This is a genomic window from Streptomyces sp. NPDC006798 (genome assembly GCF_040635975.1).
Classification (GTDB): domain Bacteria; phylum Actinomycetota; class Actinomycetes; order Streptomycetales; family Streptomycetaceae; genus Streptomyces.
Genome location: NZ_JBEYIS010000009.1, coordinates 105,452 through 161,791, shown reverse-complemented (window position 1 = coordinate 161,791; position 56,340 = coordinate 105,452). Strand labels below are relative to the sequence as shown.

Sequence of the window (56,340 nt, the reverse complement as noted above, 5' to 3'; positions counted from 1 at the left end):
GACTCCGGTGACTGCGCCGAAGATCCCGAGCGCGGCGCCCCGGCGGGCCTCGGGGACGGCGGCGGCCAGCAGGGTCAGGGTGAGCGGCATCATGATCGCGCCGCCGACGCCCTGGAGGGCCCGCGCGGCGATCAGGGCGTCGATCCCGGGGGCGACCGCGGCGGCGGCGGCGGACGCGACGGTGAAGACCCCGATTCCGGCGATGAACAGCCGGCGCCGTCCGAAGCGGTCGCCGAGCGCGGCGCCGGGCATCAGCAGTACGGCGAAGGTGAGGGTGTAGGCGCTCACGGTCCATTCGAGGTCGGCGAGGCCGCCGCCGAGATCGTTCCGGATGGCCGGGAGGGCGGTGGTGACCACGAGGTTGTCGAGGGCGGCCATGAATCCGGCGACGCTGGTGACGATCAGGGTCCAGCGCGCGGTACGCGGGTCCCGGGGCCGCTGTCGCGCCGTCCGGTCCTTCGTCTTCGGTGCGGACATGTCTCTCTCCTCCGGCAAACTTAATTAGTTATTGATCACTAACTTTTCCGGGCATGCGTCACCCCAGGCATGCGTCACCCCGGGCACTGGCACGATCGGGACCCCCCGCGGTACGGCGCGGACGGCCGGACGCGGGCCCTTGGTAATAAGGGGCGGACCCAGGACCCCAGGACCTACCGGCCCCCGGCTCCGGCTCCGCTTCCGGGCGGCGCCGCGAAGTACTCGCGCCAGACCCGGTGATCCCCGGGGAAACCCAGCGACACCAGGGCGTTGATCAGCATCCCGTACCCCAGGAACCGGCCCGCCTCCGCGCCGCTCCCCAGGGCGTCACCGGTCAGCTCGGCGATGTCGAGCCAGCCGCGCCGTACGGCATCACCGAATTCGGCGTCCCCCGCCGCCTCGGCCGTCGCCACGGCCACATAGATCTGCGTCTGCATCAGCAGCATCTCGCGATTGCCGTCGATGAGCCGTCGGTACGCCTCGGCCATCACGACCTCGGGATCCCCGTCGGGCGACTCGGCCAGCGCGTCCGCGAAGACCCGGGCCAGATCCGCCATACAGCGCCGGGCCACCGCGAGGAACAGCTCCCGCTTGTTCTTGAAGAGCCGGAAGAGATAGGGCTGGGAGACCCCGACCCGGCGGGCGATCGTCTCCGTCGAGGTGCCGTTGTACCCCCCGACGGCGAACTCGGCGGTCGCCGCCCTGATCACACTTTCTCGCCGCTCGTCGGCGCTCATCCTGACCATGGAGAGTAAGTTAGTGATCAATTACTAACTCGTCAACTTACGGGCGGGGCGAACACGCGTCGGGGGCGCCCCCACGAAGGGGCGCCCCCGAAGGCGCGGCCGGGACCCGCCCGGCGTGCGTACCGTCGTACGAAAGGGCCCGTACGGACCGGATCAGACCAGCTGGACGACCGCGCGGGCCATCCCCAGCACCTTGTCCCCGGCGCTGGTCGCGGTCAGGTCCACCCGGACCCGGTTGTCCTCCAGCAGCGCCGCGACCTTGGCGCTCACCTCGATCAGCGCGCCCTCCGCGTCGTCGGGCACCACCACCGGCTTGGTGAACTTGACCGTGTAGTCGACGACGGCGCCCGGATCCCCGGCCCAGTCCGTGACCACCCGGACCGCCTCGGCCATGGTGAACATGCCGTGTGCGATCACATCCGGCAGTCCGACCTCGCGGGCGAACCGCTCGTTCCAGTGGATCGGGTTGAAGTCGCCGGACGCGCCCGCGTACCGGACCAGGGTCGCCCGGTCCACCGGGAAGGACCCGGCCGGCAGCTCGGTCCCGACCTCGACGTCCGCGAAGGAGATCCCCGCCGCCATCACGCCTCCTCGGCGGCGCGCGCCACCAGCTTGGTCCAGGCGGTCACGACGTGCTCACCCGACGCGTCGCTCACCTCGCCCCGGATCTCCAGTACGTCGTTGCCCGCGAGCGACTTGATGCTCTCGATCGTCGAGACCACCGAGAGCCGGTCGCCCGCCCGGAGCGGCCGGGTGTAGGCGAAGCGCTGCGCGCCGTGCACCACCCGGCTGTAGTCCAGCCCGAGCTTGGGATCCTGGACCACGACGGCGGCGGCCCGGTAGGTGATCGTGAAGGCGAAGGTCGGCGGAGCGATCACATCGGCGTGCCCCAGCGCCTTCGCGGCCTCCGGGTCGCGATAGGCGGGATGGGCGTCCCCGATCGCGTCCGCGAATTCACGGATCTTCTCCCGGCCGACCTCATAAGGCGGGGTGGGCGGATAACTCCGCCCGACGAAGGACTGGTCGAGCGCCATCGGCTGGCTCTCCCTCCTGCTCCTGTGCTCCTGGACACGATCTCCGCGTCGAATGACCGGGATCGTACGGTGATCACGGCGATCAAACGACACGAGGCCGTCCCCGGAAGGGGACGGCCTCGTGTACGAGCCTGATTCAGCGCGTTTCGCGGTGCGCGGTGTGCGCCTTGCAGCGCGGGCAGTGCTTCTTCATCTCCAGTCGGTCCGGGTTGTTACGCCGGTTCTTCTTGGTGATGTAGTTCCGCTCCTTGCACTCCACGCAGGCCAGCGTGATCTTCGGGCGGACGTCGGTGGCAGCCACGTGAGTGCTCCTAAGACGGACGGATGGACTTACTTAACTTACGAACGCATGAAAGGGTAGCCGATCGAAGGACCGACCCCGCAATCGGCTACCGTATGTAGCGGTGACCGGACTTGAACCGGTGACACAGCGATTATGAGCCGCTTGCTCTACCGACTGAGCTACACCGCTATGATCTCGGATTTCCCCGCCCGAAGGGCGGGGGCCTCCGACATCAGAGCCCCAATACGGAATCGAACCGTAGACCTTCTCCTTACCATGGAGACGCTCTACCGACTGAGCTATTGGGGCGAGCGAGGAAGACATTACACGGTCGGTCGCCGTTCGCCCAAATCCGTTTCGTCGTACCCGTCCCGAACGCGCCCCACACCTCACCCCCGCCACCCGGCCGACGGCACCGGAGCCCGGATCAGGGCGCGCGCCCGGGGTCCGCGGGCCCGCTCGCACCGGCCGCCGCACCCCGGCGCGGGCGCCGTCCCAAGACCGGAGGAGACCGTTCCGTACGGCCCCGGACGCCCCTCGGGCACCCTCCGCGCCACCCGTCCCGGGGAGTGCGCCACCGGCCGGCGGGGAACGGGCCCGGTACGTGAGGAGCGGGCCGCGCCGTGCCCCGTACGCCACATGTGGCGCCACCGGTACGACTATTCCGCTCCTCCGCGAAGCAGGCCCCCGGCGCCCCTAGGCTCGACCCGTGCCGCGTGATCTTCCCCGCTCGTGCCCGCACCCGCACGGCTCACGCGGTCGGCCCGGTCCGCAGGAGATCCCCGGGGGCCCGACCCACCCGCGAAGCACAGGAGCGCCATGCCCGACAGCCAGCCGCGGCCTCCCGACGGCGCGACCGCCGACTCCTCCGCCCTGCTGCTCTGCGGCGCCCGGCTGACGGACGGCCGCACGGTCGACGTACGGCTCGGCGGCGGCCGGATCGAGGCCGTCGGGACGGCGGGCAGCCTCGCGCCCCACTGCTCCCGGGTCGACCTCGGCGGCTATCTGCTGCTCCCCGCGCCCGCCGAGCCGCACGGCCACGGCGACACGGCCCTGACCGCCGACGCGGTGGGGCCGGTCTCGTACGACTCCGACGACGTCCAGCGGCGCGCCACCGAGGCCGCGCTGCTCCAGCTCGGCCACGGCGCGACGGCGCTGCGGTCGCACGTCAGGATCGGGGACGTCCAGGGCCTCGGCCCGCTGGAGGCGGTCCTCCAGGCCCGCCGCTCCTTGCGCGGACTGACCGACTTGACGGCGGTGGCCGTGCCCCGGCTGCTGACCGGGCTCGCGGGCGCCGACGGCCTCGCGATGCTGCGGGACGCGGTGAAGATGGGCGCGGCGGTGGTGGGCGGCTGCCCGGACGCCGACCCCGACCCGGCCGGATACACCGAGGCTCTGCTGGAGGTCGCCGCCGAGCACGGCTGCCCGGTCGATCTGCACACCCACGCCGACGAACCGGCCCGGCTCGCCCGGCTGGCCGCGATGGCCGCCGGGGTCCGGCCCGGGGTCTCCATCGGCCCCTGCGCGGGGCTCGCCCGGCTGCCCCACTCCGTCGCCGCCCGGGCCGCCGACCGGATCGCGGCGGCCGGGATCACCGTCGTCTGTCTGCCGCAGGGCGGCTGCGGTGTGATGGAGCAGCGGGGCGCCGCGCCCGTACGGCTGCTCAGGGCCGCCGGAGTGCGGGTGGCGGCGGGCAGCGGGGCGCTGCGGGACGTCTCCAACCCGGTCGGCCGGGGCGATCCGCTGGAGGCCGCCTATCTGCTGGCCTCCCGGGACGGGCTGCGCGCCGAGGACGCTTACGCGGCGGTCGCGGCGGCGGCCCGGGAGGCGATGGGCCTGCCCGAGGTCCGGGTGGAGGCGGGGTTCCCGGCCGAGTTGCTGGCGGTGCGCGGCGAGCGGATCTCCGGCGCGCTGTCGCTGGCGTACAGCCGGATCGTGATCCACCGGGGCCGGGTGGTGGCCCGGACCAGCGCCGTCCGCGAGTACTGCGACTCGGCGGTCGCGGTCGCCCTGGAACTCCCCCGCCAGGGCCGCCCCTGACCCGGGCGGGGCCCAGTACAGGTCGTACGGCTCCGATACCGGCGTACGGCTCCGGTCTCGCACGGCTCCGGTCCCGTACGGCTCCGGTTTCGGGCCTGTCGCGTCGGCGCGGGGCGGCTACGGTCGGCGCGGGGCGGCATCGGCCCGGCCGGGGCGGCGGGTTCGGGCCGCCGGGGTCCGTGGCCGAAAGCGGGTGGGCCGGGGGCGGCGCGGCCGGGCGGGTGGGGCGGTTCGGGCGTACGGTCGGGGGCATGCGCATTGTGATCGCTGGAGGACACGGTCAGATCGCCCTGCGGCTGGAGCGGCTGCTCTCGGCGGGCGGGCACCGGGCGGTGGGCGTGATCCGCTCACCCGGCCAGGCCGACGCCCTGCGGGACGCCGGTGCCGAGCCGGTCGTGCTGGATCTGGAGTCGGCCGGGGCCGACGAGGTCGCCGAGGTGCTGCGAGGGGCCGACGCGGCCGTGTTCGCGGCGGGCGCCGGGCCCGGCAGCGGGATCCCCCGCAAGGACACGGTCGACCGGGGGGCCGCCGTGCTCTTCGCGGACGCGGCCGAGCGCGCGGGCGTCCGCCGGTTCGTGGTGATCTCCTCCATGGGCGCCGACGCCGGGCATCCCGGCGAGGGCCAGTTCGACGTCTATCTGCGGGCCAAGGGGGCCGCGGACGACGACGTACGGGCCCGGTCCGGCCTCGACTGGACGATCCTGCGGCCGGGCGCGCTCACCGACGACCCCGGGACCGGGCTCGTCCGGCTGGCGGCCTCGACCGGCCGCGGGCCGGTGACCAGGGACGACGTGGCCGCGGTCCTGGTGGAGCTGCTGGAGACCCCGGCCACCGCCGGGCTGACCCTGGAGCTGATCGGCGGCTCGGTCCCGGTCAAGGTCGCCGTGGCCGGCATCGCCGGGAACTGACCGGCCGGGAGCCGCCCCGGTCTCCGGCGCCGCGGGCGACGAGTACGCGACCCCGTGGAGGTCCAACCGTCATGAACCCTCAGCACTCCGAGCCCTCCGAGCCCGGATCAGGATCCGGCCCCGGGCCGGGTATCCCGCCGCTCGCGCCCGTCGTCGCCGACCGGGCCGAGCAGCCGTACGTCTCCTTCCGCGGTTCGGTCCGGATGGACCACTTCGCCGTCATCGCCGACCGGCTCGGCGAACTGATCGGCTGGGCGGCGGCCCGGGGCGGCGAGTTCGCCGGTGCCCCGTTCTTCCGCTTCCGTACGGTCGACATGGCGGGCGAGTCCGATGTCGAGGCGGGGATCCCGCTGGTGGAGCCGCTGACCGCAGAGGGCGATATCCGTACGGGCACCCTCCCGGCCGGCCGCTATGTCACCGTCGTCCATACCGGCCACCCCGACCGGCTCTTCGACACGATCACCGAACTCCGCGCCTGGGCCGACCGTGAGGGCCTGGCCTGGGACATGACTCCGCTGGCGGGCGGCGCGGAGCGCTGGGGCTGTCGGCTGGAGTCGTATCTGACGGATCCGCGGGTCGAGCCCGATATGGACAAATGGGAGATCGAGCTGGCCTTCCGCCTGACGGATCCCCCGCCCTCCTGACCCCGCCCCTCCCCCGGCAAAGCGAAGACCCCCACCCTCTGCTGAGTCGCAGAGGACAGGGGTCCATTCGCGTGGCGGCGCCAGGATTCGAACCTGGGTAGGCTAAGCCGACGGATTTACAGTCCGCTCCCATTGGCCACTCGGGCACACCGCCATGGGAATCGCCGTGGACCTCTGAACGAGGGCTGTTGAACACCGCTTGTCGTGCGGTGCTCTGTGGCGACGTCGTAAACGATACCCGATGGACCGGGGTGCTCCGCCACCGGATTGATCAGCACCCGAGGGAGTCGCGGGTGACTAGGCTTGACCGGGTGGTCCGGGAGCCGGGCCGCGTGATCCGCATCTCGATACAAGGAGCCACAGGACATGGCCGACTCCAGTTTCGACATCGTCTCGAAGGTCGAGCGGCAGGAGGTCGACAACGCCCTCAACCAGGCCGCGAAGGAGATCTCCCAGCGCTACGACTTCAAGAACGTCGGGGCGTCCATCGCCTGGTCCGGCGAGAAGATCCTGATGCAGGCGAACTCGGAGGAGCGGGTCTCCGCGATCCTCGATGTGTTCCAGTCGAAGCTGATCAAGCGGGGCATCTCTCTCAAGGCGCTGGACGCGGGCGAGCCGCAGCTCTCCGGCAAGGAGTACAAGATCTTCGCGTCGATCGAGGAGGGCATCTCCCAGGAGAACGCGAAGAAGGTCGCGAAGATCATCCGCGATGAGGGTCCCAAGGGCGTGAAGGCCCAGGTCCAGGGCGACGAGCTGCGGGTCAGCTCGAAGAGCCGGGACGACCTCCAGTCCGTGATCACCCTGCTGAAGGGCCAGGACCTCGACTTCGCGCTCCAGTTCGTCAACTACCGCTGAGCCTCCCCGGCGGGCCCGGCGGTGATGCCGGGGCCTTCTCGCCTCCGCCCGGACGGCTCCCCGCGGAGTCCGGACGGGCGGTCGCCGGGCGGCCCGGAGCGGGTGCGCGCCGGGCCGACGTGATGTCCGTTTCCCGCCAGCACAGCGGGGCCGGGCGGCGCAGACTCGGGGTGTGAAGCAGTTGGACCGGCCCCGAGGAGAGGAACGAGCCATGACCCCCGTCCCGGCGAACACCATCGCGGTATCCCCCGCCGTCTCACCGGCCGGATCCGGTGTCCGGGTCTGGGCGACCGTCGGCAGTCCGCTGGGGGACGTCCTGCTCGTCGGTACGCCCTCCGCCACGGCGCCGGGGGGCACGGCCCTGGTATCGCTCTCCCTGCCCGGGCAGAAGGGCGCCGCGACCGTACGCGACGGCTGGCGCCACGACCCGGCCGCATTCGCCGGGATCGCGGCCCAGCTGACCGCGTACTTCGAGGGCCGGCTGACCGGGTTCACCGTCGAATACGCCGACGAGGGCACCGACTTCCAGCGCCGGGTCTGGCGGGCCCTGGACGCCGTTCCGTACGGCACGACCACCACCTATGGCGAGATCGCCCGGCGGATCGGGTCCTCGGGGGCCGCCGTCCGGGCGGTGGGCACCGCGATCGGACGCAATCCGCTGCTGGTGGTCCGGCCGTGTCACCGGGTCATCGGGGCGGACGGCGGGCTCCGCGGCTACGCGGCGGGGCTGGAACGCAAGGAACACCTCCTGGCTCTCGAGGGCGCGCCGCCGTCATGACGGCCCGTGACGGGGCGCTCTTTCCCCGGGAGGCCGCGGTGATCGCGCCCGGGGCCGTACATGTGCCCGGGTGGCTGTCGCCGGAGCGGCAGCGCGAGCTGGTGGCCGCCTGCCGGGAGTGGGGGCGCGGGCCCGTCCCCTTCCGGCACACCCGGCTCCCGGGCGGTGGGGTGATGTCGGTCCGTACGCTCTGCCTCGGCTGGCACTGGCAGCCCTACCGCTACAGCCGTACGGCCGATGACGTGAACGGCGCGCGGGTGGCCGGTCTCCCCGGCTGGCTGGTGGAGTTGGGCCGGTCGGCGCTGGTGGCCGCCTACGGCGACGGCGGCCCCGGAGCGGCCGAAGGACCGGCCGGGGAACCGGGCGCCGGGCCGGAGCGCGGCTACACCCCCGATACCGCGTTGATCAATTTCTATGACGACACGGCCAGGATGGGGATGCACCAGGACAAGGAGGAGCGGTCGGGCGCTCCGGTGGTCTCGCTGAGCATCGGCGACAGTTGTCTCTTCCGCCTCGGCAACTCCGTCTCGCGCGGCCGTCCCCATACCGATGTGGAGCTGGTCTCCGGGGATCTCCTGGTCTTCGGCGGGCCCTCGCGCTTCGCCTATCACGGGGTGCCGAAGGTGTATCCGGGAACGGCCGACCCCGCATGCGGGCTGCCGCGGGGGCGGTTGAACATCACCCTGCGCGAGACGGGTCTGCGGGACGGGGAGCCGCTCGCGGGCCGCCCGCCGAACCCCGCCCCCGGCTGACCGCGCGGGGCCGGGCGGCGGGCGGCGCCGTCGGGTCAGCGTGAGCGGGAGTGGCCGAAGAGCAGGCGGTAGCCGATCAGCAGCACCAGGGAGCCGCCTATCGCGGCTATCCAGGTCGGCCCGTCGAAGAACTGCTTGCTGATGGAGCGGTCGAAGAACTCGGCCGAGATCCAGCCGCCGAGGGACGCGCCGACGACTCCGAGAAGGGTGGTGATGATCAGACCGCCCGGGTCTCGGCCGGGAAGCAGCAGCTTGGCTACAGCTCCGGCGAGCAGCCCGAGGACGATCCAGCCGAGAACGCTCATGCTGTGGACTTCCTTCCGTCCGTAGATCGCGACGACGCGCTGGGGCAGCGGTCTCTCTCACAGGCGAAGACGCCGGGTGTCCGACCGGGAGTTGCGAGGTCGGCGCGGTGGGACGCGTCTGTTACACCCTGGTCAACGTGTCCCTGTCCGGCTTCTATCCCCGACTCGGCGGAATACACCCGTTCGAGTGACGAAGATCGGTACGAGCGGGGATCGGGGCGCGGCGGAGGCAGGCCGGAACACGGTGGGAGCGGAGCGGGGCCGGGTCAGGCCCGGGCTCAGCGGCCGGCGAAGGGCTGGTCGGTGGGGACGATCTCCTTGCCCAGCGGCATCAGGGAGACCGGGATCAGCTTGAAGTTCGCCAGGCCGAGCGGGATGCCGATGATGGTCAGGCAGAGGACGACGCCGGTGACGATGTGTCCGAGCGCCAGCCACCAGCCCGCGAGGATCAGCCAGAGGACATTGCCGATACAGGACGGCGCGCCCGCGTCGGAGCGGTCCACGACGGTCTGGCCGAAGGGCCAGAGGGCGTAGACACCGATCCGGAAGGCGGCGATGCCGAACGGGATTCCGATGATCGTGATGCAGAGCAGGACCCCCGCGAACAGGTAGCCCAGGAACATCCAGAATCCGCACAATATGAGCCAGATGATGTTCAGGACGGTCTTCATCGCTGTCTACCTGCCATCTCTTCGAGTCGGGCGATACGCTCCGCCATCGGCGGATGCGTGGAGAAGAGCTTGGCTCCCTTACCCGGCCGGAAGGGGTTGGCGATCATCATATGGCTCGCGGTCTCCAGCCGGGGCTCCGGAGGAAGCGGAAGCTGCTTGGTACCGGCGTCCAGTTTGCGCAGGGCGCTGGCGAGGGCCAGGGGGTCGCCGGTGAGCTGGGCGCCCGAGGCATCGGCCTCGTACTCCCGGGACCGGCTGACGGCGAGCTGGATGATGGCGGCGGCGACCGGGCCCAGGATCATGATCAGCAGCATGCCGAGCAGGCCGGGGCCGTCGTCGTCGGAGCGGCCGACCGGGATCAGCCAGGCGAAGTTGACCAGGAACATCACCACGGAGGCGAGGGCTCCGGCGACGGACGAGATCAGGATGTCGCGGTTGTAGACATGGCTCAGCTCGTGCCCGATGACTCCGCGCAGCTCGCGTTCGTCGAGGATCTGGAGGATGCCCTCCGTACAGCACACGGCCGCGTTGCGCGGGTTGCGGCCGGTCGCGAAGGCGTTGGGCGCCTGGGTCGGGGAGATATAGAGCCGGGGCATCGGCTGGCGGGCGGTCGTGGAGAGCTCCCGGACCATGCGGTAGAGCGCCGGGGCCTCGAATTCGCTGACGGGGCGGGCCCGCATCGCGCGTAGAGCCAGCTTGTCGCTGTTCCAGTACGCGTACGCGTTCGTACCGAGCGCCACGACGAGCGCGACGATCAGCCCCGTACGGCCGAAGAGACTGCCGATGACGAGGATGAGTGCGGACAGTCCCCCGAGGAGTACGGCGGTCTTCAGCCCGTTGTGCCGGCGGTGCACGCTACGCCCTCCTGGTGGTGCGGCGGGGAACCCCTCTGCTGGTGGGTGCTCCACTTTCCAGTGGACCCTTCTGTACTGGTCAACGCCAGGCGAAGGGGGCGAGTTCCCCGGCGCTCCGGGCGCGCGGGAGGTCCGAACGGGTGAGCGACCGGCCGGTGGTCCGGTCAGAACAGCTGGGTGGCGGCGAAGCGGAGCACCAGCTGGGGGTAGCCGGACAGGAGGACACCGGCGGCGGCGGTGAGGGCGATGGCGACGGCGTAGGGGGCGGGTACGGCCTTCGGCAGGGCGGCAGCGGCGGGGCCGGGCGCGGGAACGGGGTCGCCGGTCGTCGCGGGTGAATCCGCCGGGGCGGCGGGGGCCGTCGCGGGGACCTTCGCCGGGGCGCCTTCGGGGGCGACGAAGAGGAGGGCGGTCCAGCGCAGGTAGTAGTAGAGCCCGATGGCGACGTTCACGGCCATGACGACGGCCAGCCAGCCGAGCCCGGCGTCGACGGCCGAGGAGAAGACGGTCACCTTCGCGAAGAGGCCGATGATCCCCGGGGGCAGTCCGGCCAGGCAGAGGAGGAAGAAGCCGAGGGCGAGGGCGGTGAGGGGACTGGTGGCGTAGAGGCCCCGGTAGTCGGCGAGGCGGTTGAGCCGGTGGACCCGGGCGACCACGGCGACCACGGCGAAGGCGCCGAGGTTCACCACCGCGTACATCAGGGCGTAGGCGACGGTGGCGCCGATCTGGTCGTCGCTGCTGTATCCGGCGGCGGCGATCGGGACCAGGAGGAATCCGGCCTGGGCGACGGAGGACCAGGCCAGCAGGCGTACGGCGCCGAGGGCGCGGTCGGCTCGCTGGCGTACGGCCGCCACATTGCCCGCGGTCATGGTGACGGCGGCCAGTACGGCGATCGCCGGGCCCCAGACACCGGCGTGGCGCGGGAAGGCGATCACGGTGACGAGGACGAGTCCGGAGAAGCCGACGGCCTTGCCGACGACCGACAGATAGGCGGCGACGGGCAGCGGGGCGCCGACATAGGTGTCGGGGACCCAGAAGTGGAACGGGACGGCGGCGGTCTTGAAGGCGAAGCCGACGAGGGTGAGGGCGACTCCGGTCCGCATCAGGGTGTCGAGTTCGCCGGGGACGTCCGCGCCGGCGATCCGGCTGAGGTGGAGGCTGCCGGTGGAGGCGTAGACGAAGCTGATGCCGAGCAGGGTGACGGCGGTCGCGGTGACCGAGGTCAGGAAGAACTTCAGCGCCGCCTCACTGGAGCGGCGGTCGCCCCGGCGGAGGCCGACGAGGGCGAAGGCGGGCAGGGACGCCACTTCGAGGGCGACGACGACGGTCGCCAGATCGCGGGAGGCGGGCAGCAGGGCGGCTCCGGCGGCGGAGGACAGCAGCAGGAACCAGAACTCCCCGGCGGGGAGCCGGTGGCGGGTCTCGCGCAGGGACAGCAGGGCCGTCAGGAGGGCGCCGCCGAGGACCAGGAGCTGGATCGCGATGGTGAAGCGGTCGGCGACGTAGCTGCAGGTCGTGGGGTCGGTATTGAGGCAGAAGGTGCGGTGGCCGCCGTCCCGCAGGGGGATCAGGGCGGCCAGCCCGGCGAGCAGTCCGGCGACGGCGCCGAGGCCGAGGAGGCCCTTGCGGTGTTCGGGGACGAAGAGGTCGGCGACGAGGATCAGCAGACCGGTGACGGCCGCGATCACGGGGGGCGCGATGGTGACCCAGTCGACGTTCTGGACCAGGGAGGCGACCTGGCCGTCGGCGGCGATGGCGGTGGCGAGGGTCATGACGAGCCTCCCGAGAGGAGCTTCTGTACGGCCGGGTCGGTCAGGCCGAGGAGGATCGCGGGCCACAGCCCGGCGAGGACGGTGAGGGCGACGAGCGGGGTCCACGCGGCCAGCTCGTACCCCCGGACGTCGGGGACGGGCCGGATGCCGTCGGCGGCGGCCGGGGGGACGCCCATGCAGACCCGGCGGACCACGATCAGCAGGTAGGCGGCGGTGAGCAGGGTGCCGATACCGCCGATGACCATGAAGACGAGGAAGGCGGGGCGGTTGAGTCCGTCGGCCGGGTCGAAGGCGCCGAACAGGGCGAGCATCTCGCCCCAGAACCCGGCGAGGCCGGGCAGTCCGAGGGAGGCCACGGCGGCGAAGGCGAGCAGGGCGCCGAGGCGGGGGGCGCGGCCGTAGAGGGCCGCCCCGGTGGCCCCGGCAAGGGTGTCCAGGTCGGCGGTGCCGTACCGGTCCTTCACGGCGCCGACCAGGAAGAACAGCAGGCCGGTGATAAGGCCGTGGGCGATGTTGGCGAAGAGGGCGCCGTTGACCCCGGTCGGGGTCATGGTGGCGATGCCGAGCAGGACGAAGCCCATGTGGCCGACGGAGGAGTACGCGATCAGCCGCTTCAGGTCGCCGGACGCGCCCTCGCGGGCGAGGGCGAGGCAGGCGAGGGATCCGTAGACGATGCCGACGGCGGCGAAGGCGGCGAGACAGGGCGCGAAGGTCCGCATGCCGTCCGGCGCGGCCGGGAGGACGATCCGGACGAAGCCATACGTTCCCATCTTCAGCAGAACTCCGGCGAGGAGGACGGAGCCGATGGTGGGGGCGGCGGTGTGGGCGGCGGGGAGCCAGCTGTGCAGCGGCCACATCGGGGTCTTCACGGCGAACCCGATACCGATCGCCAGAACGGCGATGACCTGCGTCGTCTTGGTGAGGCCCCGGCCGTTGTCAGTGGCGAGTGCCACCATGTCGAACGTGCCCGCCTTCAGGCCGATCAGCAGGAAGCCGAGGAGCATGACGACGGAGCCGAGCAGGGTGTAGAGGATGAATTTCCAGGCGGCGGCCCGTCGTTCCGCACCGCCCCAGCGGGCGATGAGGAAGTACATGGGGACGAGCACGGTCTCGAAGGCGAGGAAGAACAGCAGCAGATCGAGGACGGCGAAGGTGGCGAGCGTCCCGGTTTCGAGCAGCAGCACCAGCGCCACGAACGCCTTCGGGGAGGGCCCCGCGGGCGGCTTGAAGTAGGCGTGGAGGGCGCAGAGGAAGGTCAGCAGCGCCGTGAGGACCAGAAGGGGGAGGGAGATGCCGTCGACACCGAGGTGGATGTGGACGCCGAGGGCGGGGATCCAGCTGATGTCCGTGGTGGCCTGCATCCTCGACGGCTGGTCGTGGTCGAAGCCGATGGCGAGGACGACGGCCGCGGCGAGGACGGCCCCGGTGATGGTGACGCCGTGGCGGAGTACGGCCTGTTCGGGGCCGCTGCCGCGTAGTCCGGGCGGTGCGGGCAGCAGGGCCGCGGCGGCCCCGGCGAGCGGCGCTACGACGATGAACGCGAGAAGGGCCTGCATCACGGACTCGCTGATATCGATCACGGCTCACGACCCCGCGTTGACGGTGGACAGGACGACGGCGGCGATCACCAGGGCGGCGGTGCCCGCCAGCAGCCAGCCGGCGTAGGTCTGCACATTGCCGGTCTGGGCGCGGCGGACGAGGCGGCCGAGGCCGTTGACGCCGAGGGCGGTGCCCCGGACGTAGGTCTCGACGACCTCGCGGTCCAGGAAGCCGACCAGCCGGGCGGCGGCCATGACCGGGCGGATGAGGAGGGCCCGGGCGGCGGCGTCGAGGTGGAAGCCGGACGCGGCGTGGCGGTGGAGGGGGCCGAGCAGGGTCCGGCCGGGGTCCGCGGGGTCGGGCGCCGAGGCGATCGAGCCGTACGCCGGGGTGTGGGCCGCGATGGCCTCGGCCTCGACGGCGGACGGCGGCGCGTCGGGGTGCGCGGCGTGGGCGGCGGCGGTGGCCTCTTCGGGAAGGGCGGCGGCGCGGGGCGCGCGGGAGCGCCAGGCGGCGTAGGTGAGCAGCCCGCCGATGACGGCGACTCCGGTGCCGAGGACGGCGGTGGTCGCGGTGGGGGCGAGGTCGTGGCCGTCGAACCAGCCGCCGAAGTAGCCGTAGGTGATGCCGAAGCCGAGGGAGGGGATCGCCAGCAGCCAGAGGACGGAGGTCATGGCGAGGGGTTCGCGGCCGTGGTCGGGGGCTTCGGTGCCGTGGCCGCGGAAGGCGAGCAGCCAGAGCCGGGTCGCGTAGGCGGCGGTGAGGAGGGCGGTGACGAGTCCGGCGATCAGTACGGTCCAGCCTGCGGCGCCGGGGGCGGCCCCGGATTCGCCGAGGGCGGTGTGTTCGGCGGCGACGAGGACGGCTTCCTTGGAGAAGAAGCCCGCGAAGGGGGGTACGGCGGCGAGGGCGAGCAGGGCGATGGTCATCGTCCAGTAGGCGTCGGGGATCCGGCGGGCCAGTCCGCTCATCCGGGACATGGCGGCCAGGGAGTTGGTTCCGGCGGCGTGGATGACGACTCCGGCGGCGAGGAACAGCAGCGCCTTGAAGGCGCCGTGGGAGATGAGGTGGAAGACGGCGGCGCCGCGGTCGCCGACGGCGAGGGCGCCCGCCATATAGCCGAGCTGGCCGATGGTCGAGTAGGCGAGGACGCGTTTGATGTCGTCCTGGGCGAGGGCGGCGAGGGCGGAGCCGGCCATGGTGATCGCGGCCATGACGGCGAGGACCATGAGGGCCGCCGCGGAGGCGGTGAAGACGGGAAGGAGCCGGGCGATGAAGTAGATACCGGCGGCAACCATGGTCGCGGCGTGGATGAGCGCGGAGACGGGGGTCGGGCCCGCCATCGCGTCGGGCAGCCAGATGTGCAGCGGGAACTGCGCGGACTTGCCCGCGACGCCCGCGAGGAGCAGCAGGGCGATCAGGGTCGGGTGGTCGAGTCCGCCGGTGGCGACGGTGTCGAGGACGCCGGTGATCCGGAAGGTGCCCGCGTCGGTGGCGAGGGCGAAGAGGCCGATCAGGAAGGGGACGTCGCCGAGCTTGGTGACCAGGAACGCCTTCAGGGAGGCGGCCCGGGCTTCGGGGGTCTCCCAGTAGTGGCCGACGAGGAAGTACGAGCAGATGCCCATGATCTCCCAGCCGACCAGCAGCACCATCAGGTCGCCGGAGTAGACGACGAGCAGCATCGCGGAGGTGAAGAGGGAGACGAGGGCGGCGTAGGAGGGGTAGCGGGGGTCCTCGCGCAGATAGGCGGTGGAGTAGATCTGCACACAGGACGCCACGACTCCGACGAGGGCCGCGACGAGGACGGCGAAGCCGTCGAGGTAGAGCGCGAGGTCGATCGGGACGGAGCCGGTGGGGGTGAGCCGGGTGGCCGCTTCGACGGGTTCGCCGCCGCCCTGCCGGACGGCGACGACGACCGCGAGGACGGCGGCGGTCAGGGTCGGCAGTACGGCCAGGGGGCGGACGAAGCCGGGGGCCGTCCGGCCGAGCAGCAGTCCGGCGACGGCGCCGAGGAAGGGCAGGAGGGGGACGAGAACGGCGAGGGTGGTGGTGGTCACGCGGTGGCCTCGGCCTTCTGCGTCGCCGGGGCGGTGGTGCCGGGTCCGGCTTCGGCGCCGGTCAGGTCGGGGTTGTCCGGTTGGCCGTCGGGGGGTTCGGCGGTGTCGCGGAGCCGGTCGATGTCGGAGGTGCCGCGGTTGCGGTAGACCATCAGCACGATCGCCAGGCCGATGCCGATCTCGGCGGCGGCGATGGCGATGGTGAAGAGGGTGAGTGCCTGGCCGGAGTGGAGGGTGTCGCGGAGCCAGACGTCGAAGGCGACCAGGTTGAGGTTGACGGCGTTGAGCATCAGCTCGACGGACATCAGGACGAGGATCGCGTTGCGGCGGGCGAGGACCCCGTAGACGCCGATACAGAAGAGGAGGACGGAGAGCACGGCGGGGTAGGCGAGGTGCATCAGTTCTTCCCCTCGGGTGCCGGTCCGGTGGCGGGCGGGTCGGCCGGGTCGCCTTCGGCGCGCCTGCGGGAGAGCACGATGGAGCCGACGAGGGCGGCGAGCAGCAGGACGGAGAGCGCCTCGAAGGGCAGTACCCAGTGCCGGAAGAGGGCTTCGCCGGTGATGGAGGTGGTGCCCTGGGCGGGTCCGTCGAGGTCGATCCAGGTGGTGCGGAAGGCGTCCACGACCACCCAGACCAGGGCGACGGCGGCGGTCCCGGCGACGGCGAGGGCCACCGGCCGGTTGCCGGAGTCGGCGTCGGGGGACGGGCCGATGGGGGCCTTGGTGAGCATCAGTCCGAAGAGGAGGAGGACGACGACGGAGCCGACGTAGATGAGGACCTGGACCCAGGCGACGAACTCGGCGGTCAGCAGCAGGTACTCGACGGCGAGCCCGCCGAGGGCGACGACCAGCCAGAGGGCGGCGTGGACCAGGTGCTTGGTGGTGACGGTCATCACGGCGGCGCCGAGGGTGACCAGTCCGACGAGGAGGAAGACGATCTCGACGCCGGTGGGCGAGAGGAAGCCCTGGGGCGCGGTGGCGGCGTACGGGATCATGCCGGGCCTCCTTCGCCGGGCCCGGCCGGTTTCCCGGGCGGGGTGTCCGGGCTTCCGGGGGTGTCCGCGCCGCCGGGGCCACCGGAGGCGCCGGGGCTCGCGGTGGCGGGCGGGGTGGCCGGGGCTTCGGCGGCGCGGGTGGCGGCCAGTTTCCCGGCGGCCTTGCGGGCGGCGGCGATCTCCTTGGGTTCCTCGGCCGCGGGGTCGAGGGCGGGCGGCGCGGGGACCGTCCACATCCACTCGCGGAGCTTGTCGCGCTCATGGGTGAGTTCGCGGATGTCGGTCTCCGCGTACTCGAACTCCGGCGACCAGAACAGCGCGTCGAAGGGGCAGACCTCGATACAGATACCGCAGTACATGCAGAGGGAGAAGTCGATGGCGAAGCGGTCGAGGACGTTACGGCTGCGCTCCCGGCCGCCGGGGGCGGCGGCGGGGATCGTCTCCTTGTGGGAGTCGATGTAGATGCACCAGTCGGGGCACTCCCGGGCGCAGAGCATGCAGACGGTGCAGTTCTCCTCGAACAGGCCGATCACTCCGCGGGTGCGGGGCGGCAGTTCGGGCTGGACCTCGGGGTACTGCGCGGTGACGGTCTTCCGCGTCATGGTGCGCAGGGTCAGGGCGAGGCCCTTGGCCAGACCCGAGCCGGGGATCGGGGGCACGGTCAGATCACCACCTTCACGATGCCCGTGAGGGCGATCTGGGCGAGGGCGAGGGGGACGAGGACGGTCCAGGCCAGCTTCTGGAGCTGGTCCTCCCGCATCCGCGGATAGGAGACCCGGAGCCAGATCACGACGAACGCCAGGACGGCGGTCTTCAGCAGGGTCCAGACCCAGCCGAGTCCGTCGGCGCCGAGGGGACCGTGCCAGCCGCCGAGGAAGAGGACGGTGGTCAGCCCGCAGAGCACCACGATCCCGGCGTACTCGGCGAGCAGGAAGAGGGCGAACCGCAGGCCGGTGTACTCGGTGTAGGCGCCGAAGATGATCTCCGAGTCGGCGACCGGCATGTCGAAGGGCGGGCGCTGCAGCTCGGCGAGTCCGGCGACGAAGAAGACCAGGGCACCCGTGATCTGCCAGGGCAGCCACCACCACTCGAAGGCGTCGAGGATGCCGGGGAGGGAGACGGTGCCCGCGGCCATCGCCACGGACGCGGCGGCGAGCAGCATCGGCAGCTCGTACGCCAGCAGCTGGGCGGCCGTGCGCAGCCCGCCGAGGAGGGAGAACTTGTTGGCCGACGCCCAGCCCGCCATCAGCGATCCGAGCACCCCGACGCCCATCACGGCGAGGACGAAGAAGATGCCCGCGTCGATCACCTGCCCGACGGCGCCCTCACCGGGGCCGATCGGGATGGCGAGGAGTACGAGGAGGTACGGCAGCAGGGCGACGGCGGGCGCGAGCTGGAAGATCCTGCGGTCGGCGCCCGCCGGGACGATGTCCTCCTTCTGCGCGAACTTCACCCCGTCCGCGACGAGCTGGGCCCAGCCGTGGAAGCCACCGGCGTACATGGGTCCGAGCCGGCCCTGCATATGCGCCATGACCTTGTGCTCGGTCTGCCCGATGATCAGGGGGAAGGCCAGGAACACGGCGAAGACGATCAGGAGCCGGACGGCGACGTCGAGAGCGTCGTTCACGCGGGCTCGCCTCCGGTGTTCTCAGCCGTCCCGTCGCCCTCGTCGGACGGCGAACGGCGCTGGTCGGGGGTGGGTGGTGCGGCCGATTCACCAGATTTGGCCTGTGCAGCGGGTTTTTGGGGCTCGGCCGGTCCTTCGGCGGCCCGATCGCCGTCGCCGGCCGCGGATTCGGGCCCGGTCGCCGACTCGGACGCCGACTCGGCATCCGTACCGGGTTCGGGGCCGGAGCCGGAGCCGGATGCGGAGCCGGGTTCCGGTGCGGGGGTGGAGCCGGGGTCCGCCGGGTCGAAGGCGGGGCGCGCGTGGTGCCACGGCGCGTCCGGACTGCGGGTGGGCGGTGCCGGGGAGCCGCCCGGCCGCTGGGAGCCGGGGCCCTGCTCATCGGTGGTTCCGGCGGCGGTGCCGTCGGGCTCCGGCCGGGGCCGACCGGCGGAGCCGTCGGCGGCCGAGCGGTTTCGGCGCGGCGCGCCCGTATCCGTACCGGCTTCGGACGGCCGGCTCGCCGAGCCGTCGGCGGCGCTGCGGGTTCGGCGCGGCGCGGACGGTCCGGCGGGGTCGCCGGGGCCCGTTGCCGGGGCCTGGCTCGCGGAGCCCTCACCGGCGCTGCGGGTTCGGCGCGGCGGGCGGGCCGGGGTCTCGGGGGCGGACGCGGCGTCGGGCGCGGCGGCCTGGCTCGCGGAGCCCTCACCGGCGGTACGGGTACGCCGGGCGGGCCGCTCCCCGGCCGCGGCCCCGGCTCCGGCCGCCGCCGCGCGGGGCGTACGGGCCGGGCGGGCGGGCGCGGGGGGCAGCTGGCCCTTGAGGGGGCCCCACTCGTTGGGGTCGGGTACGCCCGGGGGCAGCATCTGGCGTCGCTTCGGTCCGCCGTGCCCGGCCCCGGACTCCCCCGGCTCCTTCGCGCCGGGCCAGGCCTTGGCGACCCGGGCCGCGAGGACGAAGTCCTTCCGCAGCGGATACCCCTCGAAACCCTCGGGCAGCAGCAGCGGGGCGAGGTGCGGATGGTCCGTGAAGGAGACGCCGAACATCTCGTACGTCTCGCGTTCGTGCCATTCGGCGCCCGCGTAGACGGCGACGGCCGTCGGCAGGACGGGCGCCTCGTGGGGCACGGTCGTCCGGAGCAGCAGCCGTCGGACCCGGCCGCCGGGTCCGTCCGGGACGGCCGCCACATGGGCGCAGACCCGGAAGCCGGTACCGGGTTCGTCGACGGCGCTCAGCCAGTCGAAGTAGGTGCAGCCCAGGGCGTCGCGGGCGGTTTCGAGGGCGGTGAGCCAGCGGTCGGCGGGGACGTCGACCGTGAGCAGGTCGTACGCGGACTCGGCGGTGGCGTCGGGGCCGAAGAGTTCGGTGACGGCGTCGGGCAGCCGGTCGTACGCGGCGGTCACGAGGCGTCCCCTCCGGCGCCCGCGCCCGTACCGACAGTCGTACCGGGTGCGGCGGGCGGGGTGACAAGTCCGCTGGTCAGCTCGGCCGTCGTGGGGCGGCCGGAGCCGTCCCCGGAGCCGTAGCGTTCGGCCAGCGACTCGCGGGCGATCTTCTCCTGGAGCTTGAGGATGCCCTGGAGCAGCGCCTCGGGGCGGGGCGGGCAGCCGGGTACGTAGACGTCGACGGGGATGATCTGGTCGACGCCCTTGGTGACCGCGTACGAGTCCCAGTACGGGCCGCCGCAGTTGGAGCAGGCGCCGAAGGAGATCACGTACTTGGGCTCGGGCATCTGCTCGTAGAGCCGCTTCACGGCCGGTGCCATCTTGTCCGTGACGGTCCCCGAGACGATCATCAGATCGGCCTGTCGGGGGCCGGGCGCGAAGGGGATCACTCCGAGCCGGATGAAGTCGTGCCGGGACATCGACGCGGCGATGAACTCGATCGCGCAGCAGGCGAGGCCGAAGTTGAAGACCCAGAGGCTGTAGCGGCGGCCCCAGTTCAGCACGACCTTCATCGGCTCCGGCGCGAGCCGGGAGAGGACTCCGAGCCGCTTGGGTTCCGGGAGGAGCACCGGCGTACCGGAGTCCGGCGTTCCGGCGTCCGGCGTGCCGAGGTCCGGCGTTCCGGAGGGGGACGGGGTCACGTCCATGTCAGGACGCCCTTCTTCCACGCGTACAGCAGGCCCACGGCCAGGAAGCCGAGGAAGATGAACATCTCCACGAGGGTCGTCGCCCCGTACCCGGGGGCGGCGAAGACCGTGGCCCAGGGGAAGAGGAAGATCGAGTCGACCGCGAAGATCACGTACAGGAACGCATAGACGTAGTAGCGGACCTGGGTGTGCGCCCAGCCCTCGCCGACGGGGTCGACCCCGCATTCGTAGGTGAGCAGTTTCTCCGGGGTCGGTACGACGGGACGCAGCAGTCGTCCGGCGCCGAAGGCGACGGCCACGAAGATCACACCGATCAGCGCGAGCAGTCCGACGACCGAATAGCTGGCGAAATAGTCGTCGGCCCGTTCCGCCGCGAGCCCGGCCACGGTCGGTTCCGGCACGTCAGCCCCTCGCTCCCTGACCTCGTCCGATGGGGGAACTCTGAAGATCCGAGCCGGATCCGAGTTCTGTACGCACGGGAGTCTAGGCCCTGCTAAATGGAGCGTAAGCAGTCGCGTCGGGCAGAGGTGGGGTTATCCCCACCGGTACCCGGCCCCGTACCCCCATGGCGTGGACCGGCCCGGCCGGGCAGGCTGGCGGGTATGACTGCCGGCCATCTCGCATCCGATACCGCCCAGGGCCCCGAGGGGGTTCGCTCCGGCGGTGCCACGTTCCGTCCCGGCGCGGCCGGTCCGCCCGCGGCCCGGCCCGGTCCGGGTGGGGACGGCGCCCCGCTGCCGTCGCCGGAGTTCGCCTTCGGCGCCCGTACATGGCAGGAGGTCGCGCATCTGCTGCTGAATCTGCCGCTGGCGATCCTCCACTTTGTTTACGTGGCGTTCATGGTCTCCGTCGGCGCGGCGCTTTCGGTGACGGTGATCGGGCTGCCGCTGCTGGCGCTCGGGTTGCAGGGCGCCCGGGGGATCGGCCGGTCGGAACGGGCGCGGGCGCGCCGGCTGCTGGGGGTACGGATCGACGAGCCGAGCCCGCTGCGGGGCGCGACCCGGGGGCGGGGGCTCGTCACCTGGTTGCGGACGACGCTGCGGGATCCGGTGGCCTGGCGGGCGGTGCTGTACTGCGCGGTCCGGCTGCCGTGGGGCGTGGCGTCGTTCGCGGCGACGGTCGCCGGGGTGGCCGCGGTCTGGCCCGTACTGGGCTTCCTGGTCCGGGGGCTGTCCAACGCGGACCGGCTGATGGTGCGCGGGCTGCTGTCGCCGTCGGACGAGCTGGAGCGGCGGATCGCCGAGCTGGAGTCGGACCGGGGGGTCGTGGTGGACACGGCCGCGGCGGATCTGCGCCGGATCGAACGCGATCTCCATGACGGCGCCCAGGCGCGGCTGGTGGCGCTCGCCATGGGGCTCGGGCTGGCGAAGGAGAAGCTGCTGGAGGATCCGGACGCGGCGGCCGCGATGGTCGACGAGGCGCATGGCGAGGTGAAGCTGGCGCTTCAGGAGCTGCGGGATCTGGCGCGCGGCATCCATCCGGCGGTGCTGACGGACCGCGGCCTGGACGCGGCGCTCTCCTCGGTGTCGTCCCGCTGCACCGTCCCGGTCTCGGTCTCGGTGGAGTTGTCGGAGCGCCCGGCGGAGGCGATCGAGGGGATCGCCTATTTCACGGTGTCGGAGCTGCTGCAGAACGTCAGCAAGCACTCCCGGGCCCGGTCGGCCTCGGTGGACGTCTGGCGGGTGGACAGCCGGCTGATGGTCCAGGTCGCGGATGACGGGCAGGGCGGCGCCCGGCTGGAAGGCGGGACGGGGATGGCGGGGCTGGCGGAGCGGCTGGGCGCGGTGGACGGGCTGTTCGTCCTGGACTCGCCGGTGGGCGGGCCGACGATGGTCACGGTGGAGATCCCCTGGCGCGACCGGCACGTGCCGCAGGGCAGGCCGGGCCTTAAGTAGGCGGGGGGACGGCAGCCGGGGGACGGCAGCCGGGGGGCGGGAGCCGGGGGTGTGCGGCGCCCGTCGCGGGGGCGGGCCCCGATCGTCCAGAGGCCCCGGGCGAGTGAGCCGTAGGGGCACGGGGCGAGTGAGCCGTCAGGGCGTGGCCCCGGACCGTACGACCTGCGGATCTTCGCGAGGCGCGTGTCCCGGGGTGTCGGGTGAGCCGAAGGGCCCGGCCCGTACGACCCCGCAGCCCTTCTCGAGCCGCGCGCCCCGGGGCGCCTGGTGTTGGCCTCGCCCTGAGGAGGGCGAGTGAGCCGGAGGGGCGCGCGGATTTCAGCGGGGAGAACGCGCGGAGGTCGCGAGGTACGAGCGACCGAGCACGACCGACCGGTGGAAACCGCTGAGGCGCCCCGGAGGCGAACCGAGCCGCAAAAAGCGGCTGAAGCACCCCGGAGGGCGAACCGAGCCGCAAAAAGCGGCTGAAGCACCCCGGAGGGCGAACCGAGCCGCAAAGGAAGGGTGGGGTTAACCCCCCTTCGAACAGGCCAATGAACACCATGGCCGCTCCTCGTGTCTTGCCCGCATGCTGGTCTCATGACTGGAACCCGACTCGCAGAACGGACAGTGCCCATGGCCACGGACCACCGACCCGGGCGTTACGACGAGCGCGCGGACCGGCGGCGGATCGTGCCGGGGGCTCTGCGCGCGCCGTTCGAGGGGCGTACGTGGCGCGAGTTCTGGTATTTGATGCTGAGCTTGCCGATCAGCATCGTCTTCTTCACTTTCGCGGTGGCGGCGCTCTCTCTGAGTGCCGGGCTGCTGATCACTTTTGTGGGTGTGCCGATTCTGGCGGCGAGTCTGGCGGCGGGCCGGGGGTTCGGGGCGCTGGAGCGGACCCGGGCGCGGCTGCTGCTGGGCCACCATGTGGACGCTCCGGAGCCGCTGCGGCCTCGGTCGGGCGGGATGATGGCGTGGATCGGGGCGGTGCTGAAGAGCGGCACGTCGTGGCGGCATCTGCTCTATGCGCTGCTGCATTTCCCGTGGGCGGTGACGGCTTTCACGGCGGCGCTGACGTTGTGGTCGGTGGGCTGGTCGATGCTGGCGTATCCGCTGTGGATGTGGACGCTGCCGGAGTACGGCGATCAGCCGGGGATTCAGCTCTACGGTGACGGCAAGGGTACGGAGGTCTTCCTGGACACGCCGTTCGAGGTCGCCGCGACGTCGGCGGCGGGGCTGGCGCTGGTTCTGGTGACGGCTCAGTTGATCAGGGGCTTCGCCTATGTGGACCGGGTGATGGTGGGCGGGCTGCTGGGGCCGTCGCGGCTGGCGGAGCGGGTGGTGGAGCTGGAGTCGGACCGGGGGGTCGTGGTGGACACGGCGGCGGCGGATCTGCGCCGGATCGAGCGGGATCTCCATGACGGCGCCCAGGCGCGGCTGGTGGCGCTGGCGATGGATCTGGGGCTGGCGAAGGAGAAGTTGCTGGAGGATCCGGACGCGGCGGCTTCGATGGTGGACGAGGCGCATGGCGAGGTGAAGCTGGCGCTTCAGGAGCTGCGGGATCTGGCGCGCGGCATCCATCCGGCGGTGCTGACGGACCGCGGTCTGGACGCGGCGCTCTCCTCGGTGTCGTCCCGCTGCACCGTCCCGGTGTCGGTGGATGTGGATCTGGCGGCGCGGCCCGCTCCGGCGATCGAGGGGATCGCCTATTTCACGGTGTCGGAGCTGTTGCAGAACGTCAGTAAGCACTCGGGGGCCCGTAAGGCGAGTGTCGAGGTGTGGCGGTCGGAGAACCGGCTGATGATCCAGGTGATGGATGACGGTCGGGGCGGGGCTGATGTGACGGCGGGCAGTGGTCTGGCGGGGCTGGCGGAGCGGCTGGGCTCGGTGGACGGGATCCTGGCGGTGGATTCGCCGGTGGGCGGTCCGACGACGGTGATCGCGGAGCTGCCCTGGCGCGGCTGAGGGCGGAGGTACGGCGGCGGGCGCCGGGGCGGAGTGTTCCCCCGGCGCCCGCCGCCGTATGCCGTTCGGGCCACCGGGCACGGACGGTCCCGCGCCCGGTACCGGGGCGCTTCACCGCCGGGTCGGCGGGTGCCGTCGGGTCGGCGGGCTTGTCGTACCCCTATTCCGGCGGGCTTCCGGTGGCCGTTTCCCCCCTATCGCAGTGCGTTGTCCACAGGCTCCCCACGCCCGATCCGAATACTGGGATGCTGGGGAGCGGAAGAAGTCGTGTGAAGCGGCGGGCCGGTACGGATGGACATGGGGGAACGGGGCAGTGGTGGAAGACGGCAGGGTGCGGGTGGTCATCGCCGAGGATTCGGTGCTGCTGCGGGAGGGCCTGACGAGGCTGCTGACGGACCGCGGGCACGAGGTGGTCGCGGGCGTGGGTGACGGTGACGCCCTGGTGAAGACGGTGGGCGAGCTGGCGGCGGCGGGAGCGCTGCCGGATGTGGTGGTGGCGGATGTCCGGATGCCGCCGACGCATACGGACGAGGGGGTCCGGGCGGCGGTGCGGCTGCGCCGGGACCATCCGGGGATAGGGGTCCTGGTCCTCTCACAGTATGTGGAGGAGCGGTATGCGACGGAGTTGTTGGCGGGCAGCAGCCGCGGTGTGGGCTATCTGCTGAAGGACCGGGTCGCCGAGGTCCGCGAGTTCGTTGACGCGGTGGTCCGGGTGGCGACGGGCGGTACGGCGCTGGACCCCGAGGTGGTGGCCCAGCTGCTGGGGCGGAGCCGTAAGCAGGACGTGCTGGCGAAGCTGACGCCCCGGGAGCGGGAGGTCCTCGGTCTGATGGCGGAGGGCCGGACGAACTCGGCGATCGCCAAGCAGCTGGTGGTGAGTGACGGGGCGGTCGAGAAGCATGTGAGCAACATCTTCCAGAAGCTCGGCCTGTCGCCCAGTGACGGGGATCACCGCAGGGTGCTGGCCGTGCTGACGTATCTCAACTCGTAGCGGCCTGATCTTTCGTCAGTCTCCGGGCCGGGTGGCGGGTCCTACTACCAAAGGACGAGCGGGGAGTGTCCTCTCGGACAGCGCCCCAAGCGGGGTGAAATATGACATATCACGACAAATTTTTGTCTCATATTCCAGTCCAGCATATGAGCGGTACGGGGAAGGTGACCCTTACCGACGTAGGGTTGCACGTGGAACGGCCAGTGGGACGGCCGGCCCCAGCAGCCGCCTCAAGGGAGGTCCAGTTCAGTGACCAGCCAGGTCAGTAGCCCAGCCGAGCATGCCGACGAGGCTGACGGGGTCAGTGGGACCGGCGACGCCACCGAGGCGGTTGTCGGTGAACAGCGCGTTCCCGGCGCGGACGGCGACGAGCCGTCCCCGGCCGGCGACCCGCCCGTGAAGGAGGTCCGCAAGCTGGACCGGGTGATCATCCGGTTCGCGGGCGACTCCGGCGACGGTATGCAGCTCACCGGTGACCGCTTCACCTCCGAGACCGCGTCCTTCGGCAACGACCTCTCGACGCTGCCGAACTTCCCCGCCGAGATCCGCGCCCCCGCCGGGACCCTGCCCGGGGTCTCCAGCTTCCAGCTGCACTTCGCGGACCACGACATCCTGACCCCCGGCGACGCGCCCAATGTGCTCGTCGCGATGAACCCGGCCGCCCTGAAGGCGAACATCGGCGACGTCCCGCGCGGCGGCGAGATCATCGTCAATACGGACGAGTTCGCCAAGCGGGCCATGGCCAAGGTCGGCTATGACGTCTCGCCGCTGGACGACGGCTCCCTCGACGCCTACCACGTCCACCCGGTGCCGCTGACGACGCTCACGATCGAGGCGCTGAAGGACTTCGGGCTCTCCCGCAAGGAGGCCGAGCGCTCCAAGAACATGTTCGCGCTCGGTCTGTTGAGCTGGATGTACCACCGGCCCACCGAGGGCACGGAAGCCTTCCTGCGGACCAAGTTCGCCAAGAAGCCGACCATCGCCGAGGCGAATATCGCCGCCTTCCGCGCGGGCTGGAACTTCGGCGAGACGACCGAGGACTTCGCCGTCTCGTACGAGGTGGCGCCGGCCACCAAGGCGTTCCCCACCGGGACGTATCGCAATATCTCCGGCAATCTGGCGCTGTCGCTCGGTCTGGTCGCCGCGGGCCGCCAGGCGGATCTGCCGCTCTACCTGGGCTCGTATCCGATCACCCCGGCCTCCGACATCCTGCACGAGCTGTCCAAGCACAAGAACTTCGGTGTGCGGACGTTCCAGGCGGAGGACGAGATCGCCGGGATCGGCGCGGCGCTCGGCGCCGCCTTCGGCGGGTCCCTCGCGGTCACCACCACCTCCGGTCCGGGTGTCGCCCTGAAGTCCGAGACGATCGGGCTCGCGGTCTCCCTGGAGCTGCCGATGGTGATCGTGGACATCCAGCGCGGCGGCCCCTCCACCGGTCTGCCGACCAAGACCGAGCAGGCGGATCTGCTGCAGGCGATGTACGGCCGCAACGGCGAGGCGCCGGTGCCCGTGGTCGCCCCGCGGACCCCCGCGGACTGCTTCGACGCCGCCATCGACGCCGCCCGGATCGCCCTGGCCTACCGCACCCCGGTCTTTCTGCTCTCCGACGGCTATCTGGCCAACGGCTCCGAGCCGTGGCGGGTCCCGGAGCCGGACGAGCTGCCCGATCTGCGGGTCCGCTTCGCCACCGGCCCCAACCACGAACTCGCCGACGGTACCGAGGTCTTCTGGCCCTACAAGCGCGACCCGGAGACGCTGGCCCGTCCCTGGGCCGTACCGGGCACACCCGGTCTCGAACACCGCATCGGCGGTATCGAGAAGCAGGACGGTACGGGCAATATCTCCTACGACCCGGCCAACCACGACTTCATGGTCCGCACCCGCCAGGCCAAGGTGGACGGGATCGCCGTTCCCGACCTGGAGGTCGACGACCCGGACGGCGCGACGACCCTGGTCCTCGGCTGGGGCTCCACCTACGGCCCGATCACCGCGGCCGTCCGGCGGCTGCGGGCGGCGGGCGCCCCGATCGCCCAGGCCCATCTGCGCCATCTCAACCCCTTCCCGAAGAACCTCGGTGAGGTGCTCGGCCACTACCGCAAGGTCGTCGTGCCGGAGATGAACCTCGGCCAGCTCGCCACCCTGATCCGGGCGAAGTACCTGGTCGACGCGATCAGCTACAACCAGGTGAACGGCATGCCGTTCAAGGCCGAGCAGCTCGCCACGGCTCTCAAGGAGGCCATCGATGACTGAGACCGCCGCGCATCCCGCGACCACGGCCGCCCAGGCCACCGGCCCCGGGTCCGGTCTGCTCTCCCTGGTCCCCAAGGCCGAGGCCAAGCAGTCCATGAAGGACTTCAAGTCCGACCAGGAGGTCCGCTGGTGCCCGGGCTGCGGTGACTACGCCATCCTGGCGGCCGTCCAGGGCTTCATGCCCGAACTCGGCCTCGCCAAGGAGAACATCGTCTTCGTCTCCGGCATCGGCTGCTCCTCCCGCTTCCCGTACTACATGAACACCTACGGGATGCACTCGATCCACGGCCGGGCCCCGTCGATCGCGACCGGGCTCTCCACCTCCCGCCGCGACCTCAGCGTCTGGGTGGTCACCGGCGACGGAGACGCGCTCTCCATCGGCGGCAACCATCTGATCCACGCCCTGCGGCGGAACGTCAATCTGAAGATCCTGCTCTTCAACAACCGGATCTACGGTCTGACCAAGGGCCAGTACAGCCCCACCTCCGAGGTCGGCAAGATCACCAAGTCGACCCCGATGGGCTCGCTGGACGCCCCGTTCAACCCGGTGTCGCTGGCGCTGGGCGCGGAGGCGACCTTCGTGGCGCGTACGGTCGACTCCGACCGCAAGCACCTCACCTCGGTCCTGCGCGCCGCCGCGGACCACGAGGGCACCGCCCTGGTGGAGATCTACCAGAACTGCAATATCTTCAACGACGGCGCCTTCGAGGTCCTCAAGGACAAGCAGCAGGCGGAGGAGGCGGTGATCCGGCTGGAGCACGGTCAGCCGATCCGCTTCGGCGCCGAAGGCGCCAAGGGCGTCGTCCGGAACCCGGCGACGGGCGATCTGGAGGTCGTCGAGGTCACCCCGGAGAACGAGTCGCGGGTGCTGGTCCACGACGCCCACAGCACCTCGCCGACCACGGCCTTCGCGCTCTCCCGGCTGGCCGACGCGGACACCCTGCACCACACCCCGATCGGTGTGCTGCGCTCCGTCCGCCGCCCGGTGTACGACACGCTGATGGCGGACCAGCTGGACCGGGCCGTCGAGCAGTACGGCAAGGGCGATCTGTCGTCGCTGCTCCAGGGCAATGACACCTGGACGGTCGTGGGCTGATCCCCGGGCGACAGCCGCCGGGGCGATCCGGCGGCCACCGCCCGAGCTTGTCGAAGCCGCCTTCACCACACGTCTCGTGTGGTGAAGGCGGCTTCGTCGCAGGCGGTGGATCCGGCCGCGCCCGGCACCGCCCCGAGAGCGTCCCGCACTCGCCCCGTCCATCCCGTCCATCCCGCCCGTCCCGTCATGACCTTATTTCGGTACGGGCATGACAGCCCGGTCTCCGGGCGCGTACCGTCGTCGCGGTACGGGTACGGCACGCGCGGTGCGACGAGGGACCGGGGGAATCGGTGTCGGGGTCGGGGTCGGGGGAATCAGTGTCATCGGACGGCGAGCAGCGCGCGGGTCTGCTGTACGGGATCGGCGCCTACGGGATGTGGGGCCTCGTCCCCCTCTTCTGGCCGCTGCTGAAGCCGGCCGGGGCAACCGAGATCCTGGCCCACCGGATGACCTGGTCACTGGTGGTGGTCGCCCTCGCGCTGCTGGCGCTGAAGCGGTGGCGCTGGATCCGGGAACTCCTCGGCGATCCCCGCAAGCTGGGGCTGATCACGGTGGCGGCCGTGGTCATCTCCGTCAACTGGGGCCTCTACATCTGGTCCGTGAACAACGGCCGGGTGGTGGAGGCGTCCCTCGGCTACTTCATCAACCCGCTGGTCACCATAGCCATGGGTGTACTGCTGCTGAAGGAACGACTGCGGCCCGCGCAGTGGGCGGCGGTCGGGATCGGCTTCTCGGCCGTCCTGGTCCTGGCGGTCGGCTACGGCCAGCCGCCGTGGATCTCCCTCGTACTCGCCTTCTCCTTCGCCACCTACGGCCTGGCGAAGAAGAAGACGAATATCGGCGGGCTGGAGTCGCTGGCGGCCGAGACCGCGATCCTCTTCCTCCCGGCACTGGGCTATCTGATCTGGCTGGCGGCCCAAGGCGAACTGTCGTTCGGCGCCGAGGGCACCGGGCACATGCTGCTGCTCGCGTCGACCGGCCTGGTGACCGCCGTACCGCTGGTCTGTTTCGGCGCGGCGGCGATCCGGGTTCCGCTGTCGACGCTGGGGTTGCTCCAGTATCTGGCGCCGGTCTCCCAGTTCCTGCTGGGTGTCCTCTACTTCCACGAGGCGATGCCCGCCGAGCGCTGGGCCGGGTTCGGGCTGGTGTGGCTGGCGCTCTCCGTGCTGACCTGGGACGCGCTGCGGACGGCCCGGCGTTCGAGGGAGCGGGCCGAGTCGCTGCGGGCGGCGGGCGACCCGGCCGTCCCGGCACCGCCCGAGGCGCCCGCGCCGCTGCCCGGGCCCCCGGCCCGTACCGAACCGGCCTCCTGAGGTCCGGCAGGCGAGCGGGACAACGGCCCGGCAGACCGGCGGACCGGCAGTTCGGCCGGTCCGCAGGTCCAGCGGGTCGGCAGGTCCAGCCGGTCGGCGCACCGGGCGCCGGGGCCGTACTCCCGCCCCCACCGCAGTGGCCCAATCCGCCACCCGACCGGCCCACCCGTCCGCCCCACCCCGGGCCGCCGTCCTCCGCCGGTGTTACGACCGGAGTACGGGTCCCGGGTACGCCGGGACCGTCAGCGGACGGAGTGCCGACATGTCCCAGCCCCTGCCCCTGGCCCTCGACGTCGACTTCGGCGCGGGCATCTCCCAGGCGTGGAACGCGGTGGCCGCCTTCATACCCAAGTTCATCGGCTTCCTCGCCATCCTGCTCATAGGCTGGTTCATCGCCAAGCTGATAGCCCGGGTGGTGGACCGGCTGCTGCGCAGGGTCGGCTCCGAGAAGCTCGCGGAGCGCAGCGGCGCCACACACGCCCTGCGGAACTCCTCGTACGACGCCACCGGCATCCTGACCAAGGTCATCTATTTCGGGCTGCTGCTGATCGTGCTCCAGCTGGCCTTCGGGGTCTTCGGCCCCAACCCGATCAGTGTGATGATCCAGGCGGTGGTCGCCTGGCTGCCCAGGGCCGTGGTGGCGCTGGTGATCGTGGTGGTCGCGATGGCCATCGCCCGCGCGGTGCGCGAGATCATCAACGACGCCCTCAGCGGTACCTCGTACGGCAAGGTCCTCGCCACGATCGCCTGGGCGTTCATCGTGGCGCTCGGCGCGATCGCCGCCCTCGGCCAGGCCGGGATCGCGACCGCGATCACCGGCCCCCTGCTGCTGGCGACGCTCGGCACGGTCGCGGGCATCCTGATCGTGGGTGTCGGCGGCGGACTCATCGGGCCGATGCGCTCGCGCTGGGAGAACTGGCTGACGCGCGCCGAGTCGGAGACGGCGGGCGCGCGGGACAGCCTCGGCGCGTACCAGCGGGGCCGTTCGGACGCGGCGGCCGGTCAGCCCGCGCCCGGGACGCGGACGGCGCCCGGGGCGACCGGCCGCCCGGACGCCCGGGGCGACCAGGGACGACGCGGCGACGAAGGTCCGTACGACCCGATGTAGCCCGGACTGTCGGCGGGGGCGTACGGTCCCGGACCGTACTCCCCCGGCGCCTGACGGGCCCGGGTCAGCGGCCGAGCAGATCGTGTTCGCGTACCAGCCAGCAGATCGCGGTCAGCCGCAGCGTCGCGAAGTCGTAGCCGACCGGCTCGGTCCACTCGGTCTCCGTGAGCCAGTCCGTGAAGCCGAGGGCGTAGTCGGCGAGATCCTCCCGCCGTACGTCGGCGGACTCCGCCCCGACCTCGCGCGCACCCGTACCCGTGCCCCGCGCCCCGCGCCGCTGCCGGGGCACCAGCGCGTCCCGGACGTCGGCCGCGTGCTGGTCGACGGCGGCGACGAGCCCGGGGTCGAAGGAGAACTCCGAGAGCCGGGGCAGATACATCGCGACGACACCCACCAGCGGACAGTCGGCGGCCGGTCCCGGGCCGGGCGAAGCGGGTGGGGGCTGGTCCATCGTCCCACCGTACGCGCCCAACAAGTAGGGGCATACGTGACATTCGTCGCAGCTCTCACCCGGTGTGCCCCCCTCGGAGCCGCCTCGCCGACCGCCCGGCCGTACGCGCCCCCGGCCCTCCGCAGGTCGGCCGCCGGGCGGTCCGGCTCCGGAAGCGGTCAGCTCCCGACCCGTACGCCCCCGGACGGAACCCCGCCCTCCGGAGGCTCTCCGGCCGCCGCGCCCCGGCCCGTACCGCCGACCGCGCCTCGGTGCGGATCACCGGCCGGATCACCGGCCGAGCCGCCGCCGGGGCCGTCTTCCGCGCCGGTGTGCCCGGTCGGCCGACCGGCGCGCAGGCCCACGGCCGCCACCACGGTTCCGGCGATCACCATCACCAGCGGCACCACGAGTCCCGCACGGAACGCCTCCATCCGCCCGTCGCCGCCCATGAGCCCGTAGACCGCCGTCACCGCCGAGATACCGACCGCGCCGCCGAACTGCATCGCGGTCTGGAGCAGTCCGCCCGCGAGCCCCTGCTCCTCGGCCGGCACCCCGTCGGTGGCGGCGATGGTCATCGGCCCGATGCCCAGTCCGAACGCGACCCCGGCGAGGGTGAGCGCAGGCAGCATCGCGAGATACGACCAGTCGGCGCCGACCGGCAGGAACAGGGCGTACGAGACGACCGCGACGACAAAGCTCGCGAAGATCACCCGGGCGGTGCCGAAACGATTCACCAGGATCGGGGTGACGGTCGGCGCGAGGATCACGTCGATCCCGGCGACCAGGAGCGCGAGCGACGTCTGGAGGGACGTCCAGCCCCGCTCCTCCTGGAGATAGAGCGTGACCATGAACTGGAAGCCGAAGAACGCGCCGAAGAGGAGCATCATCCCGGTGTCGGCCCGGACCATGGCCGCGTTGCGCAGAATGCCAAGCCGGACCAGAGGGACGGCGGTCCGGCGCTCGATCCGGACGAACAACCAGGTCAGCAGCGACCCGGCGGCGACCACGGCAAGGGTGAACCCCCAGCCCGCGAGACCGTGTTCGAGCCGGATGATGCCGTAGACCAGGAGCAGCATCGCTCCGGCGGCCGTGACGGCGCCGGGCAGGTCGAAGCCGCCGGTACGGGGTGGGATCCGGTCGGCGGGCAGCAGCCGGAGCGCCCCCGCGAGGATCAGTACGGCGAGGACGACGGGGGCGAAGAAGACCCAGCGCCAGCCGATCTCGGTGAGGAGTCCGCCGATGACCAGACCGAGGGAGAAGCCGCCCGCCGACGTTCCGGCGTAGATCATCAGGGCTTTGTTCCGCTGTCGGCCCGCCTGGTAGGAGGTGGTGATCAGGGAGAGCGACGCGGGGGTCATGAACGCGGCGGCCACCCCGGTGACGAAGCGGGAGAGCACCAGCATCCAGCCCTCCGTGGCGAAGCCGCCGAGGCCGGAGAAGGCGATGAAGACGACCAGCCAGAGCAGGAACATCCGGCGGCGGCCCAGCAGATCGGCCGCCCGGCCGCCGAGCAGGGTGAAGCCCGCGTAGCCGAGGACGTACCCGCTGACGACCCAGGCGGCGGTACCGGTGGAGAGGCCCAGATCGGCCCGGATGGCGGGGACGGCGACGGCGAGCATCGCGACGTCGATGCCCTCCAGGAAGACCGTGCCGCACAGGACGGCGAGCATCGCCCGGGCCCGCCCGGACATGCCCGGGGACCGCCCGGCGGCGGCCGGGCCGGTAGACCCGGCAGGTGGCGGCAGGGACGGAGACGGGGGCTCGGACGGGGGCGGGGATGCGGACATCGGCTGACTCCGGGCGTACGCCATCGGGGCATGCCGGGAAGACGGACATGCCGGAGGAAGGGGAGCTGGTTACTCGCCTGAGGGTCGGTTCCCTCTGGTAACCGACTCGATCCTCCGGCAGGATGAGGTCCGGCGGAAGGAGGCACTTTGAAGTCACCCGGTTACCTGGGAGTGACCGAGTTCGAGGACGACGGCGACCCGGACCCGTTCCAGTGGGACGCCCGCGAGGACTGCGAGGTCCGGCAGATCCTCGACCGGATCGCGGACAAGTGGTCGCTCCTGGTCATCGCCCTGCTCGACAGCAGGGTCGTCCGGTTCACGGAGCTGCGCCGGGAGATCGACGGGATCAGCCAGCGCATGCTGACGGTGACCCTGCGCCAGCTGGAGCGGGACGGGCTGGTCAGCCGTACGGTGCATCCGGTCGTACCGCCCAGGGTGGAGTACGCCCTCACGGAGCTGGGCTGCACCCTGCACACCACCATCCGCTCGCTCGTCACCTGGACCGAGCGGCACCAGAACGAGATCGCGGCGGCCCGGGCCTCCTACGACGCCCGCGACGACGCCCAAGACACCCAAGGGGTGCCGCGGCCCGCCGACCGGACCGCGGCACCCCGGCTCTAGGGCCGGACCCCGGGCGTCCCGCCCCCGGTCCGGGTCCGGAGGGCCCGCCCGGTCAGCGGCCCGCCAGCAGGCGCAGGAGCCGGGCCACCTCCGCCGCGACACCTTCGCGCGCGGGACCGAGGTACGTACGGGGGTCGACGGTGTCGGGGCGGGCGTGGAGGCAGTCGCGTACGGCCCGGGTGAACGTCCTGTTCAGATGGGTGGAGATATTCACCTTGGTCATCCCCGCCGAGACCGCCGCGGCGAGACCGTCGTCGCCGACCCCGGACGAGCCGTGCAGGACGAGGGGGACGGAGAGGGTGCTCCGGAGGCGGGCGACGAGGTCGAAGTCCAGTACGGCGTCCCGGGTTCGCATGGCGTGGGAGCTGCCGACGGCGACCGCCAGGGCGTCCACGGCGGTCTCGGCGAGGAACGCTCCGGCCTCCTCCGGATCGGTCCGGACTCCGGGCGCGTGCGCGCCGTCCTTGCCGCCGATCTCGCCCAGCTCCGCCTCGACCCAGACGTCGGCGCGATGGCAGTACTCCGTGATCTCGCGGGTGGCGGCCAGATTCCGCTCGTAGGGCAGCCCGGACGCGTCGAACATGACGGAGGGGAACCCGAGGCCGACGGCTTCCCGGATCAGTTCGGGCGAGGTCGCGTGGTCGAGATGGACCGCGACCGGGACGCTCGCGGCCCGGGCGACGGCGAGTGACGCGAGGCCGATCGGAGCGAGCGAGCCGTGGTAGCGGGCGGTGTTCTCACTGATCTGGAGGACGACGGGGAGACCGGCCGCCTCCGCTCCGGCGACGATGGCGTGGGCGTGCTCGATCTGGACCACGTTGAACGCCCCGACGCCGGACTGCTCCCGGTACGCGGGGTCCATGATCTCGTCAGTGGTCGAAAGAGGCATCGGCGCTCTCCCCGGAGACGGTGGTACGGAACGGGGCGCGGGGTCGGTGGCGGGGCCGGTCGCGCGGGACGGCGGCGACCTCACGCACGGCCGCCGCCCAGGACCACGGAACGGGTCAGATTGCGCGGGCGGTCGGGGTCGCAGCCGCGCGCCTCCGCCTGCGCGACGGCCAGCCGCTGGGCCAGGACGAGGTCCGCCAGCGGGTCGAGGCCGGTGGGGAGCCCGGCTTCCGAGCCCGCGACGAGCACTCCGCCCACCCGGGCGATGTCGTCGGCCAGCCCCGGGGGCGTCGGGCCGAAGATCCAGACGACGCGGCCGGGGCCGGTGACGCCGATCGGCCCGTGCCGGTACTCCATCGCGGGGTACGCCTCGGTCCACGCCCCGGCGGCCTCGCGCAGCTTGAGGGCGGCCTCCAGCGCCAGCCCGTAGGTCCATCCGCTGCCGAGGAAGGTGAGCTGTCCGGCCGTACGAACCTCCGGGGGCAGCTCCCGGGCGACCGTCCGCCGCGCGTCGGAGATCGCCTTTTCCAGCGGATGTACGCCCGCGGGGAGCGCGCCTTCCGCCTCCAGGTGGGCGCGCAGCAGCGCCAGGGCGGTGGTGGCGAAGCGGGTCTGGACCACCGACTCCTCGTCGGCGAAGTCGAGTACGGCGGCGGCGTCGGCCTCCTGGGGGACGGGGGTCCCGGCGACGGCCGTGATCACCCCGACCGGCGCGGCGCCCTTCACCCGGGTGAGCAGGTCGAGGACCTCGGTCGTCGTCCCGGACCGGGTGATGGCGAGGATCCGGTCGTAGCGGCGGCCGTACGGGAACTCCGAGGCCGCCCAGGCGTCGGTCTCGCCGTGGCCGCCCCCCTCACGGAGGCCGGCATACGCCTGGGCCATGAACCAGGAGGTGCCGCAGCCGACGACGGCGACCCGCTCGCCCCGGCGGGGCAGGACATCGCGGTACAGATCCAGCGCCTCCCGGGCCCGCAGCCAGTTGTCGGGCTGCGAGGTGATTTCGCGGGCGGTACGGGACGTGGCCGAGGCAGACATGCCAAAGGGCTCCTTCTGGCGATCGGGCCGCGCAGCCACGGACCCACCCGGATGCATTAATCTGCACAGTAGCGAGTAGTTTCGAGCAACTTCAAGCAGAAACTTGCAGGAAATTTGATCGCGTGCCGCCATTGCCCACCTCTCGCCCGGGCGAGCCCATCCCGCGCCCGGGACAGACACGGCACAGGCACGGCGCGGGCACGGTGCGGCGCGGGAGCCGTCCGCCCCACCGGTTACGCTCCTGTTCTTCGAACGCGGCGCCCGGCCCGCGCCCGCACGGCGGAACACGGCGGGCACCTCACGACCCGCGTACGGATCGACGCACAGGGAGCCCGGAGCATGTCCAAACATCAGCGGTGGAGCCGGCTGCTGGAGTTGCTGGCGGCCAAGGGCCGGCTGGAGGTCGACGAGACGGCCGCGGAGCTGGGGGTCTCACCCGCCACCGTCCGCCGGGACCTCGACGAGCTGGCGGAGCAGCAGATGCTCGTCCGGACCCGGGGCGGAGCCATCGCGCACGGGGTCTCGTACGAACTGCCCCTGCGGTACAAGTCGTCCCGGCGCGCCACGGAGAAGCAGCGCATCGCCGCCGCGGCCGTCGAACTCGTCGACGAGGGAGCGGTCGTCGGCCTCAACGGGGGGACGACCACGACCGAGGTGGCGCGCGCCCTGGCCCTGCGGGTGGCCGGCGGGCGGCCCGGCGGCGCCGAGGCGACGGCGCCGATGTACACCGTCGTCACCAACGCCCTCAATATCGCGGGCGAGCTGGCCGTACGGCCCCAGATCAAAATCGTGGCCACCGGCGGCGTGGCCCGCCCGCAGTCGTACGAGCTGGTGGGCCCCCTGGCGGCCGGAGTACTGAAGGAGGTCGTCCTCGATGTGGTCGTACTGGGAGTCGACGGCCTCGACCCCGAGCTGGGCATGATGACCCACCAGGAGGAGGAGGCGAGTATCAGCAGACTGTTCGCCGAACGCGCTCAGCGCGTCGTCGTGGTCGCCGACGCCTCGAAGCTGGGCAGGCGGGCCTTCGCCCGGATCTGCGGACTGGACCGGGTCGACATCGTCGTCACCGACTCGACGGCGCCGGCGGACACGGTCGCCCGCCTCGGGGACCTCGGCATCCGGGTACTGGCGGTCTAGAACCGCTACGCCCCCGCCGCACTCGCCGACCCTGCCGCCCTCGCCGCACCCGCCGGCCCTGCCGCCCCCGCCGCACCCGCCGTCTGCGGCGGCCCCACAGCCCCGGGAATCACCGCCGCCCCGCCGCCCCCACGGCTCGGAATACGCCTCAGGCTTCCCCCTCGGTGTCGCCGCCGCCCTCGGGGCGGCGGGACCGGTGCGCCCGGACCTTGTGCCGGTTGCCGCACCGCTCCATCGAGCACCAGCGGCGGCGGCCCGGGCGGGACGCGTCCACGAACACCAGTCGGCAGTCGTCCGCGCCGCACTCCCGGACGCGGTCGGCGTACGGGCCGGTGAAGAGGTCCAGAGCGTCCCGGGCCACCGCCGACAGCAGTTGGGCGCCGGTGGCGCCGGGCACCCACGCCCGGGTGCCGCCGGGGCCGAACCGGGGTACCGGTGGTGGCTGCGCGGCTGCGGCGTCGACGATCGCGAGATCCGCCGGATCCGGCTCCCGGCCGTGGATCCGCGCGGACGCCAGCCGGTACACCGCGTCCCGCAGCGACCGGGCGGCCGTGACCTCCGCCGGGACGACCCGGGGGGCGAGCCCGTCCGGCAGTCTGCTCCGCCCGGCCCATTCCACCAGGTCGGCGGGTTCGTAGAGCGACTCCCAACGGGCCAGTTCGCCGGGGCCGCCGGTGAGCAGCAGCTCCAGACAGAGCGTCCCGGCGTCGAAGCGGAAGGAGCCGCCGGACGGGGGACGGAGGAGGAACCCTCTTGCAACGTCAACCATGTAACCACTATAAACGGTTACATGACGACTGCACCACTCCACTGGAAGCTCACCATCGACGCCGCCGACCCCCTGGCCCAGGCCGACTTCTGGGCCGCCGCCCTCGGCTACCGGGTCGAGGACCACAGCAGACTGATCGCCGGACTGCGCGAGGCGGGCCATCTGCCGGAGGGGGCGACGACCGAGCGGTACGGCCGGGACGTCTGGCTCGATCTGGCCGCCGTCCGCCATCCGGACGACCCGTTCGACGAGTACAAGGACCTGGGCCTGGGCCGCCGGCTGCTGTTCCAGCGGGTCCCGGAGGCCAAGACCGTGAAGAACCGGCTCCACCTCGATCTGCATGTGGGAACGGAACGGATCCCGGCGGAGGTCGAGCGGCTGCGCGCACTCGGCGCCACCGTGCTCTACGAGCAGCGGCAGCCGATGGGCGTCTGGACGACGATGGCCGACCCCGAGGGCAATGAGTTCTGCGTGGAGTGACGGTTCGCCGACAGCCGCCGCCCGCCCGGTCGGTCGCCCCCGGCCGGCCCCTTCACCGGCGCCCGCGTCCCGGTCGCAGCGATCGGGACGCGGGCGCCCGGGTGTCCGTATCCGACGGAAAATGACGCGGAAGCGATCGTTCCGGAACCATCTTCGTCAGCACTTCTGTTCTGTATACGAACACGACTGACCGGTTTCCGCCCTTGACGGTCCATCACGCTCTCCCGGACTCTGAGCACCGCGCACCACTGCTCCAGCGCCCTGGAACCCGCCATTCCGGGGCGGCCCGTTCGTTCCGTCCTGTCCCCGTACGGAATCCCGGAGCCCCCCTATGAGACTCTCCGTTTCCCGTCAGTTCCCCCGTCTCCCCAGACGGGGCATCGCCGGAGCGGCGATAGCCCTGGCCGGGCTGGTGGCGACCGCCGCACCCGCGGCGACGGCACCCGCACCGGCCGCACCCCCGGCAGCCGCGACGGCGGCCCTCTCCCCGGCGGCGGCACTCGCCCCGCCCGACATACCCCTCGCCAATGTGAAGGCGCATCTGGCCCAGCTCCAGTCGATCGCCTCGGCGAACGGCGGCAACCGGGCCCACGGCCGCCCCGGCTACCGCGCGTCCCTCGACTATGTGAAGGCGAAGCTGGACGCCGCCGGATACACCACCTCGATCCAGAGCTTCAGCTACGGCGGCGCCACCGGCTACAACCTGATCGCCGACTGGCCCGGCGGCGACCCGAACCAGGTGCTCATGGCGGGTGCGCATCTGGACTCCGTCTCCTCCGGTGCCGGGATCAACGACAACGGCTCGGGCTCCGCCGCCGTCCTGGAGACGGCCCTCGCGGTCTCCAGGGCCGGGTTCCAGTCCGGGAAGCATCTGCGGTTCGGCTGGTGGGGCGCGGAGGAGCAGGGCCTGGTCGGCTCCCGTCACTACGTCAACAACCTCCCGGCCGCAGAGCGTTCGAAGTTCTCCGGCTATCTCAACTTCGACATGATCGGCTCCCCGAACCCCGGCTACTTCGTCTATGACGACGACGTCCAGCTGGAGAAGGTCTTCAAGGACTACTTCGCCGGGCTCGGGGTCCCCACCGAGATCGAGACCGAGGGCGACGGCCGCTCCGACCACGCCTCCTTCAAGAACGCGGGTATCCGGGTCGGCGGGCTGTTCACCGGCGCGGGCCGGACGAAGACCGCCGCCCAGGCCCAGAAGTGGGGCGGTACGGCGGGCCAGGCGTTCGACCGCTGCTACCACTCCTCCTGCGACACCACGGCGAACATCAACGACACCGCCCTCGACCGCAACAGCGACGCGGTCGCCCACGCCATCTGGACCCTGGGCGCCGGAGGCGTACCGCCGGGCGACAGTTACGAGAACACCGCCGATGTGGCCATCCCGGACAACGGCGCCGCCGTCACCTCGACCGTCACCGTCTCCGGCCGGACCGGGAACGCCCCGCCAGCTCTCTCCGTCGGGGTCGACATCCGGCACACCTGGCGCGGCGATCTGGTGGTCGATCTGCTGGCGCCGGACGGTACGGCCTACCGGCTGAAGAACTCCAGCGGCAACGACTCGGCGGACAACGTCATCGCCAGCTATACCGTCGACGCCTCCGCCGAGCCCGCCAACGGCGACTGGAAGCTCCGCGTCCAGGACGTCGGCCCGCAGGACACCGGCTACATCAACAGCTGGAAGCTCACCTTCTGACCGGGTGGCGGCCTCCGCGACCCGGGTGCCGCCACCCGCACCACCACCCCGCGCCATCCGTACGATCCGCACCGTCCCGGCCGTGACGCCGAGAGCCGCTTCGGAACCGCCACCCCCCACCGGCTGCATGCGTGTGCCTCCACCGCACACGCGTGCAGCCATGTCCGGGTACGGCTCCGGAGCCGTACGGCCCACCCGGCACCCGTCGCACAGCCCCGGCGCCCGGCAGACTGCCCCGGCGGACAACGAGCAGCGGACGGCGCACGACGGTCAGGCCGTGATGTCCTTGGTGGTGAACCGCGCCCAGGCGGCCGACCCGAACACCGCCGCGTAGAGCGCCTGGAGTCCCAGATTCCGCTGGATCCCGTCCCAGTGGACCGGCTCCCGCAGCAGATCCGAGAACGACAGCCAGTGGTGCGGGAAGAGATAGGGGTGGATCGCGTCCAACTGCGGGATGGTGCCGAGGATCTGGACCGTGATCAGCAGACCGACCGTGCTGGCCATCGCCGCGATCCCGCTGCCGGTGAGGGTGGACACGAAGAGCCCGAGGGCGGCGAGCCCGGCCAGGGAGAGCGCGACGACCAGGGCGACCAGGGCGGCACGTATCAGTCCGTCCCCGAAGGAGATCCGGGTCCCGGAGATCGTGGTGATATCGCCGAGCGGGAAGAGCACGGCCCCCACCGCCAGGGCGGAGACCGCCACGACCAGGGTCGCCAGCAGACAGAACACCAGCGTCGTGGCGTACTTGACCAGCAGCAGCCGGGTCCGCCCGGCGGGGGCCACCAGCAGATATCTCAGGGTCCCGGCCGCCGACTCCCCGGCGATCGCGTCGCCCGCGACGACCCCGACCGCCATCGGCAGGAAGACCGGCAGCGTGGCGGCGAGCGCGGCGAAGACCAGGAACAGTCCGTTGTTGGTGATCTGGGAGATGAAGGCGGGGCCCTCCTCGGCCCCGCCGCCGACCCGGCCGCCGTCGCCGGTCTCGATCCGTACGGCGATACCGATCAGCAGCGGCACCGCCGCCAACACCCCGAGCAGGGCGATCGTCCGCCAGCGGAGCAGGGTCACCACCAGTTCGGACCGGAAGAGCGCCAGCGCCGCCGCTACGGCGCCCGGTCCGGCGTCCCGCCCCGGCGCGCCAAAGACCACGGCCTCCGCCGCGACCGCGGACGCCCCCGCCGCCGGACCGGCACCGGGCGGCTCGGTCGTCGCCGCGCCACCGGCCCCCGTGGACTCCGCGGCAACCCCCACGGAGCCCGGCTCCGGCTCAGCCCGCGACATCGAACCCCTCCCCCGTCAGCGCCATGAACGCGTCCTCCAGCGACGCCCGCTCCACCCCGAAGCCGCGGACCCGTACCCCGGCGGCGACCAGCGCGGCGGTCAGCTCGGCCAGTTCCACCTCCGGGCCCGGCGGGTCGCCGGTGACCCGGCCGCCGTCCGGTTCGACGGCGACCTCGGTGATCCCCCGCTCCTTGAGCAGCCGGGCCGCCTCGTCCGTGTCCGGGGTGATGACGGTCAGCCGCCCCCGGGCCCGGGCCGCCAGCTCCGCGACGGGCCCCTGGGTCAGCAGTCTGCCCCGGGCCATCACCGCCGCGTGGGTACAGACCTGCTCGATCTCGTCCAGCAGATGGGAGGAGAGGAAGACCGTGGTCCCGTCGGCGGCCAGCTCCCGGACCAGGGCCCGGATCTCCCGCATGCCCTGGGGGTCGAGGCCGTTGGTCGGCTCGTCCAGGACGAGCAGTCGGCGGGGGCGCAGCAGGGCGGCGGCCAGCCCCAGCCGCTGCTTCATGCCCAGGGAGTACGCCCTGGCCCGCTTCCCGGCCGCCGAAGTCAGCCCGACCCGCTCCAGGGCCGTACCGACCCGGTCCCGGCGGGTCCGGGGGTCGGCGGTGGGGTCCGCGGCGTCGAACCGCAGCAGATTGTCCCGTCCGCTGAGGAAGCCGTAGAGCGCCGGGCCCTCGATCAGGGCGCCCACCTGCGGCAGTACGGTCCGGGCCGCGCCGGGCATCGGTCCGCCGAGTACGGTGGCCCGCCCGGCCGTGGGTTCGATCAGACCCATCAGCATCCGGATGGTGGTGGTCTTGCCGGAGCCGTTGGGGCCCAGGAAGCCGAAGACACTGCCCGCGGGCACGGTGAGATCGAGCCGGTCCACGGCGAGCTGCCCACCGCGATAGCGCTTGGTGAGCCCTCTCGTCTCGATCACGGCCTCCGGCACCGCAGTCGTCATGCGCTCCCCCGCCCTCTCCCTCGGCTTCCCGCCGGATCCCCGGATTCCCGGATCCTTCCTCCCGCGATACTCCTCCACCGGGCCGCCCGTCGGCGCGGCGGCCCGGTGGAGGAGCGGCCCGCTCGTCAACGGCCGGCGCGGAACCACGGACCGCCCGTCGGCGGCCCGGGCCGTGTCACTTGTCCGCGTTGGCGGCCTTGACCAGGGCGTCCTTGGTGACGGCGCCCGCGTAGACCGTGCCGTCGTCGGTGATCAGCGCGTTCACCAGGCGGGTCTTGAAGACCGTGCCCGTACCGAAGTCGCCCTTCACCGAGTCGGTCATCCCGCCCAGGAGATCGCCGACCTCCGACGGCAGTCCGCCCTCGCCCCCGGCCACGGCGCCCGCGCCCTCGGCGGGCCCGGTCCTGACGATCGTGGTCCAGCCCTCGCCGATCACATTCACGCCCTCGGGGCCGGCCGGCCCCTTGCCGTCCTTCGCCCCGCCCTTCAGCTCCTTCTCCAGTTCCTCCCCGAGCGCCTTGCCTTCCCGCTCCAGGGACTCGCCGGCCTTCTCGGCCTCCGCGCGCAGCTCCTCGGGGCCCGTCACCTCGGCGCCCTTCGGCGGGGTGAAGTCGAAGGTCGAGGCGGCGGGCTTGCCGAAGTCGACCTTGGTGAAGCCGATGTCGATCGCGGCCTTGCCGCCGGAGGACGGCACCACGGTGAACTTCAGCGGCGTCCCGGTCTCGGAGTCGACCGCGATCCGTACCGAGCCGACGGTGGAGTCGTTCTGCTTGGGCTTGACGACCAGCTGGTACGCCGTACGTCCGGCGACCCGGGCGGTGCCGTCGACGGTGACCGACGTGGTCTCGTCGGCGGCCTCCAGCACCTCCTGTGCCAGCTCCCGGGGCGTCGGCGCCTCCGTCCCCGCGTCCGGCAGCCCCGGGAGAGCCCCGGCGGCCTCGCCGCTCTTGCCGCTCTTGCCGTTCTTGCCGTCCTTGCCGTCCTTGCCGGCGCCGGCGGTGCCGGGACCGGCGTCCTTCTGGTGGAAGACCTCGTTCGACGCGCTGTCGTACGCCCACAGCTCGTTCCCGTTGCGGATGAGGCTGTACTCGGAGGTCTTCTCGACGATCGACACCTTCTGCCGGTCGGGCCCGTCGACCGCGACCCGCAGGGTGTGCGAGCCGGTCGCCAGCTCCATCAGCTTGGCGTCCGGGGCCGCCGACGATCCCGTCTTCCCGCCGCCCTCCGCGGCACCCGCGGCGGCGCCCGACAGGAAGGACTCGCCGAGGCCCCCGAAGTCGGGGAGCCCCAGATCCGTACTGATCTTGACGGTGCCCGAGAGCCGCTCGGTGTCGGAGGCCGCGATCCGCTCGACCAGCTCCTGCGCGCTGATGCCGGGCAGGTCGGGGTCGCCGGAGGCGGCGAGGGCCGGGACCAGACCGATGGTCGCCGCCGCCACCCCTGCCACCGCGACCGGAAGGGCGTAACGCGCCGCGCGGCGGCGGCGCACGGTGGTCGCGCCCGTCTCCTGATTGGTCTGTGCGCTGTCGTCGTTCGGTGCCATGGTGTGGACTACCTCCGTGGTCGGTCAGGAGCAGTGCATCCATCTGACCAAATCACCGTCGTCCGGGCGTCAATCCCCGGGAGCAAATGGGTGTACGACTGTGGGATGAGGGTTCCCCCGACACGCTCCCCCATTCGGTGACACCTCGTCGAGACCTCTGTCATCCCGGGTGGTACGCGGCGATCAGGGTTTCCGCGCGGGAGCGCAGGAAGTCCGTCGTCAGACGGGCCCGCCGGGCGAGCCACTCGGCGTCCCCCGCCAGGTCGGGGCCGTCGCCCACCGAGTCAGGGTCGTCCCCCGCCGGGTCGGGGCCGTCGCCCGGTGCCCCGTACCGCCGTCGCCGGACATCCGCCACGACCTCGGCGGGAGCCCCCAGTTCGGCCAGCACCCCGAACGCCTCGGCCTTGGTGATCAGCCGCCCGTCCGTGAGGGTGACGGCGGCCCTCGGCAGGGCCAGCATCGCGTAGTCGACCCAGGTGTCCTGCCGGAACAGCTCCTCGTCGGCACAGCGCGGCAGCAGTTCGTCCCGGAGCTGTCCGTGGACGTACTCCCGCAGTTGTCGGTCCGTCATCCCGGGGAGTAGTCCGTCGACCGGGCGCCCGTGCAGGACCCGGCCGAACCGGTGCAGCTCGGCCCGGGTCACCGGGCTCACCGGCCGTCGGAAGAGTTCGTTGAAGGCCCAGGTCAGATGGTCGTGCCCGGGGTCGGCCAGCTCCGCCACCGGCATGAAGGAGCAGTGCAGCCGGGCCGCGAGGGGTTCGTCGCGGGCCAGCCGCCGGTGCAGTCCGGCCAGCCGCTCCTCCTCCGCCGGGGCGCAGGGCCGTTCGAGGACGGCGATCAGATCGAGGTCGGAGCGGCCCGGCCGGTAGTCGGTCCCCTCCGCGATGGAGCCGTGCACCCAGAGCGCGATCAGCGGTACGGGCTCCGGAAGCTCGGCGGCGTAGCGGGCGAGTATCCGCTCGGTCTCCGGGTCGGCTGCCGGGCCCGGCCCCGGGGCGCTTTCGGCGGTCATCGGCGTCCGGTCGTCATCGGCGGTCATCGTCGTCCCGTCGTCGGCGGTCATCGGCCGTCAGCCCGCGCGGTGCACCACGGCGTCGCACAGTTCTTCCAGTGCGGCCTTCGCGTAGCACTCGGGCAGCGGGCCCAGCATGGAACGGGCCTCCTCGGCGTACCGGACGGTGTCCTTCCGGGCCTGTTCCAGGGCCGGATGGGCGCGCAGCCGGGTCAGCACCTCGGCGTGCCGGGCGTCGTCGGTGAGGTCGCCGTCGAGCAGGGCGACCAGTTCGAGGTCGTCGGCCATGCCCTGGGCCTCGGCCCTGGCCCGCAGATGGAGTACGGGGAGGGTGGGGATGCCCTCGCGCAGATCCGTACCGGGCGTCTTGCCCGACTCGTGGGAGTCGCTGGCGATGTCCAGGACGTCGTCGGCGAGCTGGAAGGCGACGCCGAGCCGCTCCCCGTACTGGGTGAGGATGTCCGTGACGCCCTCGTCGGCGCCGGACATCATCGCGCCGAAGCGCCCGGAGACCGCGATCAGCGATCCCGTCTTGCCGCCGATCACATCGAGGTAGTGCGCCACCGGGTCGCGGCCGTCGCGCGGTCCTGCGGTCTCCAGGATCTGTCCGGTGACCAGCCGTTCGAACGCCTCCGCCTGGATCCGTACGGCCTCGGGGCCGAGGTCGGCGAGGATGTGCGAGGCGCGGGCGAAGAGGAAGTCGCCGGTCAGGACCGCGACCGAGTTGCCCCAGCGGGCGTTGGCGCTGGGCACGCCGCGCCGGACGTCCGCCTCGTCCATCACGTCGTCGTGGTAGAGCGTCGCCAGGTGGGTCAGCTCCACGACCACGGCGGAGGGCACGATTCCGGGCGCGTACGGGTCACCGAACTGGGCCGCCAGCATCACCAGCAGCGGCCGGAACCGCTTGCCACCCGCACGGACGAGGTGCTGGGCCGCCTCCGTGATGAACGGCACCTCACTCTTGGTGGCTTCGAGCAGACCCGCCTCGACGGCCGACAGTCCGGTCTGGACATCGGCCTCAAGAGCCTGGTCCCGCACGCTCAGCCCGAACGGCCCGACGACGGTCACGAGGGGATCTCCTGTCTGCTGATAATCACACGGATTGTCGATGTGTCGCTGGATTCACTCAAGTCAGCGTATCCGGTCACGTTTGGATCACCATGGGCGCCTTCCCGCCGCCACCGGTATGTTCGTGATCAGTAGATACGACCACAGGTGAGCCTTTCGGCGGTATCGGCGACGGTACCCGTGACCGTACCGGTGAACGGCTCCGGGACCGCCCCCGGAGCAGGTCGCCGGACGCCCGCGGAACCGCCTCCCCGCGGCCCCCGGCCGGGGGCCGTGACCGGCGGCGGGCCCGCCCCGGGCATCGAGGCCGCGCCATGCGCCAGCACCGTCGGTACGCCGCACACCCACCGTCCTCCCACCCCGGGTCCGCGCGCTCCGCGCCGCCCCCACCGACCGGAACGGATCATCCCGGTTCCGGGGCCGCGCCGGAACCCGACCGGTACCGTACCGGCCGGTACGAGTCGGCTTCCCCGGGCCCTGTCCCCTACACCCCGCCGGCGCACGGTGGCCACATCCCGCCGGTGTACGGCGACGGCCCGGCGGAACCGGCCGGCCCACCCCGCCCACAGCCCGGCCCGACGGCCGCACCCCGGTACGACACCGGCCCGGCCGCGCGCCACGCCCCGGCACCCGGTCCGGCGGGCGGTCCCGCCACGGCACCCGGCTCTGCGTCCGTCACCGCACCCGGCGCCGCCCCGCCCCCGTACGACACCGGCCCCCACCCCGTCCGCCACGACGACCTCCTCGTCCCCCTCTCCGACGGCACCCTGCTGCACGCCCGGCTCTGGCGGCCCCGAACCGGCGCCCCCGCCCCCGTCCTCCTCGAATACGCCCCCGGCCGGCTGACCGACACCACCACCGCCCGGGACGCCCGCCGCCACCCCTGGTACGCGTCCCACGGCTACGCCTCCGTCCGCGTCGACGCCCGCGGCCACGGCTGCGGCGAGGGCGTCCCGGCCGCGCCCTGGGGCGGCCCGGACCGCGGCCCCGCCCAGGACGCCGCGGCGGACGCCGCCGACGCGGCCGAGGTGGTGGAGTGGCTGGCGGCCCAGCCGTGGGGCGACGGCCGGATCGGGATGTTCGGCCTCGGCCCGGGCGCCACCCTCGCGCTGCGCGTCGCCGTCCTGGCCCCGGACCCGCTGCGGGCGGTCGTCGCGGTCGGCGCGACCGTCGACCCGTACCAGGAGGACGGCGCCCACCTCGGCGGCACGGTCGCCGCCGACGCCCTGCACGCCCGCTCCACCGCCCTGCTCTCGGCGCTCTGCCGCCCGCCGGACCCCCGCTACGCCGGGGCCGACGTCTGGCGCGACCGGTGGACCGCCCGGCTGGCCGCCGTGGCACCGCCGCTGCACGGCGCCCTGGCGCATCCGCTCCGCGACGACCACTGGCCCGGCTGGACCGGGGCCGACGCCGGGGCCGTCCGCGCGGCGGTCCTGGCGGTCGGCGGCTGGTACGACCCGGCCCGCGACACCGTCCTCCGGCTGCTGGAGACGCTCCCCGCCGACCGGGTGCGCGGACTGATCGGCCCCTGGGCCCGGCACTATCCCGACGAACCGGGGCCCGGCCCGGCGATCGGCTTCCTGCACGAGACCCTGCGGTGGTGGGACCACCATCTGCGCGGCGCCGCGTCGGCGCCCGTACCCCCGCTCCGGGCCTGGATCACCACCCCGGCGGACCCCGCGAACACCGAAACCGGCACACACACCGCCGCACCCGAGGGACCCGAGGGACCAGTCCCCGGAACCCGCGCCTCCGGCTGGGTCACCGAACCCGCCTGGCCCTCCCCCGCCGTCCGGACCGTCCCCCACATCCTGCGGGGCGACCCCGTACCCGTCGCCTCCCCCGCGCACACCGGCGCGGACGCGGGCCGCCCGCTCCCCGAGCCCGGCCGGACCGCCGATCTCCCGCCCGATCAGCGGGAGGAGGACGCGCGCTCCGTGTGCTTCGAATTCCCCGTCCCGGGTGACGGCCTGACCGTGCTCGGCCGCCCCCGGGTCACCCTGCGGCTGCGGCTCGACGTCCCGTACGGCCGGATCGCCGTACGCCTGTGCGATCTGGCACCCGACGGCTCGTCGGCGCTGATCACCCGGGGCGTACGGAACACCGCCGCCCGCGACGGGCTCGACCGGGCCCGGGCCTGGCCCCCGGGCGCCGTCGAGGACGTGTCGTTCGACCTGGCGGCGGCCGGATACGCGGTACCGCCCGGCCACCGGCTGCGGCTCGCGGTCTCCTCCGCCTACTGGCCGTGGCTCTGGCCGCCGGCCGGTCCCCCGGCGGAATTCGTCCTGTTCCCCGAGGGCTCCCGGCTGGACCTCCCGGTCCGCGATCCCGATCCGCCGGGGACTCCGCCCGTCGCCCTCGGCCCGCCCGAACGCGTCGAGCCCCTCGGCGTGGTCTCCCCCGCCCCGCTCACCGCCCCGGCCGGACGCCGCCCCGAACACGCCCTGATCCGGGACGTCGGTACGGGCACCTGGCGGCTGGAGACCGATCCGCGGCCCCTGGGCGCGGACGGCGCGAGCCGGGTGCACCCCGACGGTCTGGAGGTCTTCGAGGACGCCCGGGAGATCCGGACGATCCGGGCCGGTGATCCCCTCTCCGCCCGCGCGGAGACGGAGTGGACCGTACGGTTCCACCGCCCCGATCTCGGCTGGGACATCACCGTGGAGACCCGCTCCGCCCTCTACTGCGACGCCGACGATCTCGTCGCCGAGGACGAGGTCAGCTGCCGGGACAACGCGGCGGGGCCGGGGCACCGGGGCGAGCCGGTCTTCCACCGAAGTTGGGTGAAACGTTTCCCCAGAACAGCGGGATGATCGCGCCCTGCCGGTCCCTTGCGTCCCCCACGTAACGTGTCCCCCACATCGTGAAGAGCACCGTGCGCCCGGCCGTCCACGGCACCCGCCGTACGGCCCCGCACAGAATCGGAAACGAGGCACGCGCAGATGTCCGAGCAGAGCCCGCTCGATCTGGCCGAGGGCGACCCCTTCGGCCCGCACAACCTCCCCTACGGCGTCTTCTCCACCGCCGCCGAGCCCGACCGCCGCAGGGTCGGCGTCCGGATCGGGCGGTCTGTGCTCGACGCGGGGGCGGCGGCCCTCACCCTCGGCTCCCCGTACGCCGCACTCCTCGACCGGCCCACCCTCAACCCCCTGCTCGCGGCCGGACGCACCACCTGGCGCGACGTCCGCCGCGCGCTCACCGCCTGGGTGACGGTCCCGGCCCACCGGACCGCCGTCGAACCCCTGCTCCACCCGTTGGAGGAGGTCACTCTCCACCTCCCGTACGAGGTCGCCGACTATGTCGACTTCTACGCCAGCGAGCACCACGCCACCAATGTGGGCCGGATGTTCCGCCCCGACGGCGAGCCCCTCACCCCCAACTGGAAGCATCTGCCGATCGGTTACCACGGCCGCGCGGGCACCGTCGTGGTCTCCGGTACGGAGGTCGTACGCCCCCGGGGCCAGCGCAAGGCCCCCGCCGACCCGGCGCCCTCCTTCGGCCCGTCCGCCAAGCTCGACATCGAGGCCGAGGTCGGCTTCCTGGTCGGTACGCCCACGGCGCCCGGCGACTCCGTACCGCTCGGCGACTTCCGCGACCACGTATTCGGCCTCTTCCTGCTCAACGACTGGTCGGCCCGGGACATCCAGGCCTGGGAGTACGTGCCCCTGGGCCCGTTCCTCGGCAAGTCCTTCGCCACCTCCGTCTCGGCCTGGGTCACCCCGCTGGAGGCCCTCGACGCGGCCCGTACCGCGCCGCCCGCCCGGGACGTCCCGCCGCTGCCCTATCTCGACGACTCGGCCGACGAGGAGCCGGGCGGCTTCGACATCCGGATCTCCGTGGCCGTCAACGGCCGGGTGGTCGCTGAGCCCCCGTTCGCCACCATGTACTGGACGGCGGCCCAGCAGCTCACCCATATGACGGTCAACGGCGCGTCCCTGCGCACCGGCGACCTCTTCGCCTCCGGTACGGTCAGCGGCCCCGAGGTCCACCAGCGGGGCTCCCTCCTCGAACTCACCTGGAACGGCCGCGACCCCTTCCCCCTGCCCGACGGTGACCGCACCTTCCTCCAGGACGGCGACACGGTCACCATGACGGCCTGGGCCCCGGGCCCCGACGGCATCCGGGTCGGCCTCGGCGAGGTCACCGGCCGGATCGCCCCGTCCCGCTGACACCCCGAACACCGCCCCCGCCCCCATGGGCGGACACACCCGGGCCCGGTCTCCTGTCGCAGGAGACCGGGCCCGGGTGCGTAACGCCGGAAAGACGGGGCCGAGCGGAATCAGCGGACGAAGACGCTCGCCTGGCCCGCCAGATCGAGGAAGTACTGCGGGGCCACCCCCAGGACCACGGTGACCGCCACACCCACACCGATCGCGCCGACCGTCAGGCCCGAGGGGACCGCGACGGTGGGGCCGTTCGGCTTGGGCTCGCTGAAGAACATCAGCACGATCACCCGGATGTAGAAGAACGCCGCGATCGCCGAGGAGATCACACCGACCACGACCAGCGCCCCGGCCCCGCTCTCCGCCGCCGCCTTGAAGACGGCGAACTTGCCGGAGAAGCCCGAGGTGAGCGGGATTCCGGCGAAGGCCAGCAGGAAGATCGCGAAGACCGCGGCCACCAGGGGCGAGCGGCGGCCGAGACCGGCCCACTGGGAGAGATGGGTCGCCTCGCCGCCCGCGTCGCGGACGAGGGTGACGACCGCGAACGCGCCCAGCGTCACAAAGGAGTAGGCGCCCAGATAGAAGAGGACGGACGAGACCCCGTCCGGGGAGACCGCGATGACCCCGGCCATGATGAATCCGGCATGGGCGATCGAGGAGTACGCCAGCAGCCGCTTGATGTCGGTCTGGGTGATGGCGATGATCGCCCCCGCCAGCATGGTCAGGATCGCCACGCCCCACAGCAGCGGCCGCCAGTCCCACTTGAGGCCCGGCAGCACCACGTACATCAGCCGCAGCAGGGCGCCGAACGCGGCCACCTTGGTCGCCGCCGCCATGAAGCCCGTGACGGGGGTCGGGGCGCCCTGGTAGACGTCCGGGGTCCACATATGGAACGGGACCGCGCCGACCTTGAAGAGCAGACCCATCAGGATCAGGGCGGAGCCGATCAGCAGCAGCGCGTCATTGCCCATGGTGTCGGCGAGGGCCGGATCGACGGTCCGGACCGACCCGTCGACGACCTCGGCGATCCGGCCGTACGAGACGGAGCCCGCGTACCCGTAGAGCAGGGCGATCCCGAACAGCAGGAACGCCGAGGAGAACGCCCCCAGCAGGAAGTACTTGACGGCCGCTTCCTGGGACATCAGCCGCTTGCGGCGGGCCAGCGCGCAGAGCAGATAGAGCGGGAGGGAGAAGACCTCCAGCGCGATGAAGAGCGTCAGCAGATCATTGGCCGCCGGGAAGACCAGCATGCCCGCGACCGCGAACATCGCCAGCGGATAGACCTCGGTGGTGGTGAACCCGGCCCGGACCGCGGCCTTCTCGTTCTCACTGCCGGGGACGGCCGCCCCCTGGGCGGCGAAGGAGTCCACGGCGCTGCCGTGGGCCTCGGGGTCGAGCCGGCGTTCGGCGAAGGTGAAGACCGCCACCAGGGAGACCAGCAGGATCGTGCCCTGGAGGAAGAGCGTCGGGCCGTCGATCGCCATGGCGCCCATCGCGGCGATATTGACCTTCGAGGTGCCGTAGCCGCCTTCGGCCAGGCCGACGACGGCGGCGAAGGCGGCGACCAGCGCCACCGTCGCCAGGGCCACCTGGGCGTAGTACCGCGACTTGCGCGGCAGAAACGCCTCCAGCAGCAGGCCGACGATCGCCGCGCCGACCACGATCAGTACCGGCGCGAGCTGGGCGTACTCGATATCCGGTGCGTTGATCTTGTCGACCGGCTCGGCCGCCGTCGTCCACAGGGTGTGGACAGCTGTCGGGCTCACTTGGCCTCCACCTCCGGCCGGGGGTCCTTCTTCTGTACATCGGACATGGTGTGCTCCACGGCCGGGTTGACGATGTCCGTCAGCGGCTTGGGGTAGACCCCGAGGAAGAGCAGCAGCGCGATCAGCGGGGTGATCACCGCCAGCTCACGCGGCCGGAGGTCGGGCATGCTCCGGACCTCCTCCTTGACCGGGCCGGTCATCGTCCGCTGGTAGAGGACGAGGACGTAGAGCGCGGCCAGCACGATGCCGGAGGTCGCGACGATCCCGGCCACCGGATAGCGGGCGAAGGTGCCCACCAGGACCAGGAACTCGGAGACGAACGGCGCGAGACCCGGCAGTGAGAGGGTCGCCAGACCCCCGATCAGGAAGGTGCCCGCGAGAACCGGGGCCACCTTCTGCACTCCGCCGTAGTCGGCGATCAGCCGGGATCCGCGCCGGGAGATCAGGAATCCGGCGACCAGCATCAGCGCGGCCGTCGAGATCCCGTGGTTGACCATGTAGAGCGTGGCGCCCGACTGGCCCTGGGAGGTCATCGCGAAGATGCCCAGGACGATGAAGCCGAAGTGCGAGATGGAGGCATAGGCCACCAGCCGCTTGATGTCCCGCTGGCCGACCGCGAGCAGCGCCCCGTAGACGATGCTGACCAGGGCCAGCACCACGATCACCGGGGTGGCCCACTGGGACGCCTCCGGGAAGAGCTGGAGGCAGAACCGGAGCATCGCGAAGGTGCCGACCTTGTCGACCACGGCGGTGATCAGTACGGCGACGGGCGCGGTCGCCTCGCCCATCGCGTTGGGCAGCCAGGTGTGCAGCGGCCACAGCGGCGCCTTGATCGCGAAGGCGAAGAAGAAGCCGAGGAAGAGCAGCCGTTCGGTGTTGGTGGCCATCTCCAGCTCACCGCTGGCCCGGGCCGCGGCGATCTCGGTGAGCGAGAAGCTCCCGGCCACGACATAGAGGCCGATCACCGCGGCCAGCATGATCAGCCCGCCGACCAGGTTGTAGAGCAGGAACTTGACCGCCGCGTACGACCGCTGGGCCGCCGCGTTCTCGTCGCTGCCCTGGTGGGCCCGGTCCCCGAAGCCGCCGATGAGGAAGTACATCGGGATGAGCATGGCTTCGAAGAGGATGTAGAAGAGGAAGACGTCGGTGGCCTCGAAGGAGAGGATCACCATCGCCTCGACCATCAGGATCAGCGCGAAGAAGCCCTGGGTGGGCCGCCACCGGGAGTTCGACTCGCCCCGCGGGTCGGCGTCGTTCCAGCCGGCCAGGATCACGAACGGCACCAGCAGCGCGGTGAGCGCGATCAGTACGGCACCGATGCCGTCGACGCCCAGTTCGTACCGGACCCCGAAGTCGGAGATCCAGGCATGGGATTCGGTGAGCTGGTAGCGCGCGCCGTCCGGTTCGAACCGGACCAGCACGATCGCCGCCAGGGCCAGCGTGACGAGGGAGAACAGCAGCGCCAGGGTCTTGGCTGCCCCCTTGCGCGCGGCGGGCACGGCGGCGGTGACGATCGCCCCGACTGCCGGGACCAGCGCCGTCGCCGTAAGGAGCGGGAAGGACATCGCAGTTACACCGCCCTCATCAGCAGAGTCGCGGCGATCAGCACCGCCGTACCTCCGAACATCGAGACGGCGTACGAGCGGACGTAGCCGTTCTGGAGTTTGCGCATCCGGCCGGAGAGTCCGCCGACCGTCGCCGCCGTGCCGTTGACCACGCCGTCCACCAGGGTGTGGTCGACATAGACCAGGGAGCGGGTGAGGTGCTCGCCGCCGCGGACCAGGACCACATGGTTGAAGTCGTCCTGGAGCAGATCGCGGCGGGCGGCCCGGGTGAGCGCCGAGCCGCGCGGCGCGGTGACCGGTACGGGCCGGCGGCCGTACATCCACCAGGCGATCGCGACCCCGACCACCATCACCACGACGGTGGCGGTGGTCACGGTGAGCGCGCTGACCGGCGGATTGCCGTGGCTCTCACCGGTGACCGGGGCGAGCCAGTGCAGGAAGCGGTCGCCGATACCGAAGATCGCGCCCGCGAAGACCGAGCCGAAGGCCAGCACGATCATCGGGATCGTCATGGTCTTGGGCGATTCGTGCGGATGCGGCAGCTCGCCCTTCTCGTCGGGCTGCCAGCGCTGCTCGCCGAAGAAGGTCAGCAGCATCACCCGGGTCATGTAGAACGCGGTGATCGCGGCGCCCAGCAGGGTGACCCCGCCGAGGATCCAGCCCTCGGTGCCGCCCTTGGCGAAGGCCGCCTCGATGATCATGTCCTTGGAGAAGAAGCCGGAGAGGCCGGGGAAGCCGATGATCGCCAGATAGCCGAGGCCGAAGGTGACGAACGTGACCGGCATGTACTTCCGCAGACCGCCGTACTTGCGCATGTCGACCTCGTCGTTCATGCCGTGCATCACGGAGCCCGCGCCGAGGAAGAGCCCGGCCTTGAAGAATCCGTGGGTCACCAGGTGCATGATGGCGAAGACATAGCCGATGGGGCCCAGTCCGGCGGCGAGGATCATATAGCCGATCTGGGACATCGTGGACCCGGCGAGGGCCTTCTTGATGTCGTCCTTGGCGCAACCGACGATCGCACCGAAGAGCAGTGTGACCGCGCCGACGATGACCACGACCATCTGAGCGTCCGGCGAGGCGTTGAAGATCGCGCCGGAGCGGACGATCAGATAGACACCGGCGGTCACCATGGTGGCCGCGTGGATCAGGGCCGAGACCGGGGTCGGGCCCTCCATCGCGTCCCCGAGCCAGGACTGCAGCGGCACCTGCGCCGACTTGCCGCAGGCGGCCAGGAGCAGCATCAGCCCGATACCCGTCAGGGTCGCCGAACTCGCCTCGTCCGCCGAGGCCAGCACCGGCGCGAAGGCGAAGGTGCCGAAGGTGGTGAACATCAGCATGATGGCGATCGAGAGGCCGATGTCACCGACCCGGTTGACCAGGAACGCCTTCTTCGCGGCGGTGGCGGCGCTCGGCTTGTGCTGCCAGAAGCCGATCAGCAGATAGGAGGCGAGACCGACGCCCTCCCAGCCGAAGTACAGCAGCAGATAGTTGTCGGCCAGCACCAGCAGCAGCATCGCCGCCAGGAAGAGGTTCAGATAGCCGAAGAAGCGGCGGCGGCGCTCGTCGTGCTCCATATAACCGATGGAGTAGACATGGATCAGGGTGCCGACACCGGTGATCAGCAGGACGAACGTCATCGACAGCTGGTCGAGCTGGAAGGCGATGTCCGCCTGGAAGCCCTCCACCGGGATCCAGCTGAACAGCTTCTGGTGCAGCAGCCGCTCGTCCGCGGGCTTGCCGACCATGTCGGCGAAGAGGACCGCGCCGACGACGAACGACGCGGCGGAGAGCGCCGTACCGATCAGATGACCGGTCCGGTCGAGCCGCCGCCCGCCGCAGAGCAGGACCGCCGCTCCCAGCAGGGGCGCCGCGATGAGCAGCGCAATCAGGTTCTCCACGATTCAGCCCCTCACAGCTTCATCAGGCTGGCGTCGTCGACCGAGGCCGAGTGGCGGGAACGGAACAGCGACACGATGATCGCGAGCCCCACCACGACCTCGGCGGCGGCGACGACCATCGTGAAGAACGCGATGATCTGGCCGTCGAGGTTGCCGTGCATCCGGGAGAACGAGACCAGTGCGAGATTGCAGGCGTTGAGCATCAGCTCGATGCACATGAACACCACGATGGCGTTCCGCCTGATCAGGACCCCGGCCGCGCCGATCGTGAAGAGCAGGGCGGCGAGATAGAGGTAGTTGACCGGATTCACCGACTGGCCTCCTCTTCGTCCCGGTCCTGATCGCGTCCGGCGCCCGGCGGGTCGGCCTGTCCGGTGGCGGCGTTGCCGGGCTCCCGGCCGAGCCGCTCCTCGGAACGCTGCTCCAGCGCCTTGAGGTCGGCCATCGCCTGGGCTGAGACGTCGCGGATCTGACCGCGCTCGCGCAGGGTGCCGCTGACGGACAGCTCGGACGGGGTGCCGTCGGGCAGCAGGGCGGCGATGTCCACCGCGTTGTGCCGGGCGTAGACACCGGGGGCGGGCAGCGGCGGCAGGTGCTTGCCCTCGCGGACCCGCTGCTCCGCCAGCTCGCGCTGGGTCAGGGCGCGTTCGGTGCGCTCCCGGTGGGTGAGCACCATCGCGCCGACGGCGGCGGTGATCAGCAGGGCGCCGGTGATCTCGAAGGCGAAGACGTACTTGGTGAAGATGAGGGCGGCCAGACCCTCCACATTGCCGCCGCGGGCGGTGTTGGCGGCGCCCAGGCCGTTGAACGTCTCCAGGGAGGCGTTGCCGATCCCGGCGATCAGCAGGATGCCGAAGCCGAGTCCGCAGGTGAGGGCGAGCCAGCGCTGCCCCTTCAGGGTCTCCTTGAGGGAGTCCGCGGCGGTGACGCCGACCAGCATCACCACGAAGAGGAAGAGCATCATGATCGCGCCGGTGTAGACCACGATCTGGACGACGCCCAGGAAGTAGGCGCCGTTGGCCAGGTAGAACACCGCGAGGATGATCATGGTCCCGGCGAGGCAGAGGGCGCTGTGCACGGCCCGCCGCATCAGGATCGTACAGAGCGCGCCGATCACCGCGACGGTGCCGAGGATCCAGAACTGGACGGCCTCGCCCGTCGATGTGGTGCTCGCCGCCAGGGCGGCGAGCCCGGCCGGGTCGAGCCCGGCCGGCTGCGGGCCGGTCATGCGTCCACCTC

52 protein-coding genes, 3 tRNA genes and 1 pseudogene (2 of these 56 only partly in view) are annotated in these 56,340 nt (G+C 72.1%); 19 read left to right on the top strand and 37 right to left on the bottom strand.

Annotation, left to right across the window (positions count from 1 at the left end):
* The 7 genes from ABZ714_RS08625 to ABZ714_RS08595 form a co-directional block, all read right to left on the bottom strand.
* On the bottom strand, positions 1-477 hold the start of the coding sequence (locus tag ABZ714_RS08625) for an MFS transporter (protein ID WP_358824408.1). It extends 1,023 nt beyond the left edge of the window; only the first 477 of its 1,500 coding nucleotides appear in the window; its start codon is at positions 475-477; the stop codon falls past the left edge of the window.
* A gap of 173 nt (positions 478-650) precedes the next feature.
* Positions 651-1,223: a TetR/AcrR family transcriptional regulator gene (locus tag ABZ714_RS08620; RefSeq protein WP_358824407.1), complete on the bottom strand. Its 573-nt coding sequence runs from the start codon at positions 1,221-1,223 to the stop codon at positions 651-653.
* A gap of 153 nt (positions 1,224-1,376) precedes the next feature.
* Complete coding sequence (locus tag ABZ714_RS08615) at positions 1,377-1,805, bottom strand: MaoC family dehydratase (RefSeq protein ID WP_358824406.1); 429 nt, start codon at positions 1,803-1,805, stop codon at positions 1,377-1,379.
* Positions 1,805-2,257: a MaoC family dehydratase N-terminal domain-containing protein gene (locus ABZ714_RS08610; RefSeq protein ID WP_358824405.1), complete on the bottom strand. Its 453-nt coding sequence runs from the start codon at positions 2,255-2,257 to the stop codon at positions 1,805-1,807. Before ABZ714_RS08610 ends, ABZ714_RS08615 begins: the two co-directional genes overlap by 1 nt.
* Before the next feature lie 136 nt (positions 2,258-2,393).
* Positions 2,394-2,558 (bottom strand): 50S ribosomal protein L33, encoded by a 165-nt coding sequence (rpmG, locus tag ABZ714_RS08605; protein WP_006347275.1) that lies wholly within the window; start codon positions 2,556-2,558, stop codon positions 2,394-2,396.
* A 98-nt stretch (positions 2,559-2,656) separates the two neighbouring features.
* Positions 2,657-2,729: transfer RNA gene (locus ABZ714_RS08600), tRNA-Met, on the bottom strand.
* A gap of 47 nt (positions 2,730-2,776) precedes the next feature.
* Positions 2,777-2,849: transfer RNA gene (locus ABZ714_RS08595), tRNA-Thr, on the bottom strand.
* 510 nt (positions 2,850-3,359) lie between these two features.
* On the opposite strand from ABZ714_RS08595, the gene ABZ714_RS08590 reads away from it, so the two are divergent.
* From ABZ714_RS08590 to ABZ714_RS08580, 3 genes are all read left to right on the top strand, one after another.
* Complete coding sequence (locus ABZ714_RS08590; protein WP_358824404.1) at positions 3,360-4,580, top strand: hydrolase; 1,221 nt, start codon at positions 3,360-3,362, stop codon at positions 4,578-4,580.
* Positions 4,581-4,831: 251 nt separating this feature from the next.
* Entirely contained in the window at positions 4,832-5,488 is a 657-nt protein-coding gene (locus ABZ714_RS08585; protein WP_358824403.1) for an SDR family oxidoreductase, read from the top strand.
* Between the two features lie 71 nt (positions 5,489-5,559).
* Complete coding sequence (locus ABZ714_RS08580; protein ID WP_358824402.1) at positions 5,560-6,132, top strand: GyrI-like domain-containing protein; 573 nt, start codon at positions 5,560-5,562, stop codon at positions 6,130-6,132.
* A gap of 72 nt (positions 6,133-6,204) precedes the next feature.
* On the opposite strand, the gene ABZ714_RS08575 is transcribed toward ABZ714_RS08580, so the two are convergent.
* Positions 6,205-6,286, bottom strand: a tRNA-Tyr gene (locus ABZ714_RS08575).
* A 212-nt stretch (positions 6,287-6,498) separates the two neighbouring features.
* Here ABZ714_RS08575 and ABZ714_RS08570 point away from each other — a divergent pair.
* The 3 genes from ABZ714_RS08570 (at position 6,499) to ABZ714_RS08560 (ending at position 8,517) form a co-directional block, all read left to right on the top strand.
* Positions 6,499-6,987, top strand: a complete 489-nt coding sequence (locus ABZ714_RS08570; protein WP_358824401.1) for a YajQ family cyclic di-GMP-binding protein — start codon at positions 6,499-6,501, stop codon at positions 6,985-6,987.
* A 211-nt stretch (positions 6,988-7,198) separates the two neighbouring features.
* Positions 7,199-7,765 (top strand): methylated-DNA--[protein]-cysteine S-methyltransferase, encoded by a 567-nt coding sequence (locus tag ABZ714_RS08565; protein WP_358824400.1) that lies wholly within the window; start codon positions 7,199-7,201, stop codon positions 7,763-7,765.
* Complete coding sequence (locus ABZ714_RS08560; RefSeq protein ID WP_358824399.1) at positions 7,762-8,517, top strand: alpha-ketoglutarate-dependent dioxygenase AlkB; 756 nt, start codon at positions 7,762-7,764, stop codon at positions 8,515-8,517. The genes ABZ714_RS08565 and ABZ714_RS08560 overlap by 4 nt, the downstream gene beginning before the upstream one ends.
* A 35-nt stretch (positions 8,518-8,552) precedes the next feature.
* On the opposite strand, the gene ABZ714_RS08555 is transcribed toward ABZ714_RS08560, so the two are convergent.
* From ABZ714_RS08555 to ABZ714_RS08495, 13 genes are all read right to left on the bottom strand, one after another.
* Positions 8,553-8,822 (bottom strand): GlsB/YeaQ/YmgE family stress response membrane protein, encoded by a 270-nt coding sequence (locus tag ABZ714_RS08555; RefSeq protein WP_358824398.1) that lies wholly within the window; start codon positions 8,820-8,822, stop codon positions 8,553-8,555.
* Positions 8,823-9,100: 278 nt separating this feature from the next.
* Positions 9,101-9,493 carry a YccF domain-containing protein gene (locus ABZ714_RS08550; protein ID WP_358824397.1) on the bottom strand — a complete coding sequence of 131 codons (393 nt, stop codon included), beginning with the start codon at positions 9,491-9,493 and terminating at the stop codon, positions 9,101-9,103.
* The gene (gene htpX, locus ABZ714_RS08545) at positions 9,490-10,347 is read right to left on the bottom strand and encodes a zinc metalloprotease HtpX (RefSeq protein ID WP_358824396.1); all 858 of its coding nucleotides are present in this window, start codon (positions 10,345-10,347) and stop codon (positions 9,490-9,492) included. The genes ABZ714_RS08550 and htpX overlap by 4 nt, the downstream gene beginning before the upstream one ends.
* Positions 10,348-10,511: 164 nt before the next feature.
* Positions 10,512-12,119, bottom strand: a complete 1,608-nt coding sequence (locus tag ABZ714_RS08540) for an NADH-quinone oxidoreductase subunit N (RefSeq protein ID WP_358824395.1) — start codon at positions 12,117-12,119, stop codon at positions 10,512-10,514.
* Entirely contained in the window at positions 12,116-13,699 is a 1,584-nt protein-coding gene (locus ABZ714_RS08535; protein ID WP_358824394.1) for an NADH-quinone oxidoreductase subunit M, read from the bottom strand. The genes ABZ714_RS08540 and ABZ714_RS08535 overlap by 4 nt, the downstream gene beginning before the upstream one ends.
* Before the next feature lie 3 nt (positions 13,700-13,702).
* Positions 13,703-15,715, bottom strand: coding sequence for an NADH-quinone oxidoreductase subunit L (locus tag ABZ714_RS08530; RefSeq protein ID WP_358824393.1), 2,013 nt, complete (start codon positions 15,713-15,715; stop codon positions 13,703-13,705).
* Complete coding sequence (gene nuoK, locus ABZ714_RS08525) at positions 15,712-16,113, bottom strand: NADH-quinone oxidoreductase subunit NuoK (protein ID WP_358824392.1); 402 nt, start codon at positions 16,111-16,113, stop codon at positions 15,712-15,714. The genes ABZ714_RS08530 and nuoK (ABZ714_RS08525) overlap by 4 nt, the downstream gene beginning before the upstream one ends.
* Positions 16,113-16,709: an NADH-quinone oxidoreductase subunit J gene (locus ABZ714_RS08520; RefSeq protein ID WP_358824391.1), complete on the bottom strand. Its 597-nt coding sequence runs from the start codon at positions 16,707-16,709 to the stop codon at positions 16,113-16,115. The genes nuoK (ABZ714_RS08525) and ABZ714_RS08520 overlap by 1 nt, the downstream gene beginning before the upstream one ends.
* A complete protein-coding gene (locus tag ABZ714_RS08515; protein ID WP_358824390.1) occupies positions 16,706-17,368 on the bottom strand; it encodes an NADH-quinone oxidoreductase subunit I in 663 nt (220 codons plus the stop codon). Before ABZ714_RS08515 ends, ABZ714_RS08520 begins: the two co-directional genes overlap by 4 nt.
* 2 nt (positions 17,369-17,370) lie before the next feature.
* Positions 17,371-18,336 (bottom strand): complex I subunit 1 family protein, encoded by a 966-nt coding sequence (locus ABZ714_RS08510; protein WP_358824389.1) that lies wholly within the window; start codon positions 18,334-18,336, stop codon positions 17,371-17,373.
* Positions 18,333-19,718: an NADH-quinone oxidoreductase subunit C gene (locus ABZ714_RS08505; protein ID WP_358824388.1), complete on the bottom strand. Its 1,386-nt coding sequence runs from the start codon at positions 19,716-19,718 to the stop codon at positions 18,333-18,335. Before ABZ714_RS08505 ends, ABZ714_RS08510 begins: the two co-directional genes overlap by 4 nt.
* Positions 19,715-20,407, bottom strand: coding sequence for an NADH-quinone oxidoreductase subunit B family protein (locus ABZ714_RS08500; RefSeq protein ID WP_358824387.1), 693 nt, complete (start codon positions 20,405-20,407; stop codon positions 19,715-19,717). The genes ABZ714_RS08505 and ABZ714_RS08500 overlap by 4 nt, the downstream gene beginning before the upstream one ends.
* Entirely contained in the window at positions 20,398-20,808 is a 411-nt protein-coding gene (locus tag ABZ714_RS08495; RefSeq protein ID WP_358824386.1) for an NADH-quinone oxidoreductase subunit A, read from the bottom strand. Before ABZ714_RS08495 ends, ABZ714_RS08500 begins: the two co-directional genes overlap by 10 nt.
* Before the next feature lie 201 nt (positions 20,809-21,009).
* Between ABZ714_RS08495 and ABZ714_RS08490 the strand changes: the two genes are divergently transcribed.
* The 7 genes from ABZ714_RS08490 to ABZ714_RS08460 all read left to right on the top strand — a co-directional run bounded on the left by ABZ714_RS08490 (position 21,010) and on the right by ABZ714_RS08460 (position 31,007).
* Entirely contained in the window at positions 21,010-22,302 is a 1,293-nt protein-coding gene (locus ABZ714_RS08490; RefSeq protein WP_358824385.1) for a sensor domain-containing protein, read from the top strand.
* 615 nt (positions 22,303-22,917) lie between these two features.
* Positions 22,918-24,249, top strand: coding sequence for a sensor domain-containing protein (locus ABZ714_RS08485; protein ID WP_358824384.1), 1,332 nt, complete (start codon positions 22,918-22,920; stop codon positions 24,247-24,249).
* Between the two features lie 331 nt (positions 24,250-24,580).
* Positions 24,581-25,240, top strand: coding sequence for a response regulator transcription factor (locus ABZ714_RS08480; protein WP_358824447.1), 660 nt, complete (start codon positions 24,581-24,583; stop codon positions 25,238-25,240).
* Between the two features lie 249 nt (positions 25,241-25,489).
* A complete protein-coding gene (locus tag ABZ714_RS08475; protein WP_358824383.1) occupies positions 25,490-27,490 on the top strand; it encodes a 2-oxoacid:acceptor oxidoreductase subunit alpha in 2,001 nt (666 codons plus the stop codon).
* A gap of 94 nt (positions 27,491-27,584) precedes the next feature.
* Positions 27,585-28,586, top strand: coding sequence for a 2-oxoacid:ferredoxin oxidoreductase subunit beta (locus ABZ714_RS08470; RefSeq protein WP_358824446.1), 1,002 nt, complete (start codon positions 27,585-27,587; stop codon positions 28,584-28,586).
* Between the two features lie 317 nt (positions 28,587-28,903).
* Positions 28,904-29,899 carry an EamA family transporter RarD gene (gene rarD / locus ABZ714_RS08465; RefSeq protein WP_358824382.1) on the top strand — a complete coding sequence of 332 codons (996 nt, stop codon included), beginning with the start codon at positions 28,904-28,906 and terminating at the stop codon, positions 29,897-29,899.
* A 262-nt stretch (positions 29,900-30,161) separates the two neighbouring features.
* A complete protein-coding gene (locus ABZ714_RS08460; RefSeq protein WP_358824381.1) occupies positions 30,162-31,007 on the top strand; it encodes a hypothetical protein in 846 nt (281 codons plus the stop codon).
* Positions 31,008-31,071: 64 nt separating this feature from the next.
* Here ABZ714_RS08460 and ABZ714_RS08455 read toward each other — a convergent pair whose 3' ends face one another.
* A complete protein-coding gene (locus tag ABZ714_RS08455) occupies positions 31,072-31,458 on the bottom strand; it encodes a DUF6401 family natural product biosynthesis protein (RefSeq protein ID WP_358824380.1) in 387 nt (128 codons plus the stop codon).
* Positions 31,459-31,616: 158 nt separating this feature from the next.
* Positions 31,617-33,131 (bottom strand): MFS transporter, encoded by a 1,515-nt coding sequence (locus tag ABZ714_RS08450; protein WP_358824379.1) that lies wholly within the window; start codon positions 33,129-33,131, stop codon positions 31,617-31,619.
* Positions 33,132-33,398: 267 nt separating this feature from the next.
* Between ABZ714_RS08450 and ABZ714_RS08445 the strand changes: the two genes are divergently transcribed.
* Positions 33,399-33,848, top strand: a complete 450-nt coding sequence (locus ABZ714_RS08445) for a helix-turn-helix domain-containing protein (protein WP_358824445.1) — start codon at positions 33,399-33,401, stop codon at positions 33,846-33,848.
* A gap of 52 nt (positions 33,849-33,900) precedes the next feature.
* Here ABZ714_RS08445 and ABZ714_RS08440 read toward each other — a convergent pair whose 3' ends face one another.
* Positions 33,901-34,737: a class II fructose-bisphosphate aldolase gene (locus ABZ714_RS08440; RefSeq protein ID WP_358824378.1), complete on the bottom strand. Its 837-nt coding sequence runs from the start codon at positions 34,735-34,737 to the stop codon at positions 33,901-33,903.
* Positions 34,738-34,817: 80 nt separating this feature from the next.
* Positions 34,818-35,771: a sugar isomerase gene (locus ABZ714_RS08435; RefSeq protein ID WP_358824377.1), complete on the bottom strand. Its 954-nt coding sequence runs from the start codon at positions 35,769-35,771 to the stop codon at positions 34,818-34,820.
* 339 nt (positions 35,772-36,110) lie between these two features.
* Between ABZ714_RS08435 and ABZ714_RS08430 the strand changes: the two genes are divergently transcribed.
* Positions 36,111-36,908: a DeoR/GlpR family DNA-binding transcription regulator gene (locus ABZ714_RS08430; protein ID WP_358824376.1), complete on the top strand. Its 798-nt coding sequence runs from the start codon at positions 36,111-36,113 to the stop codon at positions 36,906-36,908.
* Between the two features lie 148 nt (positions 36,909-37,056).
* Here ABZ714_RS08430 and ABZ714_RS08425 read toward each other — a convergent pair whose 3' ends face one another.
* Positions 37,057-37,677 carry an ABATE domain-containing protein gene (locus ABZ714_RS08425; protein WP_358824375.1) on the bottom strand — a complete coding sequence of 207 codons (621 nt, stop codon included), beginning with the start codon at positions 37,675-37,677 and terminating at the stop codon, positions 37,057-37,059.
* Between the two features lie 21 nt (positions 37,678-37,698).
* Between ABZ714_RS08425 and ABZ714_RS08420 the strand changes: the two genes are divergently transcribed.
* The gene (locus ABZ714_RS08420; protein ID WP_358824374.1) at positions 37,699-38,157 is read left to right on the top strand and encodes a VOC family protein; all 459 of its coding nucleotides are present in this window, start codon (positions 37,699-37,701) and stop codon (positions 38,155-38,157) included.
* A 331-nt stretch (positions 38,158-38,488) separates the two neighbouring features.
* Positions 38,489-39,856 (top strand): M28 family metallopeptidase, encoded by a 1,368-nt coding sequence (locus ABZ714_RS08415; RefSeq protein WP_358824373.1) that lies wholly within the window; start codon positions 38,489-38,491, stop codon positions 39,854-39,856.
* Positions 39,857-40,126: 270 nt separating this feature from the next.
* On the opposite strand, the gene ABZ714_RS08410 is transcribed toward ABZ714_RS08415, so the two are convergent.
* The 5 genes from ABZ714_RS08410 to ABZ714_RS08390 form a co-directional block, all read right to left on the bottom strand.
* The gene (locus tag ABZ714_RS08410; RefSeq protein ID WP_358824372.1) at positions 40,127-41,137 is read right to left on the bottom strand and encodes an ABC transporter permease; all 1,011 of its coding nucleotides are present in this window, start codon (positions 41,135-41,137) and stop codon (positions 40,127-40,129) included.
* Positions 41,124-42,083 (bottom strand): ABC transporter ATP-binding protein, encoded by a 960-nt coding sequence (locus ABZ714_RS08405; protein WP_358824371.1) that lies wholly within the window; start codon positions 42,081-42,083, stop codon positions 41,124-41,126. Before ABZ714_RS08405 ends, ABZ714_RS08410 begins: the two co-directional genes overlap by 14 nt.
* Positions 42,084-42,258: 175 nt before the next feature.
* On the bottom strand, positions 42,259-43,626 hold the full coding sequence (locus tag ABZ714_RS08400; RefSeq protein ID WP_358824370.1) for a DUF2092 domain-containing protein: 1,368 nt from the start codon (positions 43,624-43,626) through the stop codon (positions 42,259-42,261).
* Between the two features lie 160 nt (positions 43,627-43,786).
* A complete protein-coding gene (locus ABZ714_RS08395) occupies positions 43,787-44,689 on the bottom strand; it encodes a nucleotidyltransferase (protein WP_358824369.1) in 903 nt (300 codons plus the stop codon).
* A 6-nt stretch (positions 44,690-44,695) separates the two neighbouring features.
* Entirely contained in the window at positions 44,696-45,706 is a 1,011-nt protein-coding gene (locus ABZ714_RS08390) for a polyprenyl synthetase family protein (RefSeq protein WP_358824368.1), read from the bottom strand.
* 521 nt (positions 45,707-46,227) lie between these two features.
* Here ABZ714_RS08390 and ABZ714_RS08385 point away from each other — a divergent pair.
* Positions 46,228-48,519: a CocE/NonD family hydrolase gene (locus ABZ714_RS08385; RefSeq protein ID WP_358824367.1), complete on the top strand. Its 2,292-nt coding sequence runs from the start codon at positions 46,228-46,230 to the stop codon at positions 48,517-48,519.
* Between the two features lie 129 nt (positions 48,520-48,648).
* A complete protein-coding gene (gene fahA / locus ABZ714_RS08380; RefSeq protein WP_358824366.1) occupies positions 48,649-49,875 on the top strand; it encodes a fumarylacetoacetase in 1,227 nt (408 codons plus the stop codon).
* Between the two features lie 110 nt (positions 49,876-49,985).
* On the opposite strand, the gene nuoN is transcribed toward fahA, so the two are convergent.
* The 6 genes and pseudogenes from nuoN to nuoI all read right to left on the bottom strand — a co-directional run.
* Positions 49,986-51,635: an NADH-quinone oxidoreductase subunit NuoN gene (nuoN, locus tag ABZ714_RS08375; protein ID WP_358824365.1), complete on the bottom strand. Its 1,650-nt coding sequence runs from the start codon at positions 51,633-51,635 to the stop codon at positions 49,986-49,988.
* Positions 51,632-53,200, bottom strand: coding sequence for an NADH-quinone oxidoreductase subunit M (locus tag ABZ714_RS08370; protein WP_358824364.1), 1,569 nt, complete (start codon positions 53,198-53,200; stop codon positions 51,632-51,634). Before ABZ714_RS08370 ends, nuoN begins: the two co-directional genes overlap by 4 nt.
* Positions 53,201-53,205: 5 nt before the next feature.
* Complete coding sequence (nuoL, locus tag ABZ714_RS08365) at positions 53,206-55,101, bottom strand: NADH-quinone oxidoreductase subunit L (protein ID WP_358824363.1); 1,896 nt, start codon at positions 55,099-55,101, stop codon at positions 53,206-53,208.
* 11 nt (positions 55,102-55,112) lie between these two features.
* The gene (gene nuoK, locus ABZ714_RS08360; protein WP_358824362.1) at positions 55,113-55,412 is read right to left on the bottom strand and encodes an NADH-quinone oxidoreductase subunit NuoK; all 300 of its coding nucleotides are present in this window, start codon (positions 55,410-55,412) and stop codon (positions 55,113-55,115) included.
* Positions 55,409-56,329 carry an NADH-quinone oxidoreductase subunit J gene (locus tag ABZ714_RS08355; RefSeq protein WP_358824361.1) on the bottom strand — a complete coding sequence of 307 codons (921 nt, stop codon included), beginning with the start codon at positions 56,327-56,329 and terminating at the stop codon, positions 55,409-55,411. Before ABZ714_RS08355 ends, nuoK (ABZ714_RS08360) begins: the two co-directional genes overlap by 4 nt.
* Positions 56,326-56,340, bottom strand: a pseudogene (gene nuoI / locus ABZ714_RS08350) (NADH-quinone oxidoreductase subunit NuoI); its annotated part runs 564 nt beyond the window's last position; the annotation flags it as partial. The gene ABZ714_RS08355 and the pseudogene nuoI, both read right to left, overlap by 4 nt.

Excerpts from the sequence above, each read along its gene's own strand:
- ABZ714_RS08620 (WP_358824407.1), bottom strand. The coding sequence starts at position 1,223 with ATGGTCAGGATGAGCGCCGACGAGCGGCGAGAAAGTGTGATCAGGGCG.
- ABZ714_RS08615 (WP_358824406.1), bottom strand. The coding sequence starts at position 1,805 with ATGGCGGCGGGGATCTCCTTCGCGGACGTCGAGGTCGGGACCGAGCTG.
- ABZ714_RS08610 (WP_358824405.1), bottom strand. The coding sequence starts at position 2,257 with ATGGCGCTCGACCAGTCCTTCGTCGGGCGGAGTTATCCGCCCACCCCG.
- ABZ714_RS08590 (WP_358824404.1), top strand. The coding sequence starts at position 3,360 with ATGCCCGACAGCCAGCCGCGGCCTCCCGACGGCGCGACCGCCGACTCC.
- ABZ714_RS08585 (WP_358824403.1), top strand. The coding sequence starts at position 4,832 with ATGCGCATTGTGATCGCTGGAGGACACGGTCAGATCGCCCTGCGGCTG.
- ABZ714_RS08580 (WP_358824402.1), top strand. The coding sequence starts at position 5,560 with ATGAACCCTCAGCACTCCGAGCCCTCCGAGCCCGGATCAGGATCCGGC.
- ABZ714_RS08570 (WP_358824401.1), top strand. The coding sequence starts at position 6,499 with ATGGCCGACTCCAGTTTCGACATCGTCTCGAAGGTCGAGCGGCAGGAG.
- ABZ714_RS08565 (WP_358824400.1), top strand. The coding sequence starts at position 7,199 with ATGACCCCCGTCCCGGCGAACACCATCGCGGTATCCCCCGCCGTCTCA.
- ABZ714_RS08560 (WP_358824399.1), top strand. The coding sequence starts at position 7,762 with ATGACGGCCCGTGACGGGGCGCTCTTTCCCCGGGAGGCCGCGGTGATC.
- ABZ714_RS08555 (WP_358824398.1), bottom strand. The coding sequence starts at position 8,822 with ATGAGCGTTCTCGGCTGGATCGTCCTCGGGCTGCTCGCCGGAGCTGTA.
- ABZ714_RS08550 (WP_358824397.1), bottom strand. The coding sequence starts at position 9,493 with ATGAAGACCGTCCTGAACATCATCTGGCTCATATTGTGCGGATTCTGG.
- ABZ714_RS08540 (WP_358824395.1), bottom strand. The coding sequence starts at position 12,119 with ATGACCCTCGCCACCGCCATCGCCGCCGACGGCCAGGTCGCCTCCCTG.
- nuoK (WP_358824392.1), bottom strand. The coding sequence starts at position 16,113 with ATGCACCTCGCCTACCCCGCCGTGCTCTCCGTCCTCCTCTTCTGTATC.
- ABZ714_RS08520 (WP_358824391.1), bottom strand. The coding sequence starts at position 16,709 with ATGATCCCGTACGCCGCCACCGCGCCCCAGGGCTTCCTCTCGCCCACC.
- ABZ714_RS08500 (WP_358824387.1), bottom strand. The coding sequence starts at position 20,407 with ATGGACGTGACCCCGTCCCCCTCCGGAACGCCGGACCTCGGCACGCCG.
- ABZ714_RS08490 (WP_358824385.1), top strand. The coding sequence starts at position 21,010 with ATGACTGCCGGCCATCTCGCATCCGATACCGCCCAGGGCCCCGAGGGG.
- ABZ714_RS08485 (WP_358824384.1), top strand. The coding sequence starts at position 22,918 with ATGGCCACGGACCACCGACCCGGGCGTTACGACGAGCGCGCGGACCGG.
- ABZ714_RS08470 (WP_358824446.1), top strand. The coding sequence starts at position 27,585 with ATGAAGGACTTCAAGTCCGACCAGGAGGTCCGCTGGTGCCCGGGCTGC.
- ABZ714_RS08460 (WP_358824381.1), top strand. The coding sequence starts at position 30,162 with ATGTCCCAGCCCCTGCCCCTGGCCCTCGACGTCGACTTCGGCGCGGGC.
- ABZ714_RS08455 (WP_358824380.1), bottom strand. The coding sequence starts at position 31,458 with ATGGACCAGCCCCCACCCGCTTCGCCCGGCCCGGGACCGGCCGCCGAC.
- ABZ714_RS08450 (WP_358824379.1), bottom strand. The coding sequence starts at position 33,131 with ATGTCCGGGCGGGCCCGGGCGATGCTCGCCGTCCTGTGCGGCACGGTC.
- ABZ714_RS08440 (WP_358824378.1), bottom strand. The coding sequence starts at position 34,737 with ATGCCTCTTTCGACCACTGACGAGATCATGGACCCCGCGTACCGGGAG.
- ABZ714_RS08435 (WP_358824377.1), bottom strand. The coding sequence starts at position 35,771 with ATGTCTGCCTCGGCCACGTCCCGTACCGCCCGCGAAATCACCTCGCAG.
- ABZ714_RS08430 (WP_358824376.1), top strand. The coding sequence starts at position 36,111 with ATGTCCAAACATCAGCGGTGGAGCCGGCTGCTGGAGTTGCTGGCGGCC.
- ABZ714_RS08425 (WP_358824375.1), bottom strand. The coding sequence starts at position 37,677 with ATGGTTGACGTTGCAAGAGGGTTCCTCCTCCGTCCCCCGTCCGGCGGC.
- ABZ714_RS08420 (WP_358824374.1), top strand. The coding sequence starts at position 37,699 with ATGACGACTGCACCACTCCACTGGAAGCTCACCATCGACGCCGCCGAC.
- ABZ714_RS08415 (WP_358824373.1), top strand. The coding sequence starts at position 38,489 with ATGAGACTCTCCGTTTCCCGTCAGTTCCCCCGTCTCCCCAGACGGGGC.
- ABZ714_RS08410 (WP_358824372.1), bottom strand. The coding sequence starts at position 41,137 with ATGTCGCGGGCTGAGCCGGAGCCGGGCTCCGTGGGGGTTGCCGCGGAG.
- ABZ714_RS08405 (WP_358824371.1), bottom strand. The coding sequence starts at position 42,083 with ATGACGACTGCGGTGCCGGAGGCCGTGATCGAGACGAGAGGGCTCACC.
- ABZ714_RS08400 (WP_358824370.1), bottom strand. The coding sequence starts at position 43,626 with ATGGCACCGAACGACGACAGCGCACAGACCAATCAGGAGACGGGCGCG.
- ABZ714_RS08395 (WP_358824369.1), bottom strand. The coding sequence starts at position 44,689 with ATGACCGCCGACGACGGGACGACGATGACCGCCGATGACGACCGGACG.
- fahA (WP_358824366.1), top strand. The coding sequence starts at position 48,649 with ATGTCCGAGCAGAGCCCGCTCGATCTGGCCGAGGGCGACCCCTTCGGC.
- ABZ714_RS08370 (WP_358824364.1), bottom strand. The coding sequence starts at position 53,200 with ATGTCCTTCCCGCTCCTTACGGCGACGGCGCTGGTCCCGGCAGTCGGG.
- ABZ714_RS08355 (WP_358824361.1), bottom strand. The coding sequence starts at position 56,329 with ATGACCGGCCCGCAGCCGGCCGGGCTCGACCCGGCCGGGCTCGCCGCC.